The organism is Streptomyces sp. NPDC005017, assembly GCF_042873115.1.
Taxonomy (GTDB): domain Bacteria; phylum Actinomycetota; class Actinomycetes; order Streptomycetales; family Streptomycetaceae; genus Streptomyces.
In genome coordinates, this window is record NZ_JBIALD010000016.1 from 109,929 (window position 1) to 166,777 (window position 56,849).

Annotated in this window: 45 protein-coding genes and 3 pseudogenes (1 of these 48 only partly in view); 22 read left to right on the forward strand and 26 right to left on the reverse strand. The window is 73.9% G+C overall.

Annotation, left to right across the window (positions count from 1 at the left end; translation table 11 throughout):
• The 3 genes in view from ACFYR0_RS24125 to ACFYR0_RS24135 are tightly spaced (at most 17 nt apart) and all read right to left on the reverse strand, a layout consistent with a single transcriptional unit that may run on beyond the window.
• Positions 1 to 10, reverse strand: partial view of a CoA transferase subunit A gene (locus tag ACFYR0_RS24125; protein ID WP_389331651.1) — the beginning only. Its footprint begins 776 nt before the window's first position; only the first 10 of its 786 coding nucleotides appear in the window; its start codon is at positions 8 to 10; its stop codon lies off the left edge, out of view.
• Between the two features lie 14 nt (positions 11 to 24).
• Positions 25 to 1,788, reverse strand: a complete 1,764-nt coding sequence (locus ACFYR0_RS24130; RefSeq protein WP_389331654.1) for an FAD-dependent oxidoreductase — start codon at positions 1,786 to 1,788, stop codon at positions 25 to 27.
• Between the two features lie 17 nt (positions 1,789 to 1,805).
• Positions 1,806 to 3,734 carry a maleylacetate reductase and hydroxyquinol 1,2-dioxygenase domain-containing protein gene (locus tag ACFYR0_RS24135; protein ID WP_389331657.1) on the reverse strand — a complete coding sequence of 643 codons (1,929 nt, stop codon included), beginning with the start codon at positions 3,732 to 3,734 and terminating at the stop codon, positions 1,806 to 1,808.
• Positions 3,735 to 4,258: 524 nt separating this feature from the next.
• Between ACFYR0_RS24135 and ACFYR0_RS24140 the strand changes: the two genes are divergently transcribed.
• The 7 genes from ACFYR0_RS24140 to ACFYR0_RS24170 all read left to right on the forward strand — a co-directional run bounded on the left by ACFYR0_RS24140 (position 4,259) and on the right by ACFYR0_RS24170 (position 10,034).
• Positions 4,259 to 4,924, forward strand: coding sequence for an ArsR/SmtB family transcription factor (locus ACFYR0_RS24140; RefSeq protein ID WP_389331660.1), 666 nt, complete (start codon positions 4,259 to 4,261; stop codon positions 4,922 to 4,924).
• Positions 4,921 to 5,664, forward strand: coding sequence for an SRPBCC domain-containing protein (locus tag ACFYR0_RS24145; protein WP_389331663.1), 744 nt, complete (start codon positions 4,921 to 4,923; stop codon positions 5,662 to 5,664). Before ACFYR0_RS24140 ends, ACFYR0_RS24145 begins: the two co-directional genes overlap by 4 nt.
• A gap of 109 nt (positions 5,665 to 5,773) precedes the next feature.
• On the forward strand, positions 5,774 to 6,346 hold the full coding sequence (locus ACFYR0_RS24150; protein ID WP_389331666.1) for a dihydrofolate reductase family protein: 573 nt from the start codon (positions 5,774 to 5,776) through the stop codon (positions 6,344 to 6,346).
• Positions 6,347 to 6,760: 414 nt separating this feature from the next.
• Positions 6,761 to 7,594, forward strand: a complete 834-nt coding sequence (modA, locus tag ACFYR0_RS24155) for a molybdate ABC transporter substrate-binding protein (RefSeq protein ID WP_389331669.1) — start codon at positions 6,761 to 6,763, stop codon at positions 7,592 to 7,594.
• Positions 7,591 to 8,439 (forward strand): ABC transporter permease, encoded by an 849-nt coding sequence (locus ACFYR0_RS24160; RefSeq protein WP_389331672.1) that lies wholly within the window; start codon positions 7,591 to 7,593, stop codon positions 8,437 to 8,439. Before modA ends, ACFYR0_RS24160 begins: the two co-directional genes overlap by 4 nt.
• On the forward strand, positions 8,436 to 9,518 hold the full coding sequence (locus tag ACFYR0_RS24165) for an ABC transporter ATP-binding protein (RefSeq protein ID WP_389331675.1): 1,083 nt from the start codon (positions 8,436 to 8,438) through the stop codon (positions 9,516 to 9,518). Before ACFYR0_RS24160 ends, ACFYR0_RS24165 begins: the two co-directional genes overlap by 4 nt.
• 96 nt (positions 9,519 to 9,614) lie before the next feature.
• Positions 9,615 to 10,034: a molybdopterin-binding protein gene (locus tag ACFYR0_RS24170; protein ID WP_389331678.1), complete on the forward strand. Its 420-nt coding sequence runs from the start codon at positions 9,615 to 9,617 to the stop codon at positions 10,032 to 10,034.
• Between the two features lie 11 nt (positions 10,035 to 10,045).
• Here ACFYR0_RS24170 and ACFYR0_RS24175 read toward each other — a convergent pair whose 3' ends face one another.
• Positions 10,046 to 14,185 carry a molybdopterin-dependent oxidoreductase gene (locus tag ACFYR0_RS24175; RefSeq protein ID WP_389331845.1) on the reverse strand — a complete coding sequence of 1,380 codons (4,140 nt, stop codon included), beginning with the start codon at positions 14,183 to 14,185 and terminating at the stop codon, positions 10,046 to 10,048.
• Positions 14,186 to 14,792: 607 nt separating this feature from the next.
• Between ACFYR0_RS24175 and ACFYR0_RS24180 the strand changes: the two are divergent.
• From ACFYR0_RS24180 to ACFYR0_RS24190, 3 genes and pseudogenes are all read left to right on the forward strand, one after another.
• Positions 14,793 to 16,046, forward strand: a pseudogene (locus ACFYR0_RS24180) (FUSC family protein); the annotation flags it as partial.
• Between the two features lie 647 nt (positions 16,047 to 16,693).
• Positions 16,694 to 17,191 (forward strand): annotated as a pseudogene (locus ACFYR0_RS24185) (ArsB/NhaD family transporter); the annotation flags it as partial.
• 4 nt (positions 17,192 to 17,195) lie between these two features.
• On the forward strand, positions 17,196 to 17,687 hold the full coding sequence (locus ACFYR0_RS24190) for a universal stress protein (protein ID WP_389331681.1): 492 nt from the start codon (positions 17,196 to 17,198) through the stop codon (positions 17,685 to 17,687).
• Positions 17,688 to 17,719: 32 nt separating this feature from the next.
• On the opposite strand, the gene ACFYR0_RS24195 is transcribed toward ACFYR0_RS24190, so the two are convergent.
• From ACFYR0_RS24195 to ACFYR0_RS24205, 3 genes and pseudogenes are all read right to left on the reverse strand, one after another.
• Positions 17,720 to 18,160, reverse strand: a complete 441-nt coding sequence (locus ACFYR0_RS24195) for an OsmC family protein (protein ID WP_389331684.1) — start codon at positions 18,158 to 18,160, stop codon at positions 17,720 to 17,722.
• A gap of 9 nt (positions 18,161 to 18,169) precedes the next feature.
• Positions 18,170 to 18,376: pseudogene (locus ACFYR0_RS24200) on the reverse strand (hypothetical protein); the annotation flags it as partial.
• 101 nt (positions 18,377 to 18,477) lie between these two features.
• The gene (locus tag ACFYR0_RS24205; protein ID WP_389331687.1) at positions 18,478 to 20,082 is read right to left on the reverse strand and encodes an FAD-binding oxidoreductase; all 1,605 of its coding nucleotides are present in this window, start codon (positions 20,080 to 20,082) and stop codon (positions 18,478 to 18,480) included.
• Between the two features lie 69 nt (positions 20,083 to 20,151).
• On the opposite strand from ACFYR0_RS24205, the gene ACFYR0_RS24210 reads away from it, so the two are divergent.
• The gene (locus tag ACFYR0_RS24210) at positions 20,152 to 20,790 is read left to right on the forward strand and encodes a TetR/AcrR family transcriptional regulator (RefSeq protein WP_389331690.1); all 639 of its coding nucleotides are present in this window, start codon (positions 20,152 to 20,154) and stop codon (positions 20,788 to 20,790) included.
• A 54-nt stretch (positions 20,791 to 20,844) separates the two neighbouring features.
• Here the strand turns inward: ACFYR0_RS24210 and ACFYR0_RS24215 are convergent, their stop codons facing one another.
• Both ACFYR0_RS24215 and ACFYR0_RS24220 read right to left on the reverse strand, forming a co-directional pair.
• A complete protein-coding gene (locus ACFYR0_RS24215; RefSeq protein ID WP_389331693.1) occupies positions 20,845 to 21,480 on the reverse strand; it encodes a response regulator in 636 nt (211 codons plus the stop codon).
• Positions 21,477 to 22,697, reverse strand: coding sequence for a sensor histidine kinase (locus ACFYR0_RS24220; RefSeq protein ID WP_389331696.1), 1,221 nt, complete (start codon positions 22,695 to 22,697; stop codon positions 21,477 to 21,479). The genes ACFYR0_RS24215 and ACFYR0_RS24220 overlap by 4 nt, the downstream gene beginning before the upstream one ends.
• A gap of 173 nt (positions 22,698 to 22,870) precedes the next feature.
• Between ACFYR0_RS24220 and ACFYR0_RS24225 the strand changes: the two genes are divergently transcribed.
• Both ACFYR0_RS24225 and ACFYR0_RS24230 read left to right on the forward strand, forming a co-directional pair.
• Positions 22,871 to 23,959 (forward strand): ABC transporter permease, encoded by a 1,089-nt coding sequence (locus tag ACFYR0_RS24225; RefSeq protein ID WP_389331699.1) that lies wholly within the window; start codon positions 22,871 to 22,873, stop codon positions 23,957 to 23,959.
• Positions 23,956 to 24,648: an ABC transporter ATP-binding protein gene (locus ACFYR0_RS24230; RefSeq protein WP_389331702.1), complete on the forward strand. Its 693-nt coding sequence runs from the start codon at positions 23,956 to 23,958 to the stop codon at positions 24,646 to 24,648. Before ACFYR0_RS24225 ends, ACFYR0_RS24230 begins: the two co-directional genes overlap by 4 nt.
• An 18-nt stretch (positions 24,649 to 24,666) precedes the next feature.
• On the opposite strand, the gene ACFYR0_RS24235 is transcribed toward ACFYR0_RS24230, so the two are convergent.
• Positions 24,667 to 26,490: a SulP family inorganic anion transporter gene (locus ACFYR0_RS24235; RefSeq protein WP_389331705.1), complete on the reverse strand. Its 1,824-nt coding sequence runs from the start codon at positions 26,488 to 26,490 to the stop codon at positions 24,667 to 24,669.
• Positions 26,491 to 26,648: 158 nt separating this feature from the next.
• Positions 26,649 to 27,539 carry an oxygenase MpaB family protein gene (locus tag ACFYR0_RS24240; RefSeq protein WP_389331708.1) on the reverse strand — a complete coding sequence of 297 codons (891 nt, stop codon included), beginning with the start codon at positions 27,537 to 27,539 and terminating at the stop codon, positions 26,649 to 26,651.
• A gap of 256 nt (positions 27,540 to 27,795) precedes the next feature.
• Here ACFYR0_RS24240 and ACFYR0_RS24245 point away from each other — a divergent pair, with 256 nt between their 5' ends.
• A complete protein-coding gene (locus tag ACFYR0_RS24245) occupies positions 27,796 to 28,236 on the forward strand; it encodes an RrF2 family transcriptional regulator (RefSeq protein WP_389331711.1) in 441 nt (146 codons plus the stop codon).
• An 83-nt stretch (positions 28,237 to 28,319) separates the two neighbouring features.
• Positions 28,320 to 29,525 (forward strand): globin domain-containing protein, encoded by a 1,206-nt coding sequence (locus tag ACFYR0_RS24250; protein ID WP_389331714.1) that lies wholly within the window; start codon positions 28,320 to 28,322, stop codon positions 29,523 to 29,525.
• A 65-nt stretch (positions 29,526 to 29,590) separates the two neighbouring features.
• On the opposite strand, the gene ACFYR0_RS24255 is transcribed toward ACFYR0_RS24250, so the two are convergent.
• The 12 genes from ACFYR0_RS24255 to ACFYR0_RS24310 form a co-directional block, all read right to left on the reverse strand.
• Positions 29,591 to 29,746, reverse strand: coding sequence for a hypothetical protein (locus tag ACFYR0_RS24255; protein ID WP_389331717.1), 156 nt, complete (start codon positions 29,744 to 29,746; stop codon positions 29,591 to 29,593).
• A 537-nt stretch (positions 29,747 to 30,283) separates the two neighbouring features.
• Complete coding sequence (locus tag ACFYR0_RS24260; protein ID WP_389331848.1) at positions 30,284 to 31,516, reverse strand: PP2C family protein-serine/threonine phosphatase; 1,233 nt, start codon at positions 31,514 to 31,516, stop codon at positions 30,284 to 30,286.
• 700 nt (positions 31,517 to 32,216) lie between these two features.
• The gene (locus ACFYR0_RS24265; protein WP_389331720.1) at positions 32,217 to 32,612 is read right to left on the reverse strand and encodes a VOC family protein; all 396 of its coding nucleotides are present in this window, start codon (positions 32,610 to 32,612) and stop codon (positions 32,217 to 32,219) included.
• A gap of 142 nt (positions 32,613 to 32,754) precedes the next feature.
• Positions 32,755 to 33,120 carry a hypothetical protein gene (locus ACFYR0_RS24270; protein WP_389331723.1) on the reverse strand — a complete coding sequence of 122 codons (366 nt, stop codon included), beginning with the start codon at positions 33,118 to 33,120 and terminating at the stop codon, positions 32,755 to 32,757.
• 199 nt (positions 33,121 to 33,319) lie between these two features.
• On the reverse strand, positions 33,320 to 35,344 hold the full coding sequence (locus ACFYR0_RS24275) for a DUF1996 domain-containing protein (RefSeq protein ID WP_389331851.1): 2,025 nt from the start codon (positions 35,342 to 35,344) through the stop codon (positions 33,320 to 33,322).
• A 232-nt stretch (positions 35,345 to 35,576) separates the two neighbouring features.
• A complete protein-coding gene (locus tag ACFYR0_RS24280) occupies positions 35,577 to 36,152 on the reverse strand; it encodes a hypothetical protein (protein ID WP_389331726.1) in 576 nt (191 codons plus the stop codon).
• Positions 36,153 to 36,178: 26 nt separating this feature from the next.
• Complete coding sequence (locus ACFYR0_RS24285) at positions 36,179 to 37,294, reverse strand: patatin-like phospholipase family protein (protein ID WP_389331729.1); 1,116 nt, start codon at positions 37,292 to 37,294, stop codon at positions 36,179 to 36,181.
• On the reverse strand, positions 37,291 to 38,298 hold the full coding sequence (locus ACFYR0_RS24290) for a diguanylate cyclase regulator RdcB family protein (RefSeq protein WP_389331732.1): 1,008 nt from the start codon (positions 38,296 to 38,298) through the stop codon (positions 37,291 to 37,293). The genes ACFYR0_RS24285 and ACFYR0_RS24290 overlap by 4 nt, the downstream gene beginning before the upstream one ends.
• The gene (locus ACFYR0_RS24295) at positions 38,295 to 39,173 is read right to left on the reverse strand and encodes a hypothetical protein (RefSeq protein ID WP_389331735.1); all 879 of its coding nucleotides are present in this window, start codon (positions 39,171 to 39,173) and stop codon (positions 38,295 to 38,297) included. The genes ACFYR0_RS24290 and ACFYR0_RS24295 overlap by 4 nt, the downstream gene beginning before the upstream one ends.
• 3 nt (positions 39,174 to 39,176) lie before the next feature.
• A complete protein-coding gene (locus tag ACFYR0_RS24300; RefSeq protein ID WP_389331738.1) occupies positions 39,177 to 41,027 on the reverse strand; it encodes an Hsp70 family protein in 1,851 nt (616 codons plus the stop codon).
• Between the two features lie 376 nt (positions 41,028 to 41,403).
• On the reverse strand, positions 41,404 to 42,957 hold the full coding sequence (locus ACFYR0_RS24305; RefSeq protein WP_389331741.1) for a glycerol-3-phosphate dehydrogenase/oxidase: 1,554 nt from the start codon (positions 42,955 to 42,957) through the stop codon (positions 41,404 to 41,406).
• The gene (locus ACFYR0_RS24310) at positions 42,954 to 43,577 is read right to left on the reverse strand and encodes a TetR/AcrR family transcriptional regulator (protein ID WP_389331744.1); all 624 of its coding nucleotides are present in this window, start codon (positions 43,575 to 43,577) and stop codon (positions 42,954 to 42,956) included. The genes ACFYR0_RS24305 and ACFYR0_RS24310 overlap by 4 nt, the downstream gene beginning before the upstream one ends.
• 72 nt (positions 43,578 to 43,649) lie before the next feature.
• On the opposite strand from ACFYR0_RS24310, the gene ACFYR0_RS24315 reads away from it, so the two are divergent.
• From ACFYR0_RS24315 to ACFYR0_RS24335, 5 genes are all read left to right on the forward strand, one after another.
• On the forward strand, positions 43,650 to 45,245 hold the full coding sequence (locus tag ACFYR0_RS24315) for an FAD-binding oxidoreductase (RefSeq protein ID WP_389331747.1): 1,596 nt from the start codon (positions 43,650 to 43,652) through the stop codon (positions 45,243 to 45,245).
• A gap of 100 nt (positions 45,246 to 45,345) precedes the next feature.
• Positions 45,346 to 46,227 carry a diacylglycerol/lipid kinase family protein gene (locus tag ACFYR0_RS24320; protein ID WP_389331749.1) on the forward strand — a complete coding sequence of 294 codons (882 nt, stop codon included), beginning with the start codon at positions 45,346 to 45,348 and terminating at the stop codon, positions 46,225 to 46,227.
• Positions 46,228 to 46,698: 471 nt separating this feature from the next.
• Positions 46,699 to 47,676, forward strand: coding sequence for a hypothetical protein (locus tag ACFYR0_RS24325; RefSeq protein ID WP_389331752.1), 978 nt, complete (start codon positions 46,699 to 46,701; stop codon positions 47,674 to 47,676).
• A gap of 190 nt (positions 47,677 to 47,866) precedes the next feature.
• Positions 47,867 to 49,729, forward strand: coding sequence for an HSP90 family protein (locus ACFYR0_RS24330; protein ID WP_389331754.1), 1,863 nt, complete (start codon positions 47,867 to 47,869; stop codon positions 49,727 to 49,729).
• The gene (locus ACFYR0_RS24335) at positions 49,730 to 52,705 is read left to right on the forward strand and encodes a tetratricopeptide repeat protein (protein ID WP_389331757.1); all 2,976 of its coding nucleotides are present in this window, start codon (positions 49,730 to 49,732) and stop codon (positions 52,703 to 52,705) included.
• A 138-nt stretch (positions 52,706 to 52,843) separates the two neighbouring features.
• On the opposite strand, the gene ACFYR0_RS24340 is transcribed toward ACFYR0_RS24335, so the two are convergent.
• The gene (locus tag ACFYR0_RS24340; RefSeq protein ID WP_389331760.1) at positions 52,844 to 53,806 is read right to left on the reverse strand and encodes a DUF6924 domain-containing protein; all 963 of its coding nucleotides are present in this window, start codon (positions 53,804 to 53,806) and stop codon (positions 52,844 to 52,846) included.
• Between the two features lie 312 nt (positions 53,807 to 54,118).
• Between ACFYR0_RS24340 and ACFYR0_RS24345 the strand changes: the two genes are divergently transcribed.
• On the forward strand, positions 54,119 to 55,372 hold the full coding sequence (locus tag ACFYR0_RS24345; protein WP_389331763.1) for a DUF2235 domain-containing protein: 1,254 nt from the start codon (positions 54,119 to 54,121) through the stop codon (positions 55,370 to 55,372).
• Between the two features lie 73 nt (positions 55,373 to 55,445).
• Here the strand turns inward: ACFYR0_RS24345 and ACFYR0_RS24350 are convergent, their stop codons facing one another.
• Complete coding sequence (locus ACFYR0_RS24350; RefSeq protein WP_389331766.1) at positions 55,446 to 55,568, reverse strand: hypothetical protein; 123 nt, start codon at positions 55,566 to 55,568, stop codon at positions 55,446 to 55,448.
• Positions 55,565 to 56,380 (reverse strand): BTAD domain-containing putative transcriptional regulator, encoded by an 816-nt coding sequence (locus ACFYR0_RS24355; RefSeq protein ID WP_389331769.1) that lies wholly within the window; start codon positions 56,378 to 56,380, stop codon positions 55,565 to 55,567. The genes ACFYR0_RS24350 and ACFYR0_RS24355 overlap by 4 nt, the downstream gene beginning before the upstream one ends.
• 255 nt (positions 56,381 to 56,635) lie before the next feature.
• Here ACFYR0_RS24355 and ACFYR0_RS24360 point away from each other — a divergent pair, with 255 nt between their 5' ends.
• Positions 56,636 to 56,845, forward strand: a complete 210-nt coding sequence (locus ACFYR0_RS24360; protein WP_389331772.1) for a hypothetical protein — start codon at positions 56,636 to 56,638, stop codon at positions 56,843 to 56,845.
• The last annotated feature ends 4 nt before the right edge of the window (positions 56,846 to 56,849 follow it).

Genomic DNA, 56,849 nt, shown 5'->3' on the forward strand with positions numbered 1-56,849 from the left:
GCTTGTCCATCCGTCCGCCCCCCTCTAGCGCGACAGCACCCGGCGCAGGGCGCCGAGCAGTTCGTCCCGGGCCGCGTCCCCGGTGCCGGGTGCGGTGGCCCGCCGCCAGGCGATGTGGCCGTCGGGGCGGACGAGCAGCACACCGTCCTCGGCGATCTGGGACACCCGGCTCCACTCGCCGTACGCGTCACGGGAGGTGTCGTCGCCGACGCGCACCAGCCGCAGGGGGACGCCGAGTTCGTCGCGGCAGGCGGCGGCCGCCGTGTCCCACACTCCGCCGGACAGGCCGGTCAGCACGGTGAAGGAGCCGTCACCGACCACGTCCAGCGTGGAGACCTTCTCGCCGTGCGCGTCGACGAGCCAGGCGTGCGGGAGCTTGGCCCCGGGCCGGGTCGTCGGCTGGTGCACCAGCTCCCGGTCCTCCTCCCACACCTCGTCGGGGCCGTCGTCGGGGAGCACCGCGGAGGAGACGTAGCGCTGGTTCATCTCCACGCCGTGCGCGTTGAACTCGTAGTTCTTGAGCTGGATCGCCTCTTCGAGGAGGCGCCGCTTCTTGGCGCCCTCCAAGGTCCGCGCCCGGATGCCCTCGAGTCCCTCGGCGATGGCGGACGTGTCGCCGCCGCCGGCCACGCCGAGCACCTCGAAGATCGGGCCGAACTGGTCCCGGCTGAGGTTGGCCCGCTCGACGATCTGCCGCCCCACGGGGGCGCGTTCGGCGCTGTAGGTGTCGAGCAGCGCCGCTCCGGCCTCGCCCCGGATCACCATGGCGAGCTTCCAGGCGAGGTTGTAGGCGTCCTGGACGGAGGTGTTGGAGCCGAGGCCGTTGGACGGCGGGTGGCGGTGCACGGCGTCACCGGCGCAGAAGACCCGCCCGGTCGCGTACGCGCTGGCATAGGCGTGGTTGACCGTCCACAGCGAGGTGGAGGTGATCTCCACCTCCAGTTCGGAGTCGCCGACCAGGTCGCGCACGATCCGTCGCGCGGACTCCTCGTCCACCTGAGGGGGCGGCTGCTCGATGTCGTAGCCCCACACCAGCAGCCACTCGTTCCAGGGCCGGACCATGCGGACCAGGCCCATGCCGATGCCACCGGTCTCCGCGCCCGGCTGGAGCACCCAGTACAGGACGCTCGGGCGGTGGGCGACGTAACGGGTCAGGTCGGCCTTGAAGACGATGTTCATGCTGCCGGCCTTGGCCATGCGCCCGTCGAAGGGCAGGCCGAGCTGCTCGGCGACCGCGCTGCGCCCGCCGTCGGCGCCGATGAGGTAGCGGGCCCGCACGGTGAACTCGTCGCCGCGCACCCGGTCGCGCAGCAGGGCCGTGACGCCGTGCTCGTCCTGGGTGAAGCTGAGGAACTCGGTGTCGAAGCGGACCTTGGCGCCGCGCGAGGCCGCGTTGTTCACCAGGATCGGTTCCAGGTAGGTCTGCGGGAGGTCGATCATCTCGCAGGGGCTCTTGGCGCCGTACTCGGTGGCCGTCGAGGGCCCGGTGCCCCAGCTGCGGATGCGGCCTATCTCCTCCCCGGCGAGCGCCGTGCACAGCACCGTGTCGCCCATGATGCGGGAGGGGCTGCCGAAGGTCAGGGCCTCGGACTCGACGCCGAGGTCGCGCAGCACCTCCATGGTGCGCTGGTTGGTGATGTGGGCCCGCGGGGTGTTGGCCAGCCAGCCGTACTTGGTGACCAGCAGGGTGCGGATGCCGTAGGTGGCGAGCAGCAGGGCGGCGGCGCCGCCGGCGGGGCCGCTGCCGACGACGAGGACGTCGGTGTCGTACGTGTCGGTGGAAGTCATGGGCGGGCGCTCCTCGGTCATCCGGCCTGGGGGGCGAGACGGAAGGTGTAGTCGAGCCGGCGCCACTCGCCGTCGACCTCGCGGCCGTCGGGGGTGGGGCCGCTGTGCGGGGTGAAGTCGACGACGAGTTCGTGCTTGACGCCGAAGACGGTGTCGCTGTCCAGATACGCGCCGCCGGACACGAACAGCTGGGTGACCAGCCGGCGGTGGCCCGGCGCGTCGAGCATGAAGTGCAGGTGCGGGGCCCGGTAGGGATGCCGGCCGGTCGCGTCGAGCATCTGCCCGACCGGGCCGTCCCCGGGGACCGGGTACTCGCAGGGCAGGATCGACCAGAAGGTGATCCGCCCCTCGGAGTCGGTGCGCAGCCGGGCGCGCAGCACCGGCCCGTCGAGGTCGGGCAGCTGGACGTCGTAGAAACCGTCCTCGTTGGACTGCCACACGTCCACCACGGCGTCCTTGAGGGTCTCGCCGTCGGTGTCGGTGACCAGGACGTCCACCCACAGCGGGGTGCCGTGCAGCCCTCCGGAGATGTCACTGCCGTGCACGGCCTCGGGCGGTCCCTCGACGTAGAAGGGGCCGAGCACAGCCGACGGAGTGGTGTCGGGCGTACGGGAGTTGGTGAGCAGGTCGACCGCGCTGGAGATGCCCAGCGTGTCGGACAGCAGCACGAACTCCTGGCGGGTCGGGCCGCAGTTCTGCCCGGTCCGGGTCAGGAAGTCGACGGCGTACTGCCATTCGGCGTCGGTGACGTCGTTCTCGGCGACGAAGGCGTGCAGATGGCGTACGAGGCCGCCGAGCAGGGTGCGCACGCGGGGGTCGGGGGTCCGCGCGAAGCTGGCCACGACCTCGTCGGTGAGCCGGGCGAGCTGGGCCCGGGTCGAGGGCGGGCCCTGCGGGCGGTGCCCGTGCCAGGCCTCGGCCAGCAGCTCGGCGATGCCCTCGCCGGTCAGTTCGCGCGGGTTGGGGTACGGCGTCGAGGTGGCCAGTTCGGCGGCGGGGGCGAGGCCGGACTCCGGCATACCGAGTTCGCGCAGCGAGGTGGGTCCGCCGAGGGAGACGATCAGGTCGTACACACCGCCGGGGGCGTCGGGCACGCCCAGCGCCTCGGCCACGCGGCTCATCACCTCGGGGACCGCGGGCGCGTTGTAGGCCATGGCGTGCGGCAGCACCACGGTGTGGGTCGCGGCGTGCGGGAGGCCGAAGCCGCCGCCGAGGGTGTGGCACAGCTTGTGGTGCAGGCCCATGCCGACCGTGGCGAGACAGGTGCCGGCCAGCCAGGCGGCCTGCAGCAGGTCGGCCCGTGCCTCGCGGTCGGCCGGATCCGCGGCCAGGCGGGGCAGCGCGCCGGCGATGCGGGAGACGGCGTCGAGGGCCTGCCGGTCGGTGACGGGGTTGGCGTCGGCGGAGTACAGGGCCTCGACGGCGTGGGCGAGGGCGTTGATCCCGCTGGTGACGGTCAGGGACAGCGGCAGGGCGAGGGTGAGGTCGACGTCGTAGACGACCGTCTCGGGCAGGATCGCCGGGGAGGACCGGGTGACCTTCCGGCCGTCCCGGGTCTCGCCCAGCACGGGTGTCACCTCGGAGCCGGCGTAGGTGGTCGGCAGGACGAGCTGCGGCAGATCGGTGCGTACGGCGAGGGCCTTCGCGAGGCCGGTCGTGGATCCGCCGCCGAGGGCCACGATGCCGTCGGCCCCGGCTTCGGTGAGCACGTCGAGCGCCCGCTCCGTCACCTCGACCGGGGTGTGCATGGCCGCGCCGTCGAACTCCGCGGCGAGGAGGTCGCCGAGCACGTCGCGAAGGCGCGAGGCGGGCTCCGCCACGGCCGGGCCGGCCAGGAGCAGGACCCGCGAGCAGCCGAGCCGTTCGACCTCCTCGCGGACCCGGCCCACCGTGCCGGATCCGAAGACGACCCGTGAGGGACGGGATGTGTAGCCGAATGTCCGCATGGAGCAGTCCTCCGCGTTTTCGTCCGGGATGCGGCGGTCGCTTGCACCACCGAGTATGCGAAGGCCGGCGCCGCGAGGCGGCGCATGAGCCGCTCGTGTGTCAGGTCAGGACCCTCGTGTGTCAGGTCGGGGCCGACGCGCCTGGGTTTGCACCGATACGGCGGGCCGGGCGGGGCGGATCCATCGGACGGGCCGGGTGGGCCGGGACGGACCGGGCGGGTCCACCGGACGGGCCGGGCGGGCCGGGACGGACCGGGCCAGGACGGACCGGGACGGACCGGGCGGGTCCACCGGACGGGCCGGGCGGGCCGGGACGGACCGGGCCAGGACGGACCGGGACGGACCGGGCCAGGACGGGCCGGGCGGGCCGGGCGGGGCGGGCGGGCCGGGCGGGGCGGGTCCACCGGGTGCCGCGAACGGCGCGGCACTCCCGGCACTCCACTCCCGGCACACTCCCGGGACTCGGACTCGCCGACAACTTTTCTTTCCTTGACAATTCTTCCTGTCGGCTCGATCCTGGAACGGTGCTGGACGTCGCTGTGATCGAAGAACCCGCCGCGGCCGAGGCGTCACTGGACCCGATCAGGTCCCGGATCCTCGCCGCCCTTGCCGAGCCCGGCTCGGCCGCGATGCTGGCCGCCCGCCTCGGGCTGCCACGACAGAAGGTCAACTACCACCTCAAGGAACTGGAGCGGCACGGCCTGGTGGAACTGGCCGAGGAACGGCGCAAGGGCAACGTCACCGAGCGGGTGTTCCACGCCACCGCCGCCTCGTACGTGATCTCCCCCAGCGCCCTGGCCGCCGTCAGCCCCGACCCCTCCCGGGCGCCCGACCAGCTCTCGGCCCGCTGGCTGCTGGCGCTGGGGGCCCGGCTGGTGCAGGAGGTGGGCACCCTGCTGACCGGCGCGTCCCGGGCCGGCAAGCGGGTCGCCACCTTCGGCATCGACGCGGAGGTGCGGTTCGCCTCCGCGGCCGACCGCACGGCCTTCGCCGACGAGTTGTCCCAGGCCGTTGCCGCGCTGGTCAGCCGCTACCACGACGAGTCCGCGCCCGGCGGCCGCAGCAACCGGGTCGTCGTCGGGCTCCACCAGATCCCCGGGACCGCGAGCCCGGCAGGCCGGCCCCCGGCCTCCGGCGCCGCACCGGTCCAGGGGACCGCATCCGCACCGGAACAGGAGACGCGAGAATGACCCACCCGTTCGAGATCGAGCTGGAGATCACACTGCCGGCGAGCCCGGACCAGGTCTGGGAGGCCATCGCGACCGGCCCCGGGGTCGACTCCTGGTTCATGGGGCGCAACGAGATCGAGCCGCGCGAGGGCGGGGTCTCCGCGATGACCGTCGGCGGTCAGCGGGAGGAGGCCGTCATCAGCGCCTTCGAGCCCGGCAAGCGCCTCGCCAGCCGCACGGCCGCCGCCGAGGACGGCCGCTTCATGGCCTTCGAGTACCTGATCGAGGGACGTGAAGGGGGCAGCACCGTGCTGCGCGTCGTACACAGCGGTCTGCTCGGCGACGACTGGGAGGACGAGTACGACGCGCTGCGCCGCGGCTGGCCCTTCCACCTGCACACCCTCCACGAGTACCTGGCGCATTTCACCGGGCGCACGGGTGTCCCCGTCTTCGCGGTGACGCCTTCGGGCGAACGGCCCGCGCGGGAGGTCCGCGAGGCCCTCGTCCGGGGCCTGTCCCTGCCGGGTCCGGTCACGGCGGGCACTCGGGTGCGGGCCGCACCGGCCGGGCTGCCACCGCTGGACGGCGAGGTGACCTGGGCCGACGACGAGCGCTTCGAACTGCGCACCGCCGACGGGCTCTACACCTTCCACCACGGCTCCGGCGTGGTGCTGGTGTTCCATCACCTCTTCGCCCCGGCCCCCGACGGCACCGACCCGGACACCGCGTGGCAGCACTGGCTGAGCGCCCTGTTCGCCTGACACCCGCACGCACGCGGCCGGCGTACGCCCGCCCCGCACACATCACATCTCACGCACCGCACAACCGCACACGTCACGCACCGCCCACCCGACGAACCGAGGAACTCCGATGCGCACTCTGATCACCACGGCCTTCATCTCGCTCGACGGCGTCGTCGAGGCACCCGGCGGCGAGGCCGGTTACCGCAACTCCGGCTGGACCTTCAAGCACACCGACTTCCTCCCCGAGGCGTTCGAGATCAAGGGCCGGGAGCAGAAGGAGGCCGGCGCGATGCTGCTGGGCCGGGTCAGCTACGAGGCGTTCAGCCCCGTGTGGCCCGCCATGGAGGAATTCGCCGACTACAAGGAGATGCCGAAGTACGTCGTCTCCACCACCCTCGGTGAGGACCGGCTCGTCGAGGGCTGGGGCGAGACGAGCATCCTGCGCTCCCTCGACGAGGTCGCCGCCCTGAAGGAGACCGAGGGCGGCCCGATCATCGTCCACGGCAGTGCCACCCTGCACCAGGCGCTGTCGGACGCCGGTCTCGTCGACCGCTACCACCTGCTGGTGTTCCCCCTGCTGCTCGGCGCGGGCAAGCGCCTGTTCTCCACCACCGACAAGGACGCCCAGAAGCTTCGGCTGGTCGAGCACGAGGCCTACTCCAACGGCGTCCAGAAGCAGGTCCTCGACGTGGTCCGCTGACGCCCCTGACCGCGGCCGGCGCTCACCGCGCCGGTGCGTAGCCGCCGTCCACCCGGATCGTGTCGATGGCGCTGATGTACCGGGCCCGCCCCGGCCCCCAGCACCAGCTGGGGGCCGGGGCGGTCGAGCGGTGCGCCGTCGAGCACGACCGTACCCGACCCGGCGACCCGTATAAACGCACATGCGAGGCCAGCATCGAGAATAGTCGGCTCATGCGAAGAGACAGGAGACTTTCCCCTCGCACTTGCGGCAATATGATCGGCGCATGCGCACCCATCGGATCAGGGACGCGGCCACCTCGCCCGGTGTCGGCGCCGACACCGTGGGGCGGGCGGCCGGGGCCGTGATCGGGACGGCCCGAGAGGCCGTCGAGAGACACCGCGTCCGTCGAGGACCAGAGGGAGTGGACCCGTGATGACCCGTTCCGCGCGCCGGACCCGCCGTACGCTTCGCACGGCCGGCGTCGGCGCCGCCGCGCTGCTGGCCCTCAGCGCCTGCTCCTCGTCGGACTCGGACAGCTCCGCCGAGTCGGACTCCACCGCGTCGGGCTCCGTCTCCGGCGAAGGCGAACTGTCCGGCGAGGTGACGGTGTTCGCCGCGGCGTCGCTCAGGGAGAGCTTCACCGAGCTGGGCAGGCGGTTCGAGAAGCAGCACCCCGGCACGAGGGTCACGTTCAGCTTCGCGGGCAGCGACGCGCTCGCGGCGAGCATCACCGGCGGCGCCCCCGCCGATGTCTTCGCCTCGGCCAGTCCCAAGACGATGAAGATCGTCACCGACGCGGGCGGCGCCGCGGGCACACCCGTCACCTTCGTGCGCAACCAGCTGGAGATCGCCACCTTGCCGGGCAACCCGGACAAGATCGGCTCCCTGAAGGATCTGACGGAGTCGGATCTCAAGGTCGTGCTGTGCGACAAGGCCGTGCCGTGCGGCGCCGCCGCGCAGAAGGCCCTGGACGCGAGCAGGCTGAAGCTCACGCCGGTCTCCTACGAGGAGGACGTCAAGTCGGCCCTGAACAAGGTCGTGCTGAAGGAGGCCGACGCCGCGGTCGTCTACAAGACCGATGTGAAGGCCGCGGGTGACAAGGTGGAGGGCGTGGAGTTCCCCGAGTCGGCCGACGCCGTCAACGAGTACCCGATCACCCTGCTCAAGGAGTCGGAGAACACCGGTACCGCCGAGGCGTTCATCGCGCTCGTGCGGTCCGCCGAGGGCCAACGGGTCCTGGGTGAGGCCGGGTTCCTGAAGCCGTGAGCCCGCTCGATCCGACCGGCGCCGCGACCGGCCCCCGCACGGGACGGCCGCGGCGGCGCCGCACGCGCGCGGGCGCCCCGCCGGCCCTGCTCGTGCCCGCGCTGATCGGCCTGGCGTTCCTGGTCCTGCCGCTCGTGGCGCTGCTCGTGCGCGCCCCCTGGCGGAGCATGCCCGAGCTGCTGACCAGCCCCGAGGTGTGGCAGGCGCTCCAGCTGTCCCTGATCTGCGCCACCGCGGCGACCGCGGTCAGTGTGGTGTTCGGGGTGCCGCTGGCCTGGCTGCTGGCCCGGGTCGACTTCCCCGGGCGCGGTCTCGTGCGCGGTCTGGTGACACTGCCGCTCGTCCTGCCCCCGGTGGTGGGCGGCGTGGCCCTGCTGATGGCGCTCGGCCGCAACGGGGTCGTGGGCCGGTGGCTGGACTCCTGGTTCGGGGTCACCCTGCCCTTCACCACCGCCGGTGTCGTGGTCGCGGAGGCGTTCGTGGCGATGCCGTTCCTCGTCATCAGCGTCGAGGGCACCCTGCGGGCCGCCGACCCGCGTTACGAGGAGGCCGCGCAGACCCTGGGCGCCTCCCGCTTCACCGCGTTCCGCCGGGTCACCCTGCCGCTGATCGCGCCGGGCATCGCGGCGGGCGCCGTGCTGGCGTGGGCGCGTGCGCTGGGCGAGTTCGGCGCGACGATCACCTTCGCCGGGAACTTCCCCGGCCGTACGCAGACCATGCCGCTCGCGGTCTACCTGGCCCTCCAGAGCGACCCGGAGGCGGCGATCGCACTCAGTCTGGTCCTGCTCGCCGTGTCGATCGCGGTGCTCGCGGGGCTCCGGGACCGCTGGATGACCGCCTCATGACCGACACGGAGAAGGCCACACGCGTCGCCGTCGGGGACGACCAGGGGCTCGACGCCCGGCTCGTCGTCGGCCTCGGCTCCTTCACGCTCGACGTGACGCTCACGGCGGCGCCCGGTGACGTGGTGGCGCTGCTCGGCCCGAACGGGGCCGGCAAGACCACCGCCCTGCGGGCCCTCGCCGGTCTGGTCCCGCTGTCCGGCGGCCGACTGCGGCTGGACGGCGTGGAGCTGGACGGGCTGCCGCCGGAGTCCCGCCCGGTCGGTGTCGTCTTCCAGGACTACCTGCTGTTCCCGCATCTGTCGGCGCTGGACAACGTGGCCTTCGGGCCGCGCTGCCACGGCACGGGCAAGGCGGAGGCCCGCGCGCAGGCGGCCGGGTGGCTGGCGCGCATGGGGCTCACCGACCACGCGGGAAGCAAGCCGCGCAGGCTCTCCGGCGGCCAGGCCCAGCGCGTCGCCCTGGCCCGGGCGCTGGCCACCCGGCCCGGGCTGCTGCTGCTCGACGAGCCGCTGGCCGCCCTGGACGCCCGCACCCGGCTGGACGTGCGCGCCCAGCTCCGCCGCCATCTGGCCGACTTCGAGGCGGTCGCCGTGCTCGTCACGCACGATCCGCTGGACGCCATGGTGCTGGCCGACCGGCTCGTGGTCGTCGAGGACGGCCGGGTCGTGCAGGAGGGCACCCCGTCCCACATCGCCCGCCATCCGCGCACCGACTACATCGCGCAGCTGGTCGGCCTCAACCTCTACCGGGGGCAGGCCCGGGGGCACACCGTCCGGGTCGACGACGGGCCCGGGATCACGACGACCGAGGACCTCACGGGCCCGGTGTTCGTCGCCTTCCCGCCCGGCGCGGTCACCCTGCACCGCGAGCGCCCCACCGGCTCCAGCGCCCGCAACCTGTGGCGGTGCGAGGTGGCCGGCCTGGAGACCCACGGCGACCAGATCCGCGCCGACCTCACGGGCGAGCTCCCGCTGACGGCCGATCTGACCACGGTCGCCGCGGCCGAACTGGACCTGCACCCCGGGGTCACGGTGTGGGCGACGGTGAAGGCGGCCCAGACACACGCGTACCGCGCCTGAGGAACGGGCCGGACGGGCCGGGCGGGCTAGGGTGCGTCGCGAAGAACGCGAAACACCCGAAACCGCCACATTCTCCCGTCTGCGAGGCGTCCGACCATGAGTCTGAGCATCCGCAACCAGATCCCCGGCACCGTCACCTCCGTCACCCCCGGCGAGGCCATGGCCACCGTGCGGGTCCGCCTCGTCGGCGGTCAGGACGTGACCGCCGCCGTCACCGTCGACGCCGTCGGCGAGCTGGGACTCGCCCCGGGCTCCGCCGTGCACGCCCTGGTCAAGGCCACGGAGGTGGCGCTGGCCACCGGCCCGGTGGACGGTCTGTCCATCCGCAACCGGCTGCCCGGCACCGTGCGCGCGGTCTCGGCGGGCGCCGCGATGGCCACCGTCCGGGTCGCCGTCGAGGGCGCCGAGCTGACCGCCTCGATCACCAAGGACGCCGTCACCGACCTCGCCCTGGCCGAGGGCACCACCGTCACCGCGCTGTTCAAGTCGACGGAGGTCTCCCTCGCGACCGTCTGACGGGGCGGGACTCAGTACACGTCCCGCACGTAGCGCTTGTCGGCGGCGAGCTGCTTGACGTACGCCGCCGACTCGGCCTCGTCCAGTCCGCCGTGCACGGAGACGACGTCCCGCAGGGCCCGGTCGACGTCCTTGGCCATGCGGGAGGCGTCTCCGCAGACGTAGAAGTGGGCGCCGTCCTGGAGCCAGGACCACAGCAGCGGGCCGTGCTCGCGCATCCGGTCCTGCACGTAGACCTTGGCGCGCTGGTCCCGTGAGAAGGCGGTGTCCAGCCGGGTGAGCGTGCCGTCGGCGAGGAAGCCGGACAGCTCCTCCTCGTAGTAGAAGTCGGTCGCCCGGTGCTGCTCGCCGAAGAACAGCCAGTTCGGGGCGCGGTGGCCGCGGGCCCTGCGCTCCTCCAGGAAGCCGACGAACGGCGCGACCCCCGTGCCCGGGCCCACCATCACCGCGGGGACGGACGGGTCGGCGGGCACCCGGAAGTGCGGGGCGCGCTGGACACGGACCGGCACGGGCGTGCCCGGCTCGGCGTCGGCGAGGAAGGGGGAGCACACGCCCTGGCGGGCGCGGCCGGCCAGGTTCTCGTAGCGGACGACCGAGACCGTCAGGGAGACCAGGCCGGGGTCGGTGAGCGGGCTGGACGATATGGAGTACATCCGGGGCTGGAGGCGTCCGAGCACCTCGGCCCACTCCTGGGCCGCGGCGCGCAGGCCGAACTCGGCCGCCACGTCGACGGCCTGACGGCCCCAGGACCACTGGGCCAGCCCGTCCTTGTTGTCCGGGCGCAGCAGCTTGCGCAGTTCGCGCGGGTCGCGGGTGCGGTCGGCGGCGAAGCGCAGCAGGTCGGGGGTGACCCGGGTGATGTCCAGATGGCGGTGCAGGGCCTCGGCGAAGGTCACCTCGCCGGCGTTCCTGACCTGGACGGCCGTGTCCGCGTCGAGTCCGGTGACGGCCAGCCACTCCGTGACGAGGTCCGGCCGGTTGACCGGGTGCACGGCGAGGGCGTCGCCGGCCTCGTAGACGAGCGGGGTGTCGCTGTCCCGGGTGTCGAAGGTGAAGCGCCGGACCTCCTTGCCCGCGCCGGGCAGGCTCAGCAGCCGGTTGCCGGTGAGCCGGGCGGTGAGTACGGCGGGGCGGCCGGCCCTGGGCGCCGCCGGCGCGGCGGGGGCCTGCGGCGCGGGCGTGGGTGCGTGCGCAGCGGAGGCGGGGGCGGGGGCCTGTGGCGCGGGTGCGTACGCCGCGGGGGTGGCGGCCTCGGAGGTCTTCAGGGCGGTGCTCACCTGGTCCAGCCAGGCCGCCGCCTCCGTCTCGAAGTCTGGCTCGCAGTCGGTGCGCGGGGCCAGGCGTTCCGCGTCCAGCTCCGCCAGCCGCAGGTCCAGCCGGCGGCCGTGGCCGCAGAAGTCGTCGTAGGAGGAGTCCCCGAAGGCCAGCACGGAGTAGCGCAGGCCCTTCAGGCGCGGGGCGTCGGCCGCGGCGAGGGCGTCCCAGAAGACGGTGCCGTTGTCCGGGGCGTCGCCGTCGCCGAAGGTACTGGTGATCAGCAGCAGGTCGGCGTCGGAGGGCAGCGCCGCGAGGTCGGCGTCCTCCATGGGCAGCAGGGCGGCGGGGTGGCCGTCCGCGCCGAGCCGCTCGGCCGTGGCGTTCGCGAACTCCTCGGCGTTGCCGGTCTGCGACGCCCAGAGCACGAGCACCTGGCGGCGCGGCGGGTCCCCGGGCCGGGCCGCGGTACCGGAGAGACCGCCGGGGGCGGGGGCGGCGGAGGTGTCGGTCCTGGCGTACATCCCGGCCAGGACGCCGTTCACCCATACCGCGTGCTCGGGGCTGAACGGGGCGTCGGGCGGCAGGACGGGGACGCCCGGGACGCCGTAGGGGATGCCCGCGAGGAAGCCGGTCAGATAGAGCCGCTCGTGGTCGGCGAGGACGGGGGGCGGCGGGGCGAGCTCCAGTCCGAAGGGAGAGGGGGTCACGGACGTCGGGGTGAGGGCCGGGCCCGCGGCGAGCGCCGGCACGGGCGCGGGCGTCGCGGCCCACGCCGGTTCGCCCGTGAGCGCGGGGGTCCGCACCGTGACCGGCGTGGCCGCCTTCGTCAGCGACACCGCGCACACCTTGAACTCGGGCTGGAAGGACAGCGGGTCGACGGCGTCGCTCGTCACGGCGTTGACGCTCAGGTACTCGCCGAACAGGTCGTTCCAGTGGAACGGGGCGAAGCAGCAGCCCGGCCGCACTCGGTCGGTGACGACCGCGGGCAGCACGGCCCGGCCGCGCCGCGAGGCCACCTCCACCGAGTCGCCCTCGGCGAGGCCCAGCGCGGCGGCGTCCTCGGGGTGCACCTCGACGAAGGGACCGGGGTTGAGCTTGTTCAGCTTGGCGACCTTGGCCGTCTTGGTCAGGGTGTGCCACTGGTGCTGGAGGCGGCCGGTGTTGAGGACGAACGGGTAGTCGTCGTCGGGCATCTCGGCCGCGGGGATGTGCGGGCGGGCGTGGAAGACGGCGCGGCCGCTCGGGGTCGGGAACGTGAGGGTGCCGTCCTCGCCGAGGTAGCGGATCGGGTTGCGGTCGGGGCCGTCCTCGCTCGCGGCCGGCCACTGCACGGGCGTGGCGCGCAGCCGCTCGTAGCTCACTCCGCGCAGGTCCCAGCCGGTCACCGGGTTCCAGGCGCGCTTGAGCTCCTCGAAGACCTCCTCCGCGCTGTCGTACGCGAAGCCCTGGCCGTAGCCCATCGCGCGGGCCACGGCGGCGATGATCCGCCAGTCCGCCATCGCCTCGCCGGGCGGGTCCGCGGCGGGGCGCGCGAGGGTGAGGTTGCGCTCGCTGTTGATCAGGACGCCCTCGGTCTCGGTCCACAGCGCGCCGGGCAGGACGACATCGGCGTACGCGTTGGTCTCGGTGTCGGCGAACACGTCCTGGGTGACGACGAACTCGGCGGCCTCCAGGCCCTCGATGACGGTCTTGCGGTTGGCGACGGAGGCGACGGGGTTGGTGCAGACGATCCAGCAGGCCTTGATCTCGCCGTCGGTCATCTTCTGGAACATCTCGACCGTGCCCCTGCCGACGCCGTCGGCCCGCACGGTGCCCGGCTGGAGCTGCCACAGCTCCTCGACGAAGGCCCGGTCGGCGTCGGCGAGCACCGAGCGCTGTCCGGGGAGGCCGGGCCCCATGTAGCCCATCTCGCGGCCGCCCATCGCGTTGGGCTGTCCGGTCAGGGAGAACGGGCCGCTGCCGGGGCGGCAGATGGCGCCGGTGGCCAGATGCAGGTTGACCAGGGCGTTGGTGTTCCAGGTGCCGTGCGTGGACTGGTTCAGGCCCATGGTCCAGCAGCTCGTCCACTCCCCCGCCTCGCCGATCAGCCGCGCGGCCTCGCGGATGTCCTCCTCGGGTATGCCGGTGATCTCGGCGACGGTGGCGGGCGGGTAGTCGGCGAGGAAGCCGGGCATCTCCTCCCAGCCCTCGGTGTGCGCGGCGATGAAGCCGGGGTCGGTGTGCCCGCCAGCGTGCAGCAGGTGCAGCAGGCCGTTGAGCAGGGCGAGGTCGGTGCCCGGCCTGATCTGGAGGAACAGGTCGGCCTTGTCGGCGGTGGCGGTGCGCCGGGGGTCGACGACGATCAGCCGGGCGCCCGCCGACTTGACCCGGTCCATCATCCGCAGGAACAGGATCGGATGGCAGTCGGCCATGTTCGAGCCGATGACGAGGAAGACGTCCGCCCGGTCGAGGTCCTGGTACGAGCCGGGCGGGCCGTCGGCGCCGAGGGACAGCTTGTAGCCGGTGCCGGCGCTGGCCATGCACAGCCGCGAGTTCGACTCGATCTGGTTGGTCCGCACGAAGCCCTTGGCGAGCTTGTTGACCAGGTACTGCGCCTCCAGGCTCATCTGGCCCGACACGTAGAACGCGAGGGCGTCCGGTCCGTGCTCGTCGACGATGCGGCGCAGCCGGGCGGCCGTCTCGGCGACGGCGTCCGCCACGGGCACGGGACGCGGCTCCTCGCCCCGGTCCGACCGCACGAGCGCGGTGCCCAGCCGCCCGGGGGCGGCGAGCATGTCCGCGGTGGTCGTCCCCTTGGTACACAGCCGTCCGAGGTTCGCCGGGTGCTCCTTGTCCCCCGTCGCCTTCAGCACCGTACGACGCCCGTCCGGCCCCATGCCCACGTCGAGGACCATGCCGCAGCCCACCCCGCAGTAGGAGCAGACCGTCCGCACCTTCGTCGTCCCCTCGGTGCGCGAGCCCGGCACGGCCACGGGCGCCTCCTTGCTGTACTCGGTCCATCGCCACTGGTCCCGACGGTACGCAGCGCTTATTACGCCGATGTCTCCTGATCCGATCTTGAAGGGTTAAGGGCGGCGCACAGGGCGGGGCGGGCGGGCGTGAACTCCCCGCGCCGCCGCCCGGGCGGCGCCGCCGGGCGGGTGCCGTGGCGGGCGGGTGCCGTGGCGGGCGGGTGCCGTGGCGGGCGAGGTGGGTGATGCTGAAGGGGTGTGGGGTGTCCCGGCCGGGTGGACCCCGGCGGCCTATGCCGCTTCCGGGCGGCGCGCGGTGCGTGTGGCGTCGGCCGCGGCGGCCGGCTTCTACCTCTTCCGCTACGGCCTCGACCGGCCCGTCGCGGCCACCTACGCCCTGTTCGCCGCGGTGGCGCTGGGCGGGCTGTCCAGGATTCCGGGCACGGGACGGGAGCGGGCCGGGATCGTCCTGCGGGTGCTGCCGGTGTGCTGGGTGCTGGTGGTCGTGGGCACCTGTCTGTCGGTACGGACCTGGAGTGCCGTCGCCGGCATGCTGGTGGTCGGCTTCGCGCTGGCGTTCGCCGCCGTGGGCGGTCCGCGTCCGGCCGGGGTGGCGCCCGGCCTGCAGCTGCTGTACATCCTGCCGTCCTTCCCGCCGTACGATCCCGGTTCGCTCGACGACCGGCTGATCGGTACGACGACCGGGCTGGTGCTCCTGGCCGCCACCGAGGCGCTGCTCTTCCCCGAGCCCTCCCCCGTGCCGTACCGGGAACGGGCGGCCCGTGCCGCGCTGACCGCCGGGCGCTGCGCGCGACTGCTCGCCGAGGCGCCGTACGTGCTGCCCGGCGCGGACCGGCGAGGGGCGCTGGATGCCTCGTCGACGCTGCGGGCGCTGAAGGTGCCCGAGGCGGAACGCCCCGCCGGGCCCGGCGTCCGCCATCGCGCCCTCGCGCACACCGGCCTCGCCACCAGGACCCTGCTCAACCGTCTCGCGCGGCTGCCCGCCCCGCCCCGCGCGCCGGAGCGCGAGGTGACCGCCGTGCTGGGCGCGGTGGCGGAGCTGGCCGGGGCGAGCACGGACTGTCTGCGGGCGGGGCCGTCGCCGACGGCAGCCTACGAGGCGCTGACGGTGGCGCACGACCGTCTCTCGGACCTGTCCGCGGGCGGTACGGCCCGCGCCCGAAGCTCCGGCTTCCCGCCCGCCGTGCTGCGCGAGCACGCCGCCGTGCTGGAGATCGCCGATGCCGCGCTGACCCTGGGCGCGGCGGCCGACCGGGCGGTCCGGGGCCGGCGTGCCGCGGTGGAGGTGTCCGCGGAACGGTTCTGGTACGCCTCGGTCCCTGCGCCGGTCCTGTGGTGGCACCGGGTCCGCGGCCACGCGGGGAGCCGTTCGGTGCTCTTCCAGAACGCGGTGCGCATCGCGCTGGCCCTCACGGCGGCCCGGCTCGTCGCCGGTGTGGACACGCTGCCGCACGGCTTCTGGGCGATGCTGGCGACGCTCACGCTCACCCGGACCACCCTGGACGCGACCTGGCAGACCATCCGCCTCGCCCTGGCGGGCACCCTGGCCGGGGCACTGCTGACGGCGGTGACACTGACCCTGGTCGGCACCGACACCTCGTTCTACGCCGTGGCGCTGCCGCTGTGGATGCTGTTCGCCTTCACCGTCGGGCCGGTGCGCGGCGTCGGCTGGGCCCAGGGGCTGTTCACCGTGCTGGTGTCGCTGGTGTTCGCGCAACTGGCGCCCGCCACCTGGGAGCTGGCGGAGGTGCGGGTGCTCGACGTGCTGGTCGGGAGTGCGATCGGCGCGGTCTTCGGTGTGCTGGCCTGGCCGCGCGGCGCGCACGACGAGCTGCGGCACGCGGGTGCCGAGCTCCTGCGCAGGGCGGCCGAGGTGGTGGTGGCGACCGGGGCGTCGCTGACCGGTGGCGGGGCGGTGGCCCTGCCGTCCGGCGCGCCCGGTCACCGGTCGCTGCATCGCACGCTGATCCTCGCGGAGTCGGCCTACGCGCAGTTCCAGACCGAACCGAACCACTTCGGCGGCACCGCGCACGGTACGGCCTCGCCCGGCACCGGCCGGCGGGCCGCGGCCGCGCGGGTGGACTGGCAGGCGACCCTCATCGCCGGTCACCACACGCTGTGGGGCTCCGAACGTCTGCTGGAGCCATCCCCGGCCGGGCTGTCGCACCCGGCGGCCGACTCGCTGTCCCGGCTCGGGGACCGGGTGGCGGCGCGGATGCTGCTGGTCTCGGCGTCGCTGGACCCCGGCGCGGACACCCCGACCGCGCCGCCGCCCCAGGCCACCCCGGACCGCACGGAGTTCCTCGCGGAGCCGCCGGGCGCGCCCCGCCCGTACTTCGCGACCGTGGCGTGGCTGGAGTCGCTGGCGGCCGACCTGACCCGGATCGCGGGCGGCGAACCCGGGCCGGCGGACGAGGGACCGGCCCGTGCGGCCGGGCGGTGCGCGCGCTGGCCCGGCGCCGTACCGGCCCGAAGGCACTGCTGGCCTCGGCCTCGGTGCCGTTCCTGGCGTTCGTTCTGGCGCTGGGCGTCGTGGTGCGCGCGGTCGTCGACAACGGGCTCGACACGGCGCTGGGCCGGGTCGTCCCCGACGGCACCGGGCTACCCGCGCGGCTGGGGATCGCCGCGCTGGCCGCCGTACTGGCCAACCTGATCAACAATCTGCCCGCGGTGCTGGTGCTGCTGCCGCTCACGGCTCCGTCCGGACCGGGCGCGGTGCTGGCGGTGCTGCTCGGGGTGAACATCGGGCCGAACCTCACCTACGCCGGGTCGCTGGCCACGCTGCTGTGGCGGCGGATCGTGCACGCGCACGACGGCGAGGTGGAGTTGAAGGAGTTCACCCTGCTGGGGCTGTACGCCGTTCCGGCGAGCCTCGGCGCGGCGGTACTGGCACTGTGGGCCTCACTCGCCGTGTTCGGAGGAGGCTGACTCCATGCCCGTGGTCGTCTGGATCGTCGAGGGCACCTGGCCCGCCTGTGTGGACGCCGCACTCACCCAGGTGCCGGGGGACGCCGACATCGTCCTGCTCCACGTCACCCCGGCGGACGTGCCGGGCGCGGCACACGGCGCCTTCGCGGGGCTCCTCGGCCGCGGTCACCCCGAGCGCGACCCGGGCACCCGCATGGAGCACCTCGCCGCCACCTCCGCCCGGCAGCTCCTCCAGGCGGCGGCCGACCGGCTCGGCCGCCCCTGCACCCTCACCGAGCGCACCGGGCGCGTCGAGCACGAGGTCGTGACCGCCGCGCAGCACGCCGATCTGCTGATCCTGGCCCGCGACGGCGACCACACCCATCTGGGCCCGCACAGCCTCGGCCGGGCGGGCCGCTTCGTCGTCGATCACGCCCCGTGCCCCGTGCTGCTGGTCTGGCCCGAACCGGCCCCGGGCCTGACCTCGCTGCCGTCCCCGCCGCCCGACCCTCACTGAGCGCGGGTTCCGGTCAGGGGGCGCGGCGGTGCTCAGCCCTCCTCGACCGTGACGGTGACGGGCGTACCCGTCTCCACGGTCCGGCTGACCGTGCACAGCCGGTCGTGGGAGGTCTTCACGGCCCTGGGCAGGATCGCCCGGGCCCGCTCGGCGCCCTCGCCGTCGGGGAAGGACACGGAGAAGGTGACCCGGAGGTCGGTGAGCCGGTTGCCGAGGTCGTCGCTGATCTTGTGGCCGCTCGCCGCGATGGTGAACCGGTCCGGCTCGGCGTGCCGCCCGGTGGCCACGTCCACGTCCACGGCGCTGCAGCCGGCCAGCGCGGCCAGCAGCAGCTCGACCGGCGTGAACTCGGTCTCCGCGTCGGGGTCGGAGGAACTGCCGAAGGCGACGGTGCCGCCGCGGGCGTTCGTGGCCACGAAGCGGCCGGTGCCGGTGCGCTCGACGGTGACGGAGCGAAGGGTGTTGTCGGTCATGCCGCGACCCTAACGCCGTACCACCGGATACCCGCCATGACCGGCCCCGGCCCTTCGACCCTGGTGCGGCGGGCGGACCGTGAGGATCTGTTCGGCGTGGCCGACGGGGCCGTCGAGGTGGTGCGGGACGCTGCCGGTGAGGCCCTGGCCGGTCGGGCCGAAGGTGACGGTGGTGTCCAGGCCGGTCCAGGGGCGCCGCGACCGGCGGTGCGGATGGCCCCTCGGAGCACGCACCTGACGCCGCAGAGGCCGCAGGGCCGGGGGCCCACCGAGAGCGGGCCTTCGGCCGCTCGGCCGACGGCCCGCGACCGGCCCCGTCAGCCGAGCAGGACCCCGGGGTTGAGGACGCCGTGCGGGTCGAGCGCGTCCTTCGCGGCGCGCAGGGCCAGGGCGAAGGGCTCCGGGCGCTGGAGGTCGTAGCCGGGGCGGTGGTCGCGGCCGACGGCGTGGTGGTGGGTGATGGTGGCGCGGTGGCGGTGCAGCACGTCCGCCGCGACGGCCTTGATGTCGTCCCAGACCGCGGCCTCGTCACCGGGACGGCCCGCGACGGCCACGGTGAAGTAGGGGGCGGCGCCGTCCGGGTAGACGTGGGTCAGCCGGCAGTTGACGGTCGCCGTGTGCCCGGTGGCCTTGGTGGCGGCCGCGCCCACCTCGGTACGGACGGCGTCGATCAGGGCGGGGACCGTGTCCCAGCCGGCCGCGGTCTCGAAGGTGTCGACGACGGCACCCATGCGGGCGAGACCGTCGCGCAGATAGGGCATGCGCAGGAACGCCGAGCGCCAGGCGGTGACGGCGGCGTCGGCCGGGGCGTCACCGCCCGACGCCGGCGTGTCGGCCCGGCCGCCGTGCGCGAGGGCCAGGTCCAGGGCCGTCGCGAGACGGCCGTCGACGGGCGCGGTGGCCGACTCGAAGCCGAGGACCAGCACGGAGGAGCCGTCCCTGGCGGCACCGGACAGCATGGCCTCGCCGGGGTCGAGCAGACGGCAGTTGGCCGGGGCCAGATCGGACTGGGCCAGGGCGCGGACCGCCTCCAGGGCGGCCCCGAAGTCGCCGTAGGCCACGGACGCGGAGGCCTTGAACCGGGGGCGTTCCTGAAGGCGCATCCACGCCTCGGTGATCACACCCAGCGCGCCCTCGGAGCCCAGGAACAGCCGGTCGGGCGAGGGTCCGGCGCCAGAGGCGGGCAGCCGCCAGGAGGCGCCCGTCGCGGCGGGCGCGACCACCCGCAGGGACTGGACGAAGTCGTCGATGTGGGTGTGGACCGTGGCGTAGTGGCCGCCCGCCCGGGTGGCCAGCCAGCCGCCGAGCGTGGAGAACTCGAAGCTCTGCGGGAAGTGCCGCAGTGTGAGGCCGTGCGGCCGCAGCTGGGCCTCCAGCACCGGGCCGAGGGCACCGGCCTGGATACGGGCGGCGCGGCCGCGCGTGTCGATCTCCAGGACGCGGTCCATCGCGGTCAGGTCCAGCGAGAGCACGGCGCGGTGGGCGTCGCCGCGGTACTCCACCCCGCCGACCACGGAGGAGCCGCCGCCGAAGGGGATCACGGCGACGCCGTGCCCGCCCGCCCAGTCCAGCAGGTCGGCGACGTCCTGGTCACCGGCCGGGCGGGCGACCAGGTCGGGGATGCGGCGGGGCGTGCCGCGCAGGGCCCTGATGACGTCGCGGTACGCGCGGCCCATGGCATGGGCGGCACGCGCCGCGGGGTCGTCGGTCACCAGGTGCGCCAGGGAGGCCGGGGGTGTCGCACCGGGGCGGCCCACGGACAGGTCGGCCACCCTGGGTATGGGCAGCGGGCGGGCGAGGGTGCCCGGGAGCAGGGCGCCGAGCGCGGCGCACTCGGCGTCGTCGGGGTGGGCGTCGGCGTAGCCCCAGCCCCACCAGGAGCGGGTGCGGTTGCTGCCGGTGTCGGTCGCCGTCTTGAGCATGAGCGGTGCTCCCTGCCTGGTCACGGTAATTAACCCAGCGGTAAATTACCGTAGGGTAAATTCACTTCCATGACAACGCCTCACCCCAGGGCCGGCACCAAGGGCGTGCCGAGGGCCGACCGAGAACGGCAGATCCTCGCCGCGGCCGTCGAGGAGTTCGGCCGCCACGGCTACGAGGCAACCACCGTGGCGGCCGTCGCCGCCCGCGTGGACGTCACCAAGGCCCTGGTCCACCAGTACTTCGGCAGCAAGCAGGACCTCTACCTGGCCTGTCTGGAGCCGGTCGGCGAACGGCTGCTGGGCGCCGTACGCACCGCGATGGCCGAACCCGGCACGGCGTCGCGGCCCACACCGCTGCGGGTGCTGCACGGCCTGTTCACCGCCCTGGAGGGGCAGCGGGAGGCCTGGTTCGTCCTCTACGACCCCTCGCTGCCGCCCGGCGGCGAGGCAGCCGAGCGCGCCGCCGACTTTCGCGGCGCCATCGACGAGCTCGCCGCGATCGGCTCCGCCGAACTGCTGCACAAGGCCGGGGCCGACGACCCGCTCGACGCCGACGCGCTCGCCTACGCCTGGCGGGGCCTGGCCACGGCCCTGGTCCGCTGGTGGATCAGCCGTCCGGACGAGTCCCCCGAGGCGATGGCGCGGCGGTGTGCGCGCCTGTTCGCGGCGGGGCGGGTGATTCTCGGGGGTGAGGAGGGTGGGGCGTGAGGCCGCGCCCGCCCCTTGGCGACGAGGGACCCGTGCCCCTCCGCGAACCGCCCGTCAGCGGCGGATGAGCCCGAGGTTCGTGGCCGTGGCGACGGCTGCGGTGCGGGAGTCGACGCCGAGCTTGGTGTAGACGCGGGCGAGATGGGACTTGACCGTGCCCTCGGTCAGGTGGAGGCGCTGTCCGACGGCCTGGTTGGACAGGCCCTCGGCGACCAGGGTGAGGACCTCGGTCTCCCGGCGGGTCAGGGCGGCGCCGGGGGTGCGCAGCCGGTTCAGGAGCCGCTCGGCGACCGAGGGGGCGAGGGCGGTGCGGCCAGCCGCGGCGGTGCGTACGGCGGCGGCCAGTTCCTCGGGCGGGGCGTCCTTCAGGAGGTAGCCCGTCGCGCCGGCCTCGATGGCGGGCAGGGTGTCGGCGTCGGAGTCGTAGGTGGTGACGATCACGACCCGGGGAGCGCCCGGCCGGGCGGTGATCAGGGCGGTCGCCTCGGCGCCGTTCATGCCCCCGCCGAACCGCAGGTCCATCAGCACCACGTCGATGTCCCCCTCGGCGGCGCGGGCCACGGCGTCCTCGGCGGTGGCGGCCTCGGCCACGACGACGATGCCGGGCTCGGTCTCCAGCACGGCACGCAGCCCGGCGCGGACCACCGGGTGGTCGTCGGCCAGCAGGAGGCCGATGGAGGTGGCGGTCATGCGCGGGCCTCGTGTTCGCTCGCCCGGGGCGCGGTCAGCGGCAGCCGGGCGGACAGGGTGGTGCCCCGCCCGGGGGCCGAGGCGACGGTCAGGGTGCCGCCGAGCGCGTGCATACGGGCGCGCATGGCGGTGAGACCGAAGCCGCCGCTCTCGGCGTCGGGGCCGGACAGCGCGTCGGGGTCGAAGCCCGCGCCGTCGTCGACGACGCCCAGGGTGACCTGGTCGCCGACGTAGCGCAGGGTGATCTCGCTGGAGTCGGCGTCGGCGTGGCGGACGGTGTTGGCCAGGGCTGACTGGGCGACGCGCAGCAGGGCCACCTCGTGCGCGGTCGGCAGGGCGGCGGGGTCGCCGGTGAGTTCGAAGCGGGCGGCGAGCCGGTGCCGGTCGCTGGTGGTCGCGCACAGGCGTTCCAGCGCGTCGGCGAGGGTGCCGCCGTCCAGGGCGGGCGGGGTGAGGGCGGCGACGAAGCGGCGAGCCTCGGCGAGGTTGTCCACGGCGGCCTGCCGCGCGGCCGTCACATGGCGGGCGGCGGTGCCGGGCCTGGCGGGCAGGGCGCGCTCGGCGGCGCGCAGCAGGAGCTGGATGCTGGACAGGCCCTGGGCGAGGGTGTCGTGGATCTCGCCGGCCAGCCGCTCGCGCTCGGCCAGGACACCCGCGGTGTGCTCGGCGCGGGCCAGTTCGGCGCGGGTGGCGGTGAGCTCCTCGATGAGCCGCCTGCGGCGTTCGCTCTCCCGGTACAGGGCCTCGTACCCCCACGTCACGGCCACCGCGACGGCGGCGCCGAGCGCGGGCCCGATGGCCATGGCCGGGCCGAAGGAACCCTGGTGGACGGCGTACGCGGTGATCGCCGCGAGGGCGGTCGCGGCCACGGCGGGCAGCGCGGCGCGCGGGCGCAGGAGGTGGAGCTGGAGGAAGTACAGCGGGAAGGCCACCCACACCGCGTCGGCGGTGAGCCCGAGCAGGACCAGCCAGGGCGCGACCACGGCGGCGAGCCACCACAGGGCGGCACGCGGGGAGCGGTGGAGGCGGGGCAGCAGCGGTCCGGCCGCGTAGGCCAGGGCGCAGGCCGCCGCGACGGCGACGACGGCCGCGGCGTACGGCCGCCCGTCGGCGACGGCCCGGCCGCCCGCCAGGGCGAGCAGCCCGGCGGTCAGCAGGTGCAGGCACCAGGCCAGGGCACGGGCGGTCGGGGTCAGGACGGGGGTGGATGCGTTCACAGTCCTTCCACTGTAAGGAAGCCGGGCGCCGGGCCGCCTCCATCGAAAGTTGGAACCCGGGTGCGGCCTTGTGATGCGAGGAGTCCCCTCCCCCGCCAGATGCGCGCACGGAGCCGCGGCGGGGACGGTGGAGTCGTCATGCCGCCGCCACCGGAGAGGACGAGGCCGAGGCCGTGTTCGTCGCCTGGAGAGATCTGAGGTTCGCCAAGGGGCGTTTCGCCCTGATGGGAGCCGTCATCGTGCTGATCGCCCTGCTGGTCGGGCTGTTGTCGGGACTGACCGCCGGGCTGGGCCGGCAGAACGTCTCCGCGATCACCGGCCTGCCCGCCGACCGGATAGCGTTCGGCGCACCCGGAGAGGGCCGGGACCCGTCCTACTCCGACTCCACCGTCACCGAGGAGCAGTGGCGGCGCTGGGCGGCCGCGCCGGGGGTCCGCGCGGCCGAACCGCTGGGCATCGGCACGACGCGTGCGAGCGCGGACGGGCGCCGCGCCGCGGTGTCCGTCCTCGGCGTCCGGCCGGGCTCCCCGCTCGCTCCGGACAGCGCGACGCTGAAGGGGCCTGCCGCCGTGCTGTCGGCCACGGCCGCCGACCACCTCGGCCTGCGGCCCGGTGACACCTTCGACCTGGCCGGGCAGCGGTTGACCGTGACGGCCGTGCGCGGCGACGCCTCCTTCAGTCACACCCCGGTCGTCTGGACGAGTCTCGCCGTCTGGCAGCGGACGGCACCCGCGGCCGGGGCCCGCTCCGGCACGGTCGCGACCGTGATCGCCCTGCGCACCGGCGCGGACACCGACCTCACCGCCGTCGACCGGGCGGCCGGCACTCGGACGGTCTCCAGGGACGACTCCCTGACCGCGATCGGGTCGTACGCCTCCGAGAACGGCTCGCTCCAGCTGATGCGCGGCTTCCTGTTCGCGATCTCGGCGCTGGTCGTCGGGGCCTTCTTCACCGTCTGGACCCTGCAGCGCGGCGCCGACACCGCCGTGCTCAAGGCACTCGGCGCGAGCACCTCCCACCTGCTGAAGGACGCCCTGGGGCAGGCGCTGGTCCTGCTCACCGGCGGTACCGCGGCGGGCACCGCGCTCGCCGCCGCGATCGGTGCCGCGCTGTCCGGGTCCTCGGTGCCGTTCGTACTCACGCCCTCGGCCCTGCTCGTTCCGGCCGCCGTGATGATCCTGCTCGGGGCACTCGGGGCCGCCCTGTCCGTCCGCCGTGTCACGTCCGTGGACCCGCTGACCGCGCTGGGGAGCGCCCGATGAGCCTGAAGCTGACCGACGTCGTCCTCACCTACCCCGACGGCGACGGCCGGATCACCGCCCTCGACCAGGTCTGTCTGGACGTCCCCGCGGGCACCCTGACCGTCGTCGCCGGCCCGTCCGGCTCCGGCAAGTCCAGTCTGCTGGCGGTCGCCGCCACCCTCGTCACCCCCGACGCCGGGAGGGTCACCGTCGACGGCACGGACACGACGGGCCTGACCCGCGCCGAGCTCACCGAGCTGCGCCGACACCGGATCGGCATCGTCTTCCAGCAGCCGAACCTGCTGACCTCCCTCACCGCCGTCGAGCAGCTCCAGGTGATGGCGCACATCGACGGCCGCTCCGCCTCCCGGGCGCGCGGCCGGGCCAGGGACCTCCTCGACGCGGTGGGGCTCGCCGGCCAGGCGCACCGCCGCCCCCACCAGCTCTCCGGCGGGCAGCGCCAGCGCGTCAACATCGCGCGGGCCCTGATGAACGACCCCGCCGTGCTCCTGGTCGACGAGCCCACCAGCGCCCTCGACCACGAACGCGGCGCCGCCGTCGTCGGGCTCATCGGCCGCCTCACCCGCGAGCGGGGCACCGCCACCGTCCTGGTCACGCACGACCCCGCCCATCTCGGCGCGGCCGACCGGATCGCCGAGGTGCGCGACGGCCGGGTCACCGACGCCGGGGTGTCGGGGCCGGCCGGCTGACGCGGGGGCCCGCCCCGCTCACCGCCCGTCCCCGGCCGGTGGCGCCTGCCCGGGACCGGCCTGCGTCCACTCGGCCCCGGTGCGCCGGCGGAACTCGGCCACGGCGCTCTCCACCGTCGGGAAGAAGTGCCGCGGGTCGATGGTGCGGGTGAGCTCGTACGCCTCGATCTTGCGCCGGACGGGGTCCTTCAGCTCGGCGAAGACCAGATGGACGTGGTCGGCGTTGAGGGCCTCGTCGAGTTCCTCCAGCACGTCGGCGGCGGTGGTGTCCACGTCCGTCATCGGCTCGGCCGCGACGACGATCCACTCGGGCCGGGGCTCGGTACGGGCGAGCCGCCGCACCTCGTCGCGGAAGGTCTTGGCGTTGGCGAAGAACAGCGGACCGTCGAAGCGGTAGATCACCAGCCCGGGCAGCCGCTCGGCCCGCGGATAGGACCGTACGTCGTGAAAGCCCTCCAGGTCCGGCACCCGCCCGAGGACGGCCGCGTACGGCCACCAGGCGCGGCGGAAGACGTTGAGCACGGACAGGCCGACGGCGATGGCGATGCCCGGCAGCACGCCCAGCAGGGCCACACCGAGGAAGGCGGTGACCGACAGCAGGCACTCCGTGCGGCGCTGGCGCCACAGCCGTACGCTGCCCGCCACGTCGGCGAGCGAGAGCGAGGCGGTGATCACGACGGCGGCCAGGGCGGGCTGGGGCAGATTGCGGAACATGCCCGGCACGAGCAGCAGCATGAGGACGATCAGCGCGGCGCCGACGACTCCGGTGAGCTGGCTCCTGGCGCCCGCGCGTTCCGCCACCGCCGTGCGGGAGCCGCTGGTGCTGACGGGGAAGCCCTGGAAGAGGCCCGCGGCCAGGTTGGCGACGCCCACGCCCATCATCTCCTGGTTGCCGCGGACCTCCTGGCCGGTGCGGGCTGCGAAGGCGGACGCGTTGGAGATCGTGTCGGCCAGGGAGACCAGGGCGATGCCGAGCGCCCCGCCGATGAGCGGGGCGAGATCGGAGGCACGGACCTCGGGCAGGGTGAACGGCGGGAAGCCCTCGGGCAGTTCGCCGACCAGGCTGACGCCGTGCTCACCGAGGTCGAAGACCGTGACGGCGGCGATGGCCAGGACCACCATGACGAGCACGGCGGGCACCTTGGGCACGACCCGCTGGAGCAGCAGGACCAGCACGATCCCGGTGATGCCCACGGCGGCCGCGGCCGGCACCACCGCCCCGTCGGCGATCTCCTGCACCAGCCCGACGCACTCCCCCACGAGATTGTCGGCGTCGACCTTGAAGCCGAGCAGCTTGGGCAGCTGGCCGATCAGGATGGTGAGGGCCAGGCCGTTCATGTAGCCGATCATCGTCGGCTTGGAGATCAGGTCGGCGATGAAGCCGAGCTTCGCCACCGAGGCCAGGATCATGATCCCCGCGACCATGATCGAGAGCATGGAGGCCAGGGCGACCGCCCGGCCGGGGTCGCCGTCGGCGGCCACCAGGGGCAGCACGGTCGCGGCGATCATCGGCCCGAGCGAGGAGTCCGGGCCGAGGACGAGGATGCGGGACGGCCCGCACACCGCGTACCCGAGCAGACAGAGGATGGTGGTGTACAGGCCGGTGATGGGCGGCAGTCCGGCCAGTTCGGCGTAGGCCATGCCCTGCGGGACGAGCAGGGTGGTGAGGACGACGCCCGCGACCACGTCCTTGGTGAGCCATTCCCGCCGGTAGGTCCTGGCGGCCCGGACTCCGGGGACGGCGTTCAGCCGGGTCAGGGCCGTGCCGCGGAGCGGGCGTTGCCCGCGCCCCTCGTCCGGCGGACCAGGATCGGAGGGTGGACCGGTCCTGTCGTCCGCCATCGCTGTCCATCCCTCCGGCTCGGGCCGACAGCCCACCCGAGGGGGGCCTCCCCGGCCGGGAGCGGCTCAGGGGACGTCCGAGGGTACGCCGACACGGTCATTCTGGGACCTCGGTCGCAAGATCGCCCGCCGGACGGGCGCACTCGTCCGGCGCGGTGTCACGGCCGGACGCCGCCCGCCTGGACGCGGGCGCGGGAGGGTGCCATCGCCCAGCGGATCCCGGCGGTCACGGCCGTGCCGAGCGGCCGCACGCACAGGTCCTCGGCGACGGTGACCCGGGGCAGCCGCAGCTCGCGCGAGGCCCATTCGGGCAGCAGGGAGACGGCGTTGGCGGCGACCACGGCGTACGGCAGCCGGGCGAGCAGCGGCACGGGCGGCCGCAGCAGCAGGAAGCGGGCGGTGTCGCGGGCCTCGGGTGTGGCCCGCAGCTCGTCCCGGTACTCGGCCAGCCGCCGGTCGAGTCCGGCGCGGTCGGCCGGCGGGTCGGGGACGCCGAGGGCGGTGGCGATGCGGGCCATGTCGGCGACGTAGCCGTCGCAGCCCGCGGCGTCCAGCGGATGGGCGCCGTAGCGCTGGTGGGCGCGCAGGAAGCAGTCGACCTCCGCGATGTGCACCCAGCACAGCAGGTGCGGGTCGGCCGCCGCGTAGGAGCGGCCGTCGGCCGCCGTGCCGCGCACGGTGTCGTGCACGGCACGCACCCGGTCGCAGGCCTCCTGGGCGCTGTCGGCGGGGCCGTAGGTGGTGACGGCGAGGAAGGTGCTGGTCCGTTGCAGCCGCCCCCAGGGGTCGCCGCGGAAACCGGAGTGTCCCGCCACGGCGGCCATGGCCAGCGGGTGCAGCGACTGCAGGAGCAGGGCGGCCAGTCCGCCGGTGAACATCGAGGCGTCCCCGTGCACCCGGCGCACCGGCCGGTCGGGGCCGAACCAGCGGGGTCCCGGCGAGCCGTGGATGCGGGCGCGGTTCGCCGGGCCCTCGGGTCCGGCCACCCGGGAGAAGATCGCCTCGCCGACCCGGTCGCGCACGGGGCCGAGCTCCGGCAGCAGTCGCATGGGTGGTGCCTCCCTGTCGTGAGGGCGCCGGGGCGGCGTCCTGCCCTACACGTACCCGGCGCGCGGGGTGCGTGCCCGTCCGGGACGTGACCGGTCGGGTCAGGGGGTGCCGGGGCCCCGGTGACGCGCTGTCGGGTCCGGCTCGTGTCCAGGGCCGTTCGGCCCCATGTCGGCCGCGGGGCCTGTGAGGTTCTCCACCACCGTTTCGCCCCTTTCAAATGCGAATCGCAGATGAGCATTTGGTAGCGTCACAGACATGCGGTTGACGAAGTTCTCCGACCTGGCGCTGCGGGCCGTGATGCGGCTCGCGGTCTGCGAGGAGGGCGACTCCCCCACCACCCGGGAGGTGGCCGAGGCCGTCGCCGTGCCGTACGCCCACATGGCGAAGGTGGTCAGCCGGCTGCGGCAGCTCGGGGTGGTCGAGGCACGTCGTGGACGGGGCGGCGGACTGGACCTCACCCCGTTCGGGCGGCGGGCGTCGATCGGCTGGCTGGTGAGGGAGTTGGAGGGTGAGGGGGATGTGGTGGCCTGCGAGGGAGATCCGCCCTGTCCGCTGCGGGGCGCCTGCCGGCTGCGGGGTGCGCTGCGCACCGCCCAGCAGGCCTTCTACGCCACCCTCGACCCCCTGACCGTCGGCGATCTCGTGGGTCCGCCGACCGGGCCGGTCCTCATCGGCCTGAGCAGCCGTCCCGACTGAACCGTCCGTTCACAGCAGCACGCCGTACCGCGATGACGCGCGCCCGAAAATACGAAGATCAAATACCAATTAAGGGAGTCTCCATGCTGTCCGAGCAGTCCGCGCCGGTCGTCCGCGCCACCCTCCCCGTCGTCGGGGCCGCCATCGGCGAGATCACCGGCCGCTTCTACTCGCGGCTGTTCGCGGCCCACCCCGAGCTGCTGCGCGACGTGTTCAACCGCGGCAACCAGGCCAACGGCGAGCAGCGGCAGGCCCTGGCGGGCTCCATCGCCGCGTTCGCGACCGCGCTGCTGGAGCACCCGGAGACCCGGCCCGACGCGATGCTGTCCCGCATCGCCCACAAGCACGCCGCCCTCGGCGTCACCTCCGAGCAGTACAAGATCGTGCACGAGCACCTGTTCGCGGCGATCGTCGAGGTCCTCGGCGAGGCCGTCACCCCCGAGGTCGCCGCCGCCTGGGACGAGGTCTACTGGCTGATGGCGAACGCCCTGATCGCCATCGAGGCCGGCCTGTACCGGGACGCGGGCGTACCCGAGGGCGCGAGCTGGCGGCCCATGGTGGTCGCGGAGCGCCACGAGGAGACGCCCGACGCCGTCTCGCTGGTCCTGCGCCGCCCCGACGGCACCCCCGCCGGCGCCTTCAAGCCCGGCCAGTACGTCAGCGTGCAGGTCGAACTCCCGGACGGCGCGCGGCAGATCCGCCAGTACAGCCTCTCCGCCGCGCCCGGCGGCTCGGACTGGCGCATCACGGTCAAGCGCGTCCGCGGCGGCGAGGGGCCGGAGGGCGAGGTCTCGGCCTGGCTGCACGCCCACGCCCTGCCCGGTGACGAGCTCAGCGTCTCCGCCCCCTTCGGCGACCTGGTGCTGCCGACGGGCGACACCCCGCTGCTGCTGGCCTCGGCCGGGATCGGCACCACGCCGATGCTCTCCATGCTCGACCACCTCGCCGCCACCGGCGCCACCCGCCCGGTCACCGTGGTGCACGCCGACCGCACGCCCGCCGACCATGCCCACCGCGCCCAGCAGCACACGCTCGCGAAGGCGCTGCCGGGTGCCGCGCTGCACCTGTGGTACGAGAGCGAGGGCGAGGGCGAACTGCCCGAGGGGGCCCGGCTCGGACAGGCCGACCTGGACGAGGTGCCGCTGCCCGAGGGCGTGGTCGCCTACCTGTGCGGGCCGCTGCCCTTCATGCGCGCCGTACGCGGCGAGCTGCTGCGCCGGGGTGTGCCGGCCGCCGACATCCACTACGAGGTCTTCGGCCCCGACCTGTGGCTCGGCGAGGCCGCCTGACCACCCCGGCCGTTCCGAGGGGCGCGAGCACGCGATGTGCTCGCGCCCCTCGGGCGTGTCCGCGATCAGCCGTCCGGCGTCGCGCAGTCGGAGGTGGCGGGAACTCCCTCGAGCCGGTCGGTGCGCCAGTCGACGGCGTCGCCCTGGTCGGTGATCAGCGGCAGGAAGTGGTTGATCAGCTTCTCGCCCAGATCGGGGATCCCGACCGGCGCGAAGGTCACGGGAGCCCGCCGGGCGCACCAGTCCGCCGCGGGCCGGCGGCCTGGGCGTGGATGCGCCGGCCTGCCGCACGCCCCGGGCTCCGCTTCGTCAGCGCCCGGCTCCGGCTCCGACGCCGGGGCGGGGCCGGGGCCCGGCCTGCCGAGTGGCTGGTCGCGCAGTTCCCCGCGCCCCCGAAGGCGTGCGTATTGCGACCGGCTGGCGCCTGCGGGCCGTGGGCGGTTGCTCGCGCAGTTCCCCGCACCCCCGAAAGCACGCGCTGCGACGGGCTGGCGCCTGTGGGCCGTGGGTGGCTGGTCGCGCAGTTCCCCGCGCCCCCCGAAGGCGTGCGTATTGCGACGGGCTGGCGCCTGCGGGCCGTGGGCGGCTGGTCGCGCAGTTCCCCGCGCCCCTAAAAGATCGTGCAGTGCCCCGCGCCTCCAAAGCAGGGCGTGCCTCCCTCAGGAGGTCGGCAGGGCACTCCCCCTCAAGGGGAGCGGGCGGCTTCGCCGCGCGGGCGCGAGCAGCCACCGACCGCCTGGCGCGTTCTCGCGCCGTCCTCACAGGCGGATCACCACCAGGGCCGTGTCGTCGGTGCTGCCCTCGGCGGGGAGCAGGTCCGCGAGGAGCGCGTCGGCCAGGGCCTCGCAGTCGTCGCTCCGCCGCCGGACCAGGGTCTTGGTCAGCCGGGTGAGCCCGTCGTCGATGTCCTCGCCCCGGCGCTCGATCAGCCCGTCGGTGTACAGCAGCAGGAGCGCGCCCGGGCTGAAGGGCACCCGCGCCTGGGGCCGGGCCAGCGGTTCCGGGCGGGCTCCGAGGGGCGGGTCCGTCGCGTCGTCGAGGAGGATCACCGTGCCGTCGGCGTCGAGCAGCACCGGCGGCGGGTGCCCGGCACTGCTGTGGACGAGGCTGTGGTCCTCCCAGTCGATGAACACCGTCGCCACCGTCGTCGACAGGGCCCCGTCGACGGAACGCGCGTACACCTCCACCGCGTCCAGCGCCTGCGCCGGGCCGCCGGCGATCCGGGTGGCCGCGCTCAGCGCGCTGCGCAGCTGGCCCATCGCGCAGGCCGCCGCGAGTCCGTGCCCGACCACGTCCCCGACGGCCACGGCCATCCGGTCGCCGGGCAGATCGACCAGGTCGTACCAGTCGCCGCACACATTGAGGTCACGGACGGCGGGCCGGTAGCGCACGGCGGCACGGTGGTGCCCCGCGGGCCCGGGCGGGGGCATCATCGCCTCCTGGAGCCGCAGGGCGACCTCGCGCTCGCGGTCGTGCGCCCGGCGCAGCCGCTCGTTGACCTCCTGCAGCTCACGGGCCCGGGTGTACAGCTCGGCCTCCAGGACCCTGGCCCGTCCGTTGTCGCCCGTACCGCCGCGGGCCCGGATCAGCTCGGTGACGTCCTCCACCCGGTGCGCGATGAGCGAAACCTGTCCGTCGGGCCCGAGCACCGGCGCGTTGACGGGGCTCCAGTAGCGCTCCCGCCAGCGTCCGGCCAGCACCGGATCGGCGATGTCGTAGCGCTGGAGCGCCATCGTGTCGCGCTCCCCCGTCGCCACCACCCGGTTCATCGACGCCTCGACGTCCCGCATGCCGCCGGCCGCGGCGGGGTCCTCGGTGTTCTCGGGGAAGACGTCGAAGATGTACCGGCCGATGAGCTGTTCCCGGGTGCGGTCGGACTGCCGGACGAAGTCCTCGTTGACGTCGGCGTACACCAGGTCGGGGGTGAGCAGGGCGACCATGCCGGGGAGGGCGCGGAAGACCGCCTCGTAGTCGATCTCCGGATTGTGCATACCGCCCACCTCGGCCCCGCAGTCGCTGTGCGTGTCCACGATAAGGAGGAACGCGCCGTTCGGAGCGGGTTCCGTCCTCTTCGCGAAGAACCGGTGGCTCGTCCCTCGCCTCCGTTCTCCGCCTCGGGCTCAACGGCCGAATCCTTGCGGCGGTCACGAGGCGGGGCGTGAGGTGCCGGTCACGGTGGTGCGGGGCGCGCCGCGCCGGGGGGCCGGAGCGGGGTTCGCGAGGCGGTTCGGGAGCGGTCCGGAACGGGGTTCGGGAGGCGGTTCGGGAGCGGTCCGGAACGGGGTTCGGGAGCGGTCCGGAACGGGGTTCGGGAGAGGCCCGGCGACGCTCTGACCGGCGGTGACGTCCAGGGTGAGGCCGCCGTCGCCGGGGAGCGGTCCCGTGGGCGCCGGGGAGCGGTCCCGTGGGCGCCGGGAGCGGTCTCGCGGGCGCCGGGAGCGGTCTCGCGGGTGCCGGGAGCGGTCTCGCGGGTGCCGGGGGGCGGTCCCGTCGGCGAGTTCGCCGTGGCCGGCGAGGGGTCGGGCGGCACCCCGGAGGCGGCCCGGTGGGTCCGCCCGCGCCGAAGGACGCGCGCGAGCGGGTGGTGCGCGCGGCTCCGGGGCACGGGCGTCGCGTACGCCGGAGCCGCTCCTCCGTGGGCCGGGCGTCGGCCCGGCCCCGCCAGGCGGCTCGACCTCCCGGCAGCGGGGGTCAGTTCTCCTGGATCAGGGAGAGAACGTTCCCGGCGGGGTCCGTGAACCAGGCGATGGCGGCCGGGCCGTCGCCCCCGGCACCGCGGACGACACCCCTGGCGTCGTGTTCGAAACCTTCGTAGCGCTCGAGGGCGACGCCGCGTTCCTCCAGTCGGCCCACGGCCTCGTCGATGTCGTCGACGGGGAAGTTGAGGATCGTGAAGGTCGCCGGGGCGTGGTTCAGCTTCGGGTAGACGAAGACCCGCGCGCCGCTGCCGAGCTTGAGGGTCAGCATCCGCATCTCGCCCTGCCCGGACTCCTCGACGTCGAGGCCGAGCGTCTCGCCGTAGAAGCCGCGGGCCCGGTCGAGGTCGTCGACCGAGAAGCCGCTGAACGCCTGTGTCTGTCCGAGCATGCCGGGTGTCTCCTTCGCGGGTGACGCGTCCTGGGCCCTCAGGGCACACCAGCCGCCCCGCACCTGGTCGCACGCCACGCGTACGGCGTCCGGATGGTCGTGTGCCCTTCACTCTCCCGGAGAGACTCTCCCGAAGAGCGGGTCAGCGCCGTCGCGCGCCGGTGGTCACGGCCGCGTCCGCCGTCTCGCAGCGGGCGGCCTCGTCCGCACCGGCGGCCGTCCGCGCCACGGCCCGGTGGGCGCGGGCCTCGGCGACGACGCCGGCACGGCACGCAGGGGTCGCCGCGGAGGCCGCGGCCGAGTCGATGACGGCCATCACGACGGCGGCGGCCACACACAGGAGGCCGACGGCGGTCAGCCAGACCCGGACGGCCGTGTCGGCCCGTCGCCCCGGTGTGCCGGACGGACAGCAGTCGCAGCCTCGGTTGTCCCCGGCGGCCTCGTCGATCCAGTAGGCGCCCAGCAGCCGGCCCCGCAGCAGCGCACCGGACGAACCCAAGTCGTTCATGCGCCGCTCAACGAGCAGGACCCCCGCGAGGTTCTCACATCAGCGGATCTGTCACACAAAGAGGGAACGATTCTGCAATGGGGTGTACGCGGAGTCCCCACGCGATAGGGGCCGCCGGACACGGATGTGCCCCGGTGTCCCGCACTGCGGGGGCACCGGGGCACATCGCGTTCTGCCTGCTGCCGGGAGGCCGGACGCGTCAGCGGCGCATCGAGGCGCGCCTGGTGCGCAGCAGGAGAACACCTCCGCCGATCAGCAGGGCCGAACCGGCCGCGGCGGGCCACAGGTTGGCGCCAGTGTCGGCGAGCGGACCGCGGTCGCCCTGGGGAGCGGACACCTGCTGACCGTCCGCGGAGCCCTGGTCGTCGTAGCCGGGCTGGGCACCCGGTTCCGGCGATGTGGTGGCCGGGGCGGCCGCCGCGCTCGGGGTGCCCGCCGACTTGGGCTCCACGCTCGGGGCCTCGGCCTGGTCACCGCCGGGGGCGTCGGGCTGCTCGTTGCCGGGGGCCTGCGGCTGCTCGTTGCCCGGGGCTTCGGGCTGCCCGTCGCCGGGGGCCTGCGGCTGCTCCTCGGCCGGGGCCTCGGTGGGCTCGTCGCGGGGAGCCTCGGAAGGCTCCTCGGCCGGGGCCTCGGTCGGGTCGCCGCCGTCACCGGCACCGCCGCCGGGCGGTTCCTCGGTGCCGTCGCCCGGTTCGGCCGGCGGCTCAGCGCCGCCGTTGCCACCGCCGTCCGGGTCCTCCGGAGCGGCCGTCGGCTGGTCGCCGCCGCCGTTGTCGCCGCCGTCACCGCCACCGTTGCCGCCTCCGGCACCGGCGCCGCACTGGCGGCCCTCGTTGATGCAGGCGACCATCTCGCCCATCAGGCCCTCGTCGAAGACGTTGATGAAGTCACCGTGGTCGGTCTGCGGCTTGTGCAGCTGCTCGGGGAAGGAGTCCACCGCGAACAACGGCGTCGTCTGCCCGCCGTCGTTCAGGCTCGGCGCGTCGACGTCGTAGACGATGCGCTGCACCAGCTGCGGGATCGCCTGGAAGCCGGAGGGGCAGTTGCCCGAGCCGTCGGCGAAGGCCACATGGGTGCGGTGGTTGGCGCTGTCGATGTTGCGGCCGTCCCAGCAGCTCTGGAACTTGAAGGTGCGCACCACGTCGCTGCCGGACGGGCAGAGCGGGTACTTGTCCTTCAGCTGCCGGTCCTCGAAGCCGGTACAGCTCCAGGAGGCGTTGGCGTTGCCGGGGCCGTTCACGAAGGACTTGGCGTCGCCGGTGATGATGCGCAGCAGCCGCGGCATCGCGGTGACCTCGCTCACCGGGCTGCCCACGAAGTTCAGCGTGACGTCCTTCGGCGTGACGATCTCACCGGCGTTGCCCTCGATGCCGCCGCCGGGCGACTGGGCGTCCTGTTCCTGGGTGCCGTTCTGGAGCCGCAGCACCGGCCAGTAGTAGGAGGACTTGTCGCCCTGGTCCACGCAGCTGGTGCCCGCGGCCGCGAGGTCGTCGTCGCTCGCGAAGGCGTCGTTGTCCTGGTTGCCGATGTAGTCGTGGAAGTGATGGGCGCCGTTGGTGACACCGGGCGCGACGATCACGTTGTCCGAGTTGAACAGGCCCTGCGCGTTGACGCCGCAGCTGCTGGCGAACGTACCGCGCGAAGCCCCGTCCGACTGCTGCGGGTCGGCCACGTTGGGCTGGACGGTGGTGATGTCGGCGTAGTCCGCGGCGACGGGACCGTTTCCGGCCTGTCCGCCGATGCCGCCCTGGCCGCCGTCGCCCTGACCCGCGTCGCCCGCCTGGCCGTCGTTCCCGGCCTGCTCGCCGGATCCGTCCGCCGCACCGCCGTTCTGCGCGCCTTCGGCCTCGACGAGGGTGCACGGCGCCAGCGATCCGAGGTCCTCGGGCTGTTCGCCCGCGCCCTCCAGCACTCCGGCGATGCGCCCGATCGTCTCCGACCGCTGGTCCGTCAGGGGCTTGAGGATCAGGTCCTCGGGCGAGCCCTGTGCCGAACCGCCGCTCTGCTCCTGGAGTTGCCGATAGGCGTCGGCGATCTGCTGGTCCAGTGTGGCGAGTTCCTTGTCCACTCCCTCCCGTGCGGCGTCCGGCACCGAGGTGAGCCGTTCGCCCACGTCGGGGCAGTCGATCGTGGCGGCGCCCCACGCGCTCGTCGTCTCACCGGCGTCGCCGCCCGTGGCGGAGGCGTACACATTCACCGCCACCAGTCCTCCACCGCCCAGCATCAGGGCGACGGCTGCGAAAGTCGCGCGCCTGGCACCGGTCGGGCGTCTGCGTGTGTTGCGTCCCACGTTCGTACTCCTACGCGTTGGTCTACGCGGTCATGAGTTCCCCCTGGGATGCCATACGCAAGGGCACGCCGGAGTGTTCAATCGAACCGGGAATAAACTTGGAACTCTTTCGCCGCGCGGGTCACACGCGTCCGCCGCGCCCCGCCGCGCCCCGCCACAGGACGCCTCAGGGGCCACCGATCGCGCCGAGGTCGAGATTGGCGACGCTGTGCTGCCACGCGAGGGATATGACGACCAGCAGCACCCCATAGGCGGTCGCGGGGACGGCGATCCAGCCGTCGAGATACGGGGCGGCCTTGATCAGCATCAGGACGATGTACAGCACGTCGATCAGGCCCACGCCGACGTAGGCGATGAGGATCGCGGCGCGCTGCCAGCGGACGGCGGTGTGCAGGTTCAGCGCCCGCTCGCTGGCCGTGACGCCGATGGCCGTGCGGTCGAGCGTGGAGCCGGTGGCGGGCTCCACCGCGTCCAGCAGCACCTGTTCGAGGGTGAGGATGGAACGCGCCCGCACTCCGGCCAGGTTGACCAGCTGCGCCTGGAAGGCGAGCACGCACACCAGCGGGAAGGGCAGCAGGCTGATCGCCCAGCCCAGCAGGTCGAGCTTGTCGTAGAACGCGATCGTGCCGACCAGGTAGGTGACCGCGGCGCCCATCGTCGCGAGGCTGACGGTGAGGGTGCTGGAGCGGTCGGCGCGGTCGGACTGGTAGATGGCCGTGAGGACGTGCAGGCGGTCGGACAACGGGGCTCCTTGGTGGGGCGCTCGGGTCACGGCGCGGACGGAACGTCCTTGAGGCGCTGTACGGCGGCCAGCATCGTGGCCTCGGCCTCGTCGAGGGCGCCCCGGTGGGACAGCAGGTGCTCGATCTCGTCGAAGCGCACGGTCGCGTCCCGGTAGCCAAGGGCGCGCAGGGCGGCGACCCGGTCCGGGGAGAAGTCCATCAGGCCGGTCAGCGGGCCGAAGGGGCCGGGTGGGACGACCGGCACGCTGGGCCGGATGTCGACCCGCAGCAGCCCGGTCGCCGCGCCCGGCGCCACGGGGGCGTCGGGGTGCAGATGCAGGACGACGAGGATGTCGCAGTGCTCGGCCGAGGCGAAGGCGCGCACCGGGGTGCGGTCCCCGCGGCCCAGCCCTCCGTCGAGGTAGGCGCACCCGTCGATCACGCGCGTCGGGAAGATGAAGGGCAGGGCGGCGCTCGCCAGCACGGCTTCGCGGACCTGGTGGTTCGCGAGGTCGTTCAGCCGGATGATGCTGGCGCGGGACCCGCCCGCCCAGCGGACGATCTCCACCAGGTGGCGCAGCTCCACGGGGACGCTCTGGTGGTCCATCAGGGGGTAGGCGGTGACCCAGACGGGCAGCCCGGCCCGGATGCGTCCGGGGTCGACCGCCTCGTCGATCAACTCCTCGAGCAGGGCGGTGCGTTCCTTGAGCGCCAGCAGCCGCGGGAGCAGGCGCCGCAGCTGCCGTGGTGTGCCCTCCACGGCGACGCCCGCCTCGTCGAGCGGCAGCCCCAGGCTGTCGGACGGCAGGACGCCCATGCGGGTGGTGAAGCGCTCCCAGAAGGCGGCGAGCCGCTCGACGCCGTGGAAGAAGGACTCCGCGCTCGCCAGCACGGCCCCGTTGAGCGCGCCGATGCTGGTGCCCGCGATCGCGGACACCTTGGCGCCCCGCTCCGCCATGTAGTCCAGGACGCCCAGTTCGTAGGCCCCTTTGGCCCCGCCGCCCGCCAGCACCAGGCCGATGCGTACGGGCTGGTGCGGCTCGCGCGGCGGCGGTGTCCGGTCGGCGGGGCCGGGGGTCGGCGCGGGCCGGGGGGTGCGCGGGCCCTGGGCGACGGCCAGCGCCTGGCGTCCGATCCGGGCGAACTCCTTCTCCCCGGTCACGAGTTGCCCTCGGCCGCCTGGAGCCGACTGCGTCGCGTCGCCGCCTCCGCGAACTGCTCCCTGACGATCTGGCGGAGCAGTTCCTCGGCGGTCAGGCTGCCGGCGACGTAGCTGCTTCCGCTGCCGACGGCTCGTCCGAGTGCCGTCCGGGCGACGGCCGTGTGGTCCGCGTCCGGCGTCGCGGCGGCCAGTGCCGTGCCGCAGAGCGCGGTGGTCAACGGGCCGCGTCCACAGGTCGTTCCGTCCGGCAGGCCCTCGCCCAGCAGTTCCGCCACCATCAACCGGTGGTCTTCGCTGGGCAGTTCGCGGGTCGCCTCGGCCAGCATGCCCACGACGGATCGCACGCCCTGGTACCACGGCGTGGGCGGATCCTGGAACATGCGCTCGACCAGTTCGCGCTCGATGTGCCCGCCGCCCTTGGAGACGGCGAGCTCCCCGGCGGGGCCGGTGGCGACCTCGCGGGCGAGCAGCACCGCCGCGCAGAGCCAGCCGAGGCGCGATCCGGGATGCGGGTGCCGCCATCGGCGTACCGCGTTGTCGATGGCCAGGCTGCTCTCGATCTTGCGCAGCCGTTCGTCGTGCTGCCCGAAGGTGTTCCCGGCGTGCTCGGCCAACTCGGCCACGACGAAGGCGAGTTCCCTTACCCCTTTCTCCGTCCCCTTCAGGCGCGCGTCGAGCTCCTCGGTCCGGCCGCCGACCCGGCCGACCTCGTCGGCGACCTCGGCGACCGCGAGGTCGGTGACCGCGAGGCGTCCGGTGAGGCTGGACACCCAGGAGAGGGTGTCGCGCTGGGCGCCGGCCAGGGAGCCCTTCACGATGAGGTCCCTGCGGCGCCGGTGGCCGGTGACCTGGCCGAGGAGCCGGGCGAAGAAGCCCTCGCGCACGGAGGCCCGGACCAGGTCGTCGGCGGTGTGCAGGTCGTTGAGCAGTTCGAGCAGGAGCCGGTCGCCCACCAGCGGGACCCCGCCGGCGACGTCGGACGGGTTCAGTGCTCGTCTCTTCATGGCGTGACCGCCGGTGCCACGAACACGAAGGGGGTGCTGAGGGGCTGCGGCCGTTCGCCGCCGACGCGGTACGCGGGCGCGACCAGGAACTCGGGGGCCATGCCCTCGCCCGGCGAGGGGTTCCACACCTGGTACTCGTCCGCGGGCAGGACGCTCACGTCCACCGCGAAGTCCAGCTCGGCCGTGAGCGGCAGTCCGGCGACGGTGCCGCGCAGTTCGGCGGCCTTGCGGAACACCGCGCCGAACAGGCCCCGGAACTGGGCCGCCTCGGTCTCGTGCCCGAGCTCCGTCAGCCGTCCGAGGACGTCGTCGGACTGCTTGGACATGGGCTCGTCGAGCGGATGGAACAGCTGCTCCACGAGCTGGGCGACCACCTGGGCGCGGCGGCGCGTCAGGTCCGTGCCGTCCTCCCCCTTCGGACAGAGCAGGCGCCCGAGGACGAGCAGGTCCTGCCGGACCAACGTCTGGTATTTCTGGGCCAGTTCGAGGTGCCTGCGGTGCTTGTCCGAGGTGGCCCGGCCGTCGTCGATGGCGTTGCGCACTCCCTGGTCCCGCAGGGCGTCCAGCAGCCGGTCCACCTTGCGGTCCACCCCGTCGAGCTTGCGGTCCACCCCGTCGAGCCGGTCGGCCAGGGCGTCCAGGGCCTGGCGCAGGCCGTCGGCCCGGTTGCGCGTCTGGGCGACGAGGAACCGGCTCTGCTGCCTCAGGTCCTCCTGCAGCTCCGCGCGCAGCCACTGGAACCAGTCGTCCAGGTCCTTCTGGTACTTGTCCCGCTTCGCCGATGACGGCACCTTGACTCCTCGCCAGACTCCCCTGTCGTGGTACAGGCTCGTCTCGTCCTCGCTCTGGCCGCCTCTGTACGTGTCTTCGTGCATGGGTCAGCTCCCCGCTCCGCCGTGACGTCCGTACAGCTCGGTGAACGCGATGGCCGCCTTGCGGCGCACCCCGCTGATGCGGTCTTCGGTCTCCACCGAGATCTCCGTGCCGCCGAACGCGTAGTACACATCAACGAGTCGCTTGGACGAGTCCTGATGCACCGAGCCGGAGACATCCGCCGCCACCGTGCCCAGACGTTCGCAGCCCGGCTCGTCGGTGTACTGCGGTTCGTCGCTGTAGGTGGCGTAGAGGCCGATGTCGAACGAGCGCAGGTCGCGTTGGGCGATCTTCATGGCGGACGTCCTGCGTTCGTCGGCCTCGACCAGCTCACCACGCCTGACCACCACATGGACGCGGCCGCGGCACATGACGTCGCCGTCCTCGTCTTCGAAGCGCCGTTCCACGGGATCGACCCCTTCACGGAAGAGCTTCGAACAGGCGTAGCCGTACGTGTACTTCGAGCGTCGGCCCCAGATCACCGAGGGGTCGTAGGCGAAGTGGACGGCTCCGCCGAGGACGGCGACGGCCGGGTCCTGGGGGATCAGTACCTTGACCTCGTCGCCGAACCGGTGGGCGATCCGGTCGCGCAGATAGGTGGAGCGGGCGAAGCCGCCGACGATGACGATCTGGTCGACGCCCTTCACCGGGCCGCCGACGACCAGCCGCCGCTGGCGTTCGATGGTGTCCAGGACCGGGCCCACCACCGCCTCGTGCAGCATGGCCACCTCGGCCGGGGTGAGCACGAGGTGGTAGGGGTCGCCGTAGGCCTCGTCCTGGAGCCGCTCCTGGGTGGCGCGGGGCAGCGCCTCCCACAGCCGTCCCGGGATCTCTATGTCGCAGGGTGTGGTGATGACGGGCGCGCCGCCGGGCGCCGTCTCGGAGTGCAGGCCGACCTTCCACTCCTCCCAGCGGTCCTCCAGCAGGGTGATCTCCTTGGAGTGGGAGACCTTGAGCTCCTTCAGCCGCCCGGCCCCGAACCGGTCGGCGAGGACGCGGTCGACGAAGTGCTGGTTGATGTAGGCCGAGCCGAGCGCTCCGCCGTCGGCGAGTCCGATCTCGGACAGCCGGTCGTCGCCGACGCCCTCCGCGCGGATCTGGTAGCTGGTGATGTCGACGGTGCCGCCGCCGCAGTCGACGACCATGAACCTGCTGCCGGCCGTCCAGACGTCGAGCCGCCCCTCCGGCCGGGCCGGCCCGAGCAGGGTGCCCGAGGTGAGCGCGCAGTACACCGCGGCCGCCTCCGGCTCGCTCACCAGCAGGAGCCGCTCCTCGTCGGCGGGCAGGCCGGCCGCCTCCGCGGCGTCACGCATCGCGCGCTTCTCGGCGTCCTTCCAGATCGCGGGAACGGTGATGCACCAGCGGATGTCGTCGCCCTCGTAGGCGAGGGCGCTGCCGCGGTAGCCGGTCGCGCCGATCTCCTGGAGCGCCGTCCGGTACATCTTGCCGAGGTAGGCGGTGATCAGTTCACGCACGACCCGGCGGTCCGCTCCGGCGAGGCTGCCGAGGAAGCGCGGCACGTCGGAGGAAGGGGCGCCCGCCCGCAGTGCCATCTTGAATCGGCTCGCGTAACCGAAGTTGTTCGGATTCTTTTGATTCAGCTCGATCTGCCAGCGCCTGCGCGCCTCGAAGCCGAACTCCCTTACCACCCCTTGCGCGTCGGCCAGGACCGCCGTCAGATCCTTCGGATAGGAGCTGCTGCCCCCGTGCTTCACGAAGTTCTGGTAGGCGATGTAGCGATTGTTGGTGACGTCCTGCAAATTCGACACGGTCGCCCATGCGAACCCGGATCCATGGGTGCCGAAATCTATGGCCACCACGACTTTGGGCACGAACACGCCTGTTGAAGCACTCATACTGTCCCCCTCGGCCCGGACGGGGGCATGCCGAGCCCCGCCGTCCAGCCGGTCCGTCGCCTAGCGAAGATCACGTCGCCCCGACGCCGCGCGAAGGGGCCTGCCTTCCCGTTCCCCCACCGTCAACTCCCCTCGTGCGAGGGGCGCTTGATTCAGGTGTTCTTCATTCCCGTGAGGGTGTACTGAAAACCAGTGCAGAGGCAGCGAACGAACAGGGTTCACTCAGTCGTCATCCGGCCCGGTGATATCCGGGTCGCCCCCTGTGCCGTGCGGGTCGCAGTCGCGTTCGAATTCGCCGTGAGGGTTCGTCCCCGTGTTCGCCCGCCGGGAGGGGGCGGCGGGCGTCATGGGCGCCCATGACGCCCGTCTCGAACGGTCAGGCCGAGTGGGCGAACAGGTCCCGGGCCGTCCGCTCCGCGACGGCCCGGTCCGCAGGGACCAGGCCGATGCGGGTGCGGCGGTCGAGGAGGTCGGCCTCGTCGAGGGCGCCTTCGTGGCGGACGGCCCAGAGGAGTTCGGCGTGGGTGACGGGGTGCCCGGGGACGACCGGGCGGGCGAGGGAGGGGTCCGCCAGCCCGAGGGCGTGCACGGCCCGGGCCTCGGTGCCGTAGCGGCGGACCAGGCGGGTGGGGACGTCGAGGCGGGCCAGGGTGTCCTGGTCCGCGGCGCCGACGAGCGGGAGGGAGGCGGTGCGGCAGGGCCCGGCGAGCAGACGGCGGGCGGCCACGGCGGCGTCCACGGCGTCCTGGGCCATGCGCCGGTAGGTGGTGAGCTTGCCGCCGACGACGGTGACGACGCCGTCGGGCGAGGTGAGTACGGCGTGCCTGCGGGAAATGTCGGCGGTGCGGCTGCCCTCGGTGTCCAGCAGGGGGCGCAGGCCCGCGAAGGCGCCGACCAGGTCGTCGCGTTGCACGCTGACGTCGAGCGCCGAGCCGAGGACGTCGAGGAGGAAGCCGATGTCGGTCTCGGGGACCTCCGGCACCTCGGGGATCTCGCCGTCGACGGGTTCGTCGGTGAGGCCGACGTAGACGCGGCCGTCGCCCTGGGGCAGGACGAGGACGAAGCGGTTGGTCTCGCCGGGGATCGGGATGTGCAGTCCGGCGGCGAGCCGGCCGAGGGCCTCGGAGCGCAGCACGAGGTGGGTGCCGCGGGAGGGGCGCAGACGGACGTCGGGGACCAGGCCGCCGGCCCAGACACCGGCCGCGTTGACGACGGCGCGGGCGCGGACGCGCAGTTCCTGGCCGGTGGTCTCGTCGCGGACGCGGGCGCCGTCGCCGGTGATCTCCAGGGCACGGGTGCGGGTGAGGACGCGGGCGCCGTGGGCGGCCGCGGTGCGGGCCACCGCGGTCACCAGACGTGCGTCGTCGGTGAGTTGGCCGTCCCAGGAGAGCAGTCCGCCGCGCAGTCCGCCGGTGCGCAGGGCGGGGGCGAAGTGGCGGGTCTCGACGGCGGACAGGGCGCGCGGGGCGGGCAGCGTGCGGCGTGAGGTGCGGGCGGCGGCGCGCAGCATGTCGCCGGCCAGGAAGCCGGCCCGGGCGAGGGCGGCCTGACCACGGCTCACCAACGGGGTGAGGGGCAGCACGAACGGCTGGGCGCGGACCAGGTGCGGGGCGGTGCGCTCCATGAGGACGCCGCGCTCGACGGCGCTCTCGTGGGCGACGTCGAGCTGTCCGGAGGCGAGGTAGCGCAGTCCGCCGTGGATCAGCTTGGAGCTCCAGCGGGAGGTGCCGAAGGCGAGGTCGTGGGCGTCGATCGCGGCGACGGTGAGCCCACGGGTGGCGGCGTCGAGGGCGGCGCCCGCCCCGGTCGCGCCGAGGCCGATCACCAGGACGTCGACCTGCGTGCCGTCGGCGAGTTCGGCGAGTTCGCGCCGGCGCCGCGCGGCGCCGAGCGAGGAGCCGGGCAGGTCGGGGCTGCTCGTGGGGTTCATGGCGTGAGGGTCCTCTCCAGCAGCGTGCGCAGTTCGCCGAGGAAGGCGGCTTCGCTCAGTTCGGGGTCGGTCTCGTCGGTCATGGTGCGCAGCGAGAGCGTGAACGACTGGACGACGAGCAGCACGGAGCGGGCCTGGAGGTCCGTCCGCGTGTGCCGTACGGAGCCGTCCCGGTGGCCCTCGTCGAGCGCGGTGACGAGGAGCTCCAGGAGGGCCTCCTGACTGGCGCCTCTGCGGTCGAGGATGTACGGCAGCAGCAGTTCGGGGTCGACGTCGACGATCTTGTGGAAGAGCGGGTGGGCGCGGAACGCGGCGGCTCCGGCGACGAGTCCGTCGACGACGCGCCCGCGCACCGGGCGGCTGTCGTCGGCGGTGGGCATGGCGTCGACGGCGACCGCGATCCACTCACGGGTCATGAGGTCGCCGACCAGGGTGCGTACGTCGGGCCAGCGCCGGTAGAGCGTCATCCGGGAGACGCCCGCGCGCCGGGCGACATCGGTGAGGGTGGTGCGCCGTACGCCGACGGCGAGCACGCAGTCGCGGGCGGCGTCGAGTACGGGATCGGCGTCCGGGGCGTTGTCCGAGGCCTTGTCCTGGGCGTTGTGACGAATGGGCGTCATGTGTCACAGTGTAATGCAGCGCGGGGCGAGCGCCAGAGCCGTCCGTGGACCGAACCGTGAGGAACCTTCGAAGTGGACATGTTGTGGAGCGGCTGGGGCGACCCGGCCAAGGCGGCCCCGCTGCCCGACTCGGTGACCGGCCTGCTGCGCGACCTGCTCGGCGTCACCCCCCGCACGAGCGGCCCGGCGGACCTCGGCGACATCGAGGTGCCCGCCCCGGCCCTCACCGACGAGGCGCGCACCGCGCTGCGGTCGGCCGTCGCCGCCGAGGACGCGCTGCGCGAGGACGCCGAGAGCCGCGTCCGGCACACCCGCGGCAAGTCCACCCCCGACCTGCTGCGCATCCGCGCGGGCGAGGTCGACGACATCCCGGCCGCCGTCGTGCTGCCCGCCGGCCACGACGAGGTGCTGGCCGTCCTGCGCGTCTGCGCCGCCCACGGCCTGTCCGCCGTTCCGTTCGGCGGCGGCACGTCCGTCGTCGGCGGGCTGAAGCCCGAGACGAAGCGTCCCTTCGTCGCGCTCGACCTGCGCCGCCTCGACCGGCTGCTGTCGGTCGACGAGGTGTCCCGCACCGCCACGCTCCAGCCCGGACTGCGCGGACCCCGGTGCGAGGAGCTGCTCAACGAGCGGGGCTACACGCTCGGCCACTTCCCGCAGTCGTTCGAGTGGGCGACCGTCGGCGGTTTCGCCGCGGCCCGCTCCAGCGGCCAGGCCTCCTCCGGGTACGGCCGCTTCGACGAGATGGTCCTCGCCCTCACCGTCGCCACCCCCGAGGGCACCCTGGAGACCGGCCGGGTCCCGCGCTCGGCGGCGGGCCCCGACCTGCGCCAGCTGATCCTCGGCTCCGAGGGCGCGCTCGGCGTCATCACGGCCGTGACCGTGCGCGTCCGCCCCCTGCCGCGCAAGCGGGTCTACGAGGGCTGGCGCTTCGCCTCCTTCGAGGAGGGCACGGCCGCGCTGCGCCGTCTCGCGCAGGACGGCCCGCGGCCCACCGTGCTGCGGCTGTCCGACGAGACGGAGACGTTCATCGGCCTGGCCCAGCCCGACGCCATCGGCTCCGCGGACTCCCCGCAGCCCTCCGGCTGCATGGCCGTCACCGGCTACGAGGGCACCGAGGAGGAGACCGCCGCCCGGCGCGCCGCGGCCCGTGAGGTCCTGCTCGCCTGCGGCGGCGAGTACCTCGGCGAGGAACCCGGCGACCGCTGGGAGCACGGCCGCTACAACGCCCCCTATCTGCGCGACGCGCTGCTCGACGCGGGCGCGTTCGCCGAGACGCTGGAGACGGCCGGGTTCTGGTCCGGGCTGCCTGGGCTGTACGCGGCGGTGCGCGAGGCGCTGACCGCCGGCCTGACCGCGGCCGGGACCCCGCCGCTGGTCATGTGCCACATCTCGCACACCTACGAGAACGGCGCCTCGCTCTACTTCACCGTCGTCTCGGCACAGGGCGAGGACGCCGTCGCGCACTGGGAGCCCGTGAAGCGGGCCGCGAACGACGCGATCCTCGCGGCCGGCGGCACCATCAGCCACCACCACGGCGTCGGCACCGACCACCGCGACTGGTACGCCCGGGAGATCGGCCCGCTGGGCATCCGGATGCTCCAGGCCGTCAAGGCCGAGGTCGACCCCACCGGAGTACTCAGCCCCGGGGTCCTCCTCCCCGTCCGCTGACCCGCCGGCCGACGCTCCAGCCGACCCGTCGGCGGCCCCGAGGCCGCCGGTACCCTTCCCGCCGTCCGTCCCCGTACCCCGCCGCCCGGAGGCCTGATCCATGCGACAGTTCACCGCCGTCGTCAACCCCGCCGCAGGCGGTTCCAGCGGGGCGGCGGGCCTGCTCCCGCTGGCCAGAGCACTGCGGGAGGCGGGTGCGCGGCTCGACACCGAGTACAGCCTCAGCCTGGAGCACGCGCGGGAACTCGCCCGGCGCGCCGGGGAGCGGGGGCATGTGGTGCTCGCCGTCGGCGGCGACGGCATGGCCGGGTGCGTCGGCGGCGCGCTCAGCGGCACCGACACCGTGTTCGGCCTGGTCCCCGCCGGGCGCGGCAACGACTTCGCCCGTGCGCTCGGCCTGCCCACCGACACCCCCGGCCTCGCCCGCGTACTGCTGGAGGGCACGCCGCGCGCGGTCGACACCATCGAGGTGGAGTCCGCGGTGCACGACCGCGTCCACGTCCTCGGCAGCGTCTACGCGGGCGTCGACGCGGTGGCCAACCATCACGCCAACGCCTCCCGGCTGCTGCGCGGAGCCGCGTCGTACTACGCGGGCGGGCTGCGCGCGGTGCTCGGCTGGCGGCCCGCCGCCTACCGGCTCACGATCGACGGCGTGCCGTACGAGCGCAGCGGCTACACCGTGGTCGCGGCGAACTCCGGCTACTACGGCTTCGGCCGCAACATCGCCCCGGGCGCACGCCTCGACGACGGGCTGCTGGACGTCGTGGTGATCTCGCACGCCCCCAAGCGCCTGTTCTTCACGATGATGAACGAGCTGAAGACCGGCGCCCATCTGCGGCGGCCCCAGGTCGAGGTGCTGCGGGGCAAGGAGATCCGCATCGAGGCCGACCGCAATGTCCCCTACGGGGCGGACGGCGAGGTCGACGCGGCGCTTCCGGTGACGGTACGGGTGCGGCCGGGCGCGCTGAACGTCCTGGCCTGAGCGCGGCGTACGGCACGACGGCCGCCACGCTGAACGTCCTGGCCCGAGCACGGCGTACGGCACGACGACCACCACGCTGAACGTCCTGACCCGAACGCGGCGCGGCACGACGACCACCACGCTGAACGATCACTTCGGCCATCGTTCACGGAACGCCTCCCCGGCGGAGGGGTGTTGTTCCACCGTCACCGCGACCGTCCTGCCCGCCCTGTTCACGCCTCACTCCGGGACGGACCTCGTGACCGTCCAGGTCCGCTGGGGCAGTGCGGTCAGGGCGCGGGTTCCGAGGCCGAGGGCGGCGTCCGGCTCGGTCGGCGCGCCGTCGGTGCCGCCACGGCGACCTCGTCCGCCAACGGCCACGCACACCAGACCTAAACGGATGTGCGAATGTCAGGGGCACGTGATACTCACTATCTCCACGGGAGGGGTGATCACCGGCCTCCCGCGTCAGGACACTGCGAGGGGTGGGAGATGGCGTTGCTCCGGAAGCTGGGGCTCACGCTGGGGAAGTGGACCGGGCAGCCCGGCGCGCGCGTGCAGCAGGACTCCGGCGACCCCGAGGTGCGGCGCGTCCGGGAGGCCGCCGAGGCGGCGGACTGGGCGACCGTGCGCGAGGTTCTGGAGGCGCGGTCCGAGAAGGAGGACCGCACCGAACTGTTGTGGGCCGTGGCGGACACCGCGGGCGTCGAGCGGTGGATCGCGGACGTCATGGAGGGGGAGCCCGAGGCGCCGCTGCCCCGGCTCGTGGCGGGCATCCGCCACGTCAGCTGGGCCTGGGAGGCGCGTACGGCCGCACGCGCCAAGGACGTCTCGCGTTCGCAGTTCGAGGTGTTCCACGCCCGGCTGCGCACGGCCGAGGAGTGGCTGTACGAGGTCGCGGAGCGCGAGCCGGAGTGGGTCTCGCCCTGGTACGGCCTGCAGATGACCGGACGCGGCCTTCAGGTCGGCCGGCAGGTGGCCCGCCGCCGTTTCGAGGCCGCCGTGCGCCGTCAGCCGCAGCATCTGGGCGCCCATCAGCAGCAGTTGCAGCAGATCTGCGACAAGTGGGGCGGCTCGCACGAGGAGATGCACTCCTTCGCGCGCGAGGCCGCGTTCGGCGCGCCCGCCGGCACCCTGCTCGGACAGCTCGTCGCGATCGGGCACATCGAACAGTGGCTGTCCCTGGACCGGGGCGAGGACGACGCGTACATGCGCCGGCCCGAGGTGACGCTGTCCCTGCGGGAGGCGGCGGAACACTCCTACCGGCACCCGGACTTCGTCAGACACGGAGCCTGGAACCAGGTCCTCAACACCTTCGCCATGGCCTTCGCGCTCGCCGGGGACCGCGTCTCCGCACGCGAGTGCTTCCAGATCACCGAGGGACGGGTCACCGAGTTCCCCTGGTACTACATCAACGGGTCCGACCCGGCGGCGGCGTACCGGGCCACCAGGTCGTCGATCGGCCGCTGACCTCCGGGGGCGCGCACGCGCCCCCCTCCGGCCGGTTGTCCCCTTCGCACCCGCGCGCCCCTCCCGGACCCGCACCACGCTCCCGGACAGACCGCACAGCCGGACCCGCACCGCCTCTCCGGCCCCCGCCCCCTCCCGTCCGTGTCCGCACGCGCACCACGCGGGCGCACCCACCGAAAGACTCCGTCAGGTGCCACACTCCGAGACCGCACACACCTTCCAGGTCGATCTGCGCGGCCTGGTCGACCTGTTGTCCCACCACCTCTACTCCAGCCCCCGCGTCTACCTGCGCGAGCTCCTCCAGAACGCCGTGGACGCGATCACGGCCCGGCAGGCGCTGGACCCCGGGGCGCCCGGAACCATCACGGTCCGCACCGGGGACACGCTCACCGTCACGGACACCGGCATCGGACTGACCGAGGCGGACGTCCACCGCTTCCTCGCCACCATCGGCCGCAGCTCCAAGCGCGGCGCGGACGGCTCGCTCGACGGGGCCGGACTGGACGCGGCGCGCGGGGAGTTCATCGGGCAGTTCGGCATCGGACTGCTGGCCTGCTTCGTGGTGGCCGACGAGATCACCGTCGTCAGCCGGACCGCCGCCGACCCCTCGGCGCCCGCGGTCGAGTGGCGCGGCCACTCCGACGGCCGCTACACGATCCGCACGCTGCCTGCCTCGGCCATGCCCGAGCCGGGCACCACCGTGCGGCTCACCCCCCGCGCGGACAACAGCGAGTGGACCGGCCCCGAGCAGGTCGTGTCGCTCGCCCGGCACTACGGCGGGCTGCTGCGGCACGAGGTGACGGTCGTCGGACCGCGCGGTGAGAGCCACCGCGTCAACGACACACCGCCCTGGGAGCGGACGCACCGCTCCCCGCTGGCGCGGCGCGAGGCGTTCACCGCCTACTGCCGCACCCTGTTCGACTTCACCCCGCTCGACACCATCGAGCTCGACCTGCCGGCGGCGGGACTGCGCGGTGTCGCCTACGTGCTGCCGACGGCCGTCAGCCCCGCGCAGCGAGCCGGGCACCGGGTGCACCTCAAGGGCATGCTGCTCACCGACCAGGCGCCCGAACTGCTGCCGGACTGGGCGTTCTTCGTGCGCTGCGTCGTGGACACGACGAGCCTGCGGCCGACCGCGTCGCGTGAGGCGCTGTACGAGGACGGCACCCTGTCCGCCGTACGGGACGCGCTGGGCGAGCGGATCCGGGACTGGCTCACCGGGCTCGCCGCCAGCGACCCGTCGCTGCTGCACCGCTTCATCGACACGCACCACCTCGCGGTGAAGGCGCTCGCCCGCTACGACGACGAGCTGCTGCGGATCGTGCTGCCCTGGCTGCCGTTCGAGACGACCGACGGCAACGTCACGCTGGAGGAGTTCGCCCGTACGCACTCCACGGTCCTGGTCACGCGCAGTGTGGAGGAGTTCCGGCAGGTCGCCCCGATCGCCTCGGCGGCGGGCCTGGGTGTCGTGAACGGCGGCTACACCTACGACCGTGACCTGGTGCACCGGCTGCCGGAGATCCGTCCGGGCACGGCGGTGACGGACCTGGACCCGGCCACCGTCACCGCGCATCTGGACGCCGTGGACCCGGGGGCGGAGCTGCGGGCCGCGGCCTTCCTCGCCGTGGCCCGCGAGACGGTCGGCGTGCACGACTGCGACGTCGTGCTGCGCGACTTCCAGCCCGTCACCGCGCCCGCGCTGCTGCTCGACAACCGGGAGGCGCGGCACGAGCGGACGAGGTCGTCCCTGGCCGCCGAGAGCGACGGTCTGTGGGCGGACATCCTCGGCTCGCTGCGGAACGACACCCCGCGGGCCCAGCTGGTGCTGAACCACCTCAACCCGCTGGTCCGCCAGGCCATCACGATCGCCGAGCGCGGCCTCGCCGTGACCACCGCCGAGGCCCTGTACGGGCAGGCCCTGCTGCTCAGCCGCCGGCCGCTGCGGGCGAGCGAGAGCGCCCTGCTGAACCGGGCCTTCATCGGGCTGCTCACGCACGCCATGCACAACCCCGGCCAGGCCGAACCCGACTCCGAGCCCCGGAAGGAACTGTAGATGCTGGACACCCCCGAGGCCGTGGTCGAGGCGCTGCGCGAGAACCACGACCGTCCGCACGGTCTTGCCCGTACCGTCACCGCCGAGGAGCTGGTGGAGGCCGCGGAGCCCTTCGACAAGCCCGACGTCGTCGTCACCGCGCTGCTGGAGCTGATGACGGCGTACGAGTTCACCGGTGAGCACCGCAAGTCGCCGGTGGTCTTCGCGCGGCTGCTCCGGCTGTGGGAGACCGTGCCGGAGAGCTTCAGCGAGTGGGAGGCCCATCAGGTCTTCTGGCGCTTCAAGTGGGTGACGACGTCCCTGCTCCAGGTGCCGGACGTGCCGCTGGCGACGGTCCGGGGCTGGATCGACCGGATGCGGGGCTTCTACGAGGCGGCCGAGCACGGGATGCAGCCGGTGGCCGCGATGCGCTACCACGTGGCCGCCCACACCGGCCTCGGCCCGCAGGACGCCTACGACCTGTGGGTCACCCGGCCGCGTACCGAGCTGAGCGACTGCGAGGCCTGCGAGATCCGGTACCTCGCCGGGCACCAGGTGACCGTAGGCGACGACGCGGCGGCCCTGGAGGTCTGGCACCCCGTCCTCTCCGGGGCGTCCGGGTGCAGCGAGGAGCCGCAGATGAGCCAGGCGCGCGCCCTGCTGCCGCTGCTGCGTCTCGGCCGTGCCGACGAGGCCCGCTCGCACCACCTCACGGGCTACCGGCGGGTCCGCGGGAACCCGGGCATGCAGGCCGAGGTCGGTCTGCACCTGGAGTTCTGCGCGCTGTCGCGCAACGAGGGCCGCGGGCTGGAGATCCTCGCCGAGAACCGGCCGCTGTTCGAGGCGACCGGCGCGCCGCTGGACCGGCTGGGCTTCCTCACCGGTGTCGAGGTGCTGCTCGCCCGGCTCGCCGAGGACGGGCACACCGGCACACCCGTCGCGGGCCCGCCCGGCCGGAGCTGGACCGCGCTCGAACTCCTCGCGCACGTACGGTCGGAGGCCGAGAAGCTGGTCTCCGCCTTCGACGCGCGCAACGGCACCCCGGCCGTCGGGGAGCGCCGCCATGCGCGTCTGGCCCAGCGCCCGCTGCTCGACGAGCCGCTGCCGCTGGGACTGCGCACGGCCGTCACCCGTACCCCGGCCGCCGCGCCGCCCGCCGCGGCCGTCCGTGGCACGGCGGTGGAACTGCCCGACGACTTCGTGTCCCTGGTGCGCGAGGCGCGGCGCATGACGACGGAGGGTCACCCGGGCAGCATCCGCGTGTGGACCCGCGTCACCGAGCGTCTCGCGGACGGCAGCGGCGCGCACGAGGGCTCGCTCGGCCCGGCGGACCTGCTGGAGGCGGAACTCGCCGAGCACCGCGCGCGACTGCACGCCCACGACGACGGCCGCCGCACGGACAGCGTCGCGGAACTGCGGCGGGCCGCGGAGCTGTTCACCGGGCTCGGCATGCCCTGGCACGCGCTCTCCGCCCGTGCCCGCGCGCTGGCCTGGTCGACGATCCCCGACACCGGGGACGCCGCTCCCGAGTCGGCCCGGTCCGAACTCGACGAGGTGCTGCGGGAGGCGCAACGGCTGCTGGCCGAGGTGCCGTTGTCCGGTGAGCCGGTCGGCGAGGAGGGGACCGCGTTCGGCTCCGAAGTGGGCTCGGAGCGTGAACTGGAGTACCTCGCACTGCTGTTCTCCTGCGCGTACGCCGCGCACCAGGACGTGCTGCGGGAGCTGCCGGAGGCCTCGGACCTGGTCCTGGAGCGGTTCGAGGACGCCACACGGCGGCTGCGCTCCGAGGCGGAGCGACTGGGCATGCCCCACCAGGTGGCCAACGCGAGGCAGTTCGTCGGCGAGCTGGCCGCGCGGCGCGGTGAGCTGGACCGGGCCGAGGAGGAGATGCGCGCGGCCCTGAAGGACGTGGCGGAGGCCGGGCGTCCGTGGCGCGCCACGCGTCCGCTCGCGATGCTCGGCCAGATCCTGCTGTCCAAGGACGAGCCCGCCGAGGCCGCCGAGGTGCTGCACCAGGCGATCGTGGAGGCCGTCCGCCACGACGACACCGAGTTCCCGATGGCGGCGACGTACTCGCTCGTCGGCCATGCCGCGGCGCACTCCGGCGACTTCGCCGGGGCCGTACGTCATCTCACGGAAGCCGCGACACGCTACGACCAGGAGTCGGCGTTCGACGACGCCACCGAGGCGCGGCTCCAGCTCGCGGACGTGCTGGCGCGCGGCGGGCAGCAGGCCGACGCCGTCGCCGTGCTGGAGTCGGTCCTGTCCGACGAGGCGGCCGGCTCCCTGGACGAACGGCTGCGCGCCCAGGCCCGGCTGACGCTGGCGCGCGGGCTGCGCGAGCTGTCGGAGTACCTGGCCTCGGCGGAGGAGTTCCTGCGACTGGCGGACGCGGTCGCCGGCTGGGAGGACGACCCCGCCATCCAGACCCTGGTCGCGGCCGAGGCGGCGATCGCGCTGGCGATGGCCGACCGGTGGGACGCGGCCGCCACGGCGTACGAACGCGCCGTGGCCGCCCACGCCGTGGCCGCGAACCCGTCCCTGATCACGCACATGATGTGCGAGTTCGCGCGGCTCGCCATGCTCGCCCGTGGTACCGACGGCGTGGACGAGGCCCTCGGACACCTCGCCCGCGCAGACGCCGTCGTGGCCGCCGTCCCGGAGGACACCGAGACCTTCACCACCTGGTACGAGTCCGGCACGGTCCACTACCGCCGCGCCCGTGTCCTCGCCGAGGCCGAGCGCTTCCCCGAGGCCCTCACCCAGGCGGAGGCCGCCGTCGCCGCGCACGAACAGGGCGGCGAACACGGCGAGGTCCCCCGCGCCGAGGCGGTGCGCGTCGCCGCCCTGATCGAGGGCAACGGCCTCGAACGCTACGACGACGCCGTCGTCCGCCTCACGGCCGCCGCCCGCCGCTGCCGCCACGCGGGCCTGACCGAGGCGGCGGAGATCCTGGACGCCCTGAGGGAGGACTACCTGACACGCCAGGGCGCCTGAGCGGCTGCGCCGAAGGGCTTGTGACCGGGGCCGGCGGGTGTGGTGGCCGCCGGCCTCTCGGTGTGCGGTTCAGCCACGGTACGGCGTCGGGCCGGGCGGCCCCCGGTTCGTCGCGGGCGTCCCGGGGGCCGTCCGTGGTCACTCCTCCCACCACGGCCGTACGCCCTCCACGGCCACGAAGTCGCTGAAGTCCATGTTGGCGATGTCCAGGTTGCAGGCCAGGGAGCCGACCTGGTCGCAGGGGAGGACGGCGGCGTGGCCCGGGGCGTCGTAGAGGTCGACGACGGTGAGCGGGCGGCCGGGTCGCGTGAAGGTTCTGGTGTCGGCGAGGGCGACCAGGGTGGTGTGCTCCTCGGGCGGCACCAGGGCGGGCACCTGGCCCGGCAGGAGGCCCTCGTAGGCCCGGTCGTCGACGGCCAGCGCCGTGAGGGGGAAGTGGTCCACGTCGATGTCGTCCAGGTCCGGGTCCGCGCCGACCCAGCCCAGTTCGTCGGCGCCGCCGAGTTCGTCGAGCAGGGTGCGCCAGCCCTCGTCGTCGTCGAAGCAGGTGCGGACCAGCAGACAGGCGTCCGTCGCGGTCAGCGGCGGGAACGACCGGCGCGACGGGTTCGTGGGCGCCGGGAACGCCGGGCGGCCGCAGTCCCCCTGGTACATGCCGCGGGTGTCCATGTCGCGCACCAGGTCGTCGAACGTCAGCTCCTCGCCGAGCAGTTGGTCGAGGATCACGCCCAGGCGGGACGAGGGGACCCTGACACCGCGCCCGGGTATCTCGGCCAGGTCGACCAGCAGCGGCCCGTCGCCGCCGTAGGCCACGGGGATGTCCGCCATGACGAGGACCTTCGGCGCGGTGTCGCCGCCGTCCGGCACCAGGGCCGGGACGCTGCCGCCGCGCAGGTAGGACCAGCCGGTGCCCTCGACCGGGCGCAGCAGTGTGCGACGGCCGTCCAGGACCAGGGCGCCGTCCTCGGGGCGGCCGTCGATCTCGCCGAGCAGTCCGCCCCACCGGGCTCTGCCGTCGTCCTCGTAACAGGTGCAGAGGAGCAGCACTTCGCCGGGCTTCGCACGGGGAAGGGGAGGCAGAGGGGTGGGGGTGGAGTCCATGTACCGGATGCTGTCACGCTCCACTGACAACGGTCGCCCGGAGGGTCACGGTGTGGCGGTGAGGGTGCTCAGCCGTGGGGCGGGCCAGGGTTTGCGGCCTCCGGCGCGCAGCTGCCCGAGGGCGTCCTGCCCTGTGGGCCACTCGCATGTGCCGCCGCGGCGCACGGTCGGCCGGCCCGTTCGCACCCCCACCGGCCTTGCCGGCGGGGCGGTGCGCGCTCCCGTGCCCTCCGTCTGGCGAGGCCCGCCGTGTGGTGCGAGCATGGAAGTGGTGCTGTGCGCCGCTCCGCGCTCTCGCGAGGAGGGATGGTCATGGCCAAGCGTCTCGTCGTCTGTTGTGACGGCACGTGGAATTCCGCCGACCAGTCCAGCAAGACCAACGTCGCCAAGGTCGCCCTGTCGGCTGTCCCCGGTACCGCCGGCGGCAAGGAACAACGCGTCTACTACGACAGCGGTGTCGGTACGCACCGCGGCGACCGGCTGCGCGGGGGCGCGTTCGGTGTGGGCCTGTCGCGCAACGTCGTGGACGCCTACCGCTTCCTCGTCGAGACCTACGAGCCCGACGACGAACTGTTCCTGTTCGGCTTCAGCCGGGGCGCGTTCACCGCCCGCAGCCTGTCGGGGCTGGTGCGCAACTGCGGCATCCTGCGCCGGGACCACGCCGACCGGATCCCGGAGGCCTGGGCGCTGTACCGCAGCCGCGTCGAGTCGCCGAACGGCGCGGCCTCCACCCTGTTCCGCCGCTCGTACGCACGGGAGACGGAGATCCGCTTCATCGGGGTGTGGGACACGGTGGGCGCGCTCGGCATCCCCTATCCCAGCGCCGCCTGGCTCCAGCCGGCCGCGCGGCGGTTCAACGCGCGCTGGGCCTTCCACAACACCGATCTGAGCAGCTGGGTCCGGGCGGCCTTCCACGCGCTGGCCGTCGACGAACAGCGCTCGGCGTTCCGGCCGACGCTCTGGCACCAGCGGCCCGGCGCGGCCCGCGAGGGCCAGGAGCTCCAGCAGGTGTGGTTCTCCGGGGTGCACTGCGATGTCGGTGGCGGCTACGAGGAGACGGGTCTGTCGGACATCCCCCTGCTGTGGATGGCCGACCAGGCCCGCAGGCACGGGCTGGTGTTCGGCGCGGACGCGCTGGGCGGGTCGGGACCGAAGGTGATGAGGCCGGAGGAGAGCGTCGACTTCCGGGTACGGCCCGACAGTTCGGGTCCGATGCATGTCTCGCGCAAGGGGATGTACCGGCTGTCCGAGCCCTTCGACCGGCCGATCGGCCAGGCGGCGGACGACGAGGGCCGGCCCGACGGCAACGAGTTCCTGGCGGTGCCGGCCAAGGAGCGCTGGGACCGGGTCAGCGGCTATCGGCCCGCGGGACTGGCCAAGTACCTGGCGGCACAGGACCGGGTCCGGCTGGAGCCCGTACTGCTGCCGGGCCTGGCCGAGGGCCTGCCGCCGATGCCGCCCGCGTCCTCAGCGGCTCCCGGCACGGAGGCGGGTGCCGAACCCGGAGCGGGTGCCGAGACCGGAGCGGGTGGCGAGGCGCCCGGGGGCCTGCGGCGCACCACCTGAACACCGCGACGGTCCCGGCCGGCGACGAACGCCCCCGGTCGAGGACGACGTCCTCGACCGGGGGCGTCGGTGTCTACGTCGTCGACCGGCCACGCGGGCGGCCCGCGGCGGCCAGGGACAGCGCACGCCCGCTCTCCGTGGGCGCGGAGTTGTCCCGCGCGGTCTCGTCGGTCCTGTTGCCGGTCCCGGTGCTCACGTATCCCTTGACGTCCAGGTGCATGGAGTGGACGCGTCCTTCGAGGAGGTCGTCGAAGCCGATCCAGTGGCCGCGAACGCTCTGGCGCATGACTCCGCCTTCCTGCCGCCGGCCCCGCGGCGTTCGGGAAGCATCCGGGCGAACCGGGGCGAGGGGGGCACCCCGAGTTCCTCGTCGAGCATGCGGCGGAACGCCTCGAAGTGACGCACCGCCTCGGCGACGTTGCCCTCCGCGAGATGCGCCGAGACCACGGCACGGTGAGCGCTCTCCCGCAGCGGTTCCGCGCGTACGCTCGCCCAGGCCGCCTCCATCGCCAGAGCGGGCCTGTCCTGCCGCACCAGGGCCTCGGCGAGCGCGTCGAGCGCGTGCAGCCGCAGCTGGCGCAGCCGCTCGCGCTCCAGCAGCACCCAGTCCTCGTCCCAGCCGGGCAGGAGGTCCTCCCCGGTCAGGATGCCCAGCGGGGGCAGGTCGTCGAGCTCCTCGGCGTCGCCCTGTACGACCCCGAGTGCCGTCTGTGTCAGGGCGTGGACGTCGACGCGCAGGGCGGGGGTGATGAGCAGGGTGTCGCCGTAGCAGCCGATCAGGGGTGGTTCGCCGCGGGGCAGCTTCCACAGCGTGGTCCGCAGGCTTCCGCGCGCGTGTTCCTCGGTCACCTCGGGCCACAGGGTGCCGGCGAGGACCGTGCGCGAGACCTGACCGCGCAGTCCCATGTACGCAACCACCCGCTGGCCGTTGTGGGAAAGCTCGACCGTCTCGGCAGCGAGTTCCAGATGGAACTGGCCGAGCAGTCGCAGCCGGGGAGGAGCAGCCACCACCATTCTCCCAACGCGCCGTGCCCTCATCATTTTCTGCCCGCTGTGCAGCGCCTGCAATTCGGCCCGGCACGGCCCGCGCGGCGTTGACGCGGACGTGACGCCACGATGACGCCGGTTCCGTAGCGTGGGCCCGGCGAGTGGATCGGCGCCCGTCGCCGCCCCACGGCCCCCGGTCGGTCGCGGCCCCCGGACGGTCACGGCCTCGCGGCCGGGGTCGGCGGGGGACGGGAAGAGACCAGGAGCGGAGTCGTCATGGTCGCTCTGTCCGACGTCCGGTTCGGAAGGCGGAACGAGGACGTACGCACGGTGCGGAAGGCCCTGGTCAAGCGGGGCCGCAGGATTCCCGACGGGGTGCCCGGCTGCGCCTCGTACGCCGACGGGGTGCCCGGCTGCGCCTCGCTGACCACGCTCGGCCGCCACGTCGGCTTCGCCTACGGCATTGTCGTGAAGCCCAGTTGGTGAACGG

Coding starts and splice junctions, on each gene's coding strand:
- ACFYR0_RS24190 (WP_389331681.1), top strand. CDS start 17,196: ATGCCCGTGGTCGTCTGGATCGTCGAGGGCACCTGGCCCGCCTGTGTG.
- ACFYR0_RS24270 (WP_389331723.1), bottom strand. CDS start 33,120: ATGAACGACTTGGGTTCGTCCGGTGCGCTGCTGCGGGGCCGGCTGCTG.
- ACFYR0_RS24295 (WP_389331735.1), bottom strand. CDS start 39,173: ATGCACGAAGACACGTACAGAGGCGGCCAGAGCGAGGACGAGACGAGC.
- modA (WP_389331669.1), top strand. CDS start 6,761: ATGACCCGTTCCGCGCGCCGGACCCGCCGTACGCTTCGCACGGCCGGC.
- ACFYR0_RS24195 (WP_389331684.1), bottom strand. CDS start 18,160: ATGACCGACAACACCCTTCGCTCCGTCACCGTCGAGCGCACCGGCACC.
- ACFYR0_RS24235 (WP_389331705.1), bottom strand. CDS start 26,490: ATGGCGGACGACAGGACCGGTCCACCCTCCGATCCTGGTCCGCCGGAC.
- ACFYR0_RS24135 (WP_389331657.1), bottom strand. CDS start 3,734: ATGCGGACATTCGGCTACACATCCCGTCCCTCACGGGTCGTCTTCGGA.
- ACFYR0_RS24250 (WP_389331714.1), top strand. CDS start 28,320: ATGCTGTCCGAGCAGTCCGCGCCGGTCGTCCGCGCCACCCTCCCCGTC.
- ACFYR0_RS24300 (WP_389331738.1), bottom strand. CDS start 41,027: ATGAGTGCTTCAACAGGCGTGTTCGTGCCCAAAGTCGTGGTGGCCATA.
- ACFYR0_RS24310 (WP_389331744.1), bottom strand. CDS start 43,577: ATGACGCCCATTCGTCACAACGCCCAGGACAAGGCCTCGGACAACGCC.
- ACFYR0_RS24165 (WP_389331675.1), top strand. CDS start 8,436: ATGACCGACACGGAGAAGGCCACACGCGTCGCCGTCGGGGACGACCAG.
- ACFYR0_RS24240 (WP_389331708.1), bottom strand. CDS start 27,539: ATGCGACTGCTGCCGGAGCTCGGCCCCGTGCGCGACCGGGTCGGCGAG.
- ACFYR0_RS24230 (WP_389331702.1), top strand. CDS start 23,956: ATGAGCCTGAAGCTGACCGACGTCGTCCTCACCTACCCCGACGGCGAC.
- ACFYR0_RS24130 (WP_389331654.1), bottom strand. CDS start 1,788: ATGACTTCCACCGACACGTACGACACCGACGTCCTCGTCGTCGGCAGC.
- ACFYR0_RS24345 (WP_389331763.1), top strand. CDS start 54,119: ATGGCCAAGCGTCTCGTCGTCTGTTGTGACGGCACGTGGAATTCCGCC.
- ACFYR0_RS24145 (WP_389331663.1), top strand. CDS start 4,921: ATGACCCACCCGTTCGAGATCGAGCTGGAGATCACACTGCCGGCGAGC.
- ACFYR0_RS24305 (WP_389331741.1), bottom strand. CDS start 42,957: ATGAACCCCACGAGCAGCCCCGACCTGCCCGGCTCCTCGCTCGGCGCC.
- ACFYR0_RS24170 (WP_389331678.1), top strand. CDS start 9,615: ATGAGTCTGAGCATCCGCAACCAGATCCCCGGCACCGTCACCTCCGTC.
- ACFYR0_RS24275 (WP_389331851.1), bottom strand. CDS start 35,344: ATGCTGGGCGGTGGAGGACTGGTGGCGGTGAATGTGTACGCCTCCGCC.
- ACFYR0_RS24320 (WP_389331749.1), top strand. CDS start 45,346: ATGCGACAGTTCACCGCCGTCGTCAACCCCGCCGCAGGCGGTTCCAGC.
- ACFYR0_RS24335 (WP_389331757.1), top strand. CDS start 49,730: ATGCTGGACACCCCCGAGGCCGTGGTCGAGGCGCTGCGCGAGAACCAC.
- ACFYR0_RS24265 (WP_389331720.1), bottom strand. CDS start 32,612: ATGCTCGGACAGACACAGGCGTTCAGCGGCTTCTCGGTCGACGACCTC.
- ACFYR0_RS24175 (WP_389331845.1), bottom strand. CDS start 14,185: ATGGTCCTCGACGTGGGCATGGGGCCGGACGGGCGTCGTACGGTGCTG.
- ACFYR0_RS24215 (WP_389331693.1), bottom strand. CDS start 21,480: ATGACCGCCACCTCCATCGGCCTCCTGCTGGCCGACGACCACCCGGTG.
- ACFYR0_RS24325 (WP_389331752.1), top strand. CDS start 46,699: ATGGCGTTGCTCCGGAAGCTGGGGCTCACGCTGGGGAAGTGGACCGGG.
- ACFYR0_RS24205 (WP_389331687.1), bottom strand. CDS start 20,082: ATGCTCAAGACGGCGACCGACACCGGCAGCAACCGCACCCGCTCCTGG.
- ACFYR0_RS24210 (WP_389331690.1), top strand. CDS start 20,152: ATGACAACGCCTCACCCCAGGGCCGGCACCAAGGGCGTGCCGAGGGCC.
- ACFYR0_RS24290 (WP_389331732.1), bottom strand. CDS start 38,298: ATGAAGAGACGAGCACTGAACCCGTCCGACGTCGCCGGCGGGGTCCCG.
- ACFYR0_RS24150 (WP_389331666.1), top strand. CDS start 5,774: ATGCGCACTCTGATCACCACGGCCTTCATCTCGCTCGACGGCGTCGTC.
- ACFYR0_RS24340 (WP_389331760.1), bottom strand. CDS start 53,806: ATGGACTCCACCCCCACCCCTCTGCCTCCCCTTCCCCGTGCGAAGCCC.
- ACFYR0_RS24260 (WP_389331848.1), bottom strand. CDS start 31,516: ATGCACAATCCGGAGATCGACTACGAGGCGGTCTTCCGCGCCCTCCCC.
- ACFYR0_RS24360 (WP_389331772.1), top strand. CDS start 56,636: ATGGTCGCTCTGTCCGACGTCCGGTTCGGAAGGCGGAACGAGGACGTA.
- ACFYR0_RS24245 (WP_389331711.1), top strand. CDS start 27,796: ATGCGGTTGACGAAGTTCTCCGACCTGGCGCTGCGGGCCGTGATGCGG.